Raw genomic sequence first — 57,671 nt, forward strand, 5'->3', positions numbered from 1 at the left:
TTAATAGATATTGCGGGACAATCCCGCCATCGAAGATCATCGTGAACAACAGCAGCATGATCAGCAGCCGCTTCATGGGCAGATCGGGACGGGAGAGCGGATAAGCGGCGCAGATGGTAACCAGAAGTGTTAAGGCCGTCCCTACGACCATTCGAAACAGCGTATTCGCATATCCTGACCAGATTAGCGGATAGTCCAGAAGCCCGCGGTATGCTTCCCACTCGAAATCCCGAGGATAAAAATGAAATCCGCTTCGAAGAGCTTCTCCCCTACCGCTGAAGGAGACGGACAGGACATGAATGAACGGGTACACAACGATGAGTGCCAGGATGGACAATATAAGGTAGATCATGGCTGGTGCAATGAGCTCTTGCCATCTTTTTATTTTCATGACTGTCTTCCTCCTGCCTTTACCATAGACCGCTCTCGCCGCGGCTCAATTTTCGCACGGTCAGATTAGCCCCCAGAATCAACAGGAGCCCCACCAGCGATTTAAACAAACCTATGGCCGCGGTGTAACTGTACTGAAACTGCTGCAGACCTACCCGGTAGACATAAGTATCGATGACGTCACCTGTTTCGTAATTGACCGGATTTAACAGATTGATGATTTGTTCAAAATTTGCGCTCAGGAAACCACCAAGACTCAGAATAAACATAATAGCGACCGTGGGCATAATGGACGGGATATTAATTCGAATGATTCGCTGCCAACGATTGGCTCCGTCAATGACGGCCGATTCATGCAGCTCCGGGTTGATCGCCGCCAAAGCAGCAAAGTAGATGATCGAGCCCCAGCCGATATCCTTAAGGATTGAAGAAATGACCACAATCGGACGGAAATATTCCTTCTTTCCCATATAAAAGACAGGTTCCCCTCCAAACCACTTCACAATTTCCCCTACAACGCCGGACGTTGGAGAGAGAAAATAAATAATCAGGCCGGACATGACGACCCACGATACGAAATGAGGCAAGTACATGGTCGTTTGGATGAACCGCTGGAAATACCTTGACCTCACCTCGTTAAGCAAAATCGCCAGTACGATTGGTGCGGGAAAAGCAAAGATCATCTGATACAAATTCAGGAGCAGGGTATTTTTAAGTAATCGATAAAAATCCCCATTCTGAAACAATTCTTGGAAATGGCGGAATCCCACCCACGGACTTCCCCATATCCCGTCGACGACCCGGAAATCCTTGAAGGCAATGACGACTCCATATAAAGGGCCGTATTTAAATACGACGAAGAATGCGAAGGCGAATAGAAATAGTAAAAGCAGCTCTCCGTGTTTTTTTATCGTTTTCATGGCGCACTTCCTTGTTAAACCGAACCTGGAAGACCTCCCGCAAGGGATCATTAATCCCTCACGGGTGTCCAGACCAAGTCCGGGTTATTTTTTGAATTGTGCTTGGTACATTTCATTGGCTTCCTTCGTTAATTCATCGCCGCCTTTTGCCTTCCATTCCGTTACGAATGTATCAAAATCAGTCAGAGGAATTTCGCCGCTGATGATTTGTGCGAAATATTTTTGCATGAGTGACGTCAATTCCTGTTTGTATTTTCCGTCCGAAGGCAGTACAGAGAATAGCAGCGCATCAGTCCATCTTGGAGCAGATGAATACGTTTTGACCGCCTCATTCAGCTTCGGATCGGAATATTTGTCCCGATAAGCCTGGGTGGTAATGTTACCAAAAGAGAACAGACGGATTCCCAGTTGATCACGCTGCTCCTGCTTATCGAATCCAGGCAAAAATGTAGTCGCCCCCGAGGTAGCACCACTCTCAGCAAAATCCCATTGCTCCCCCTTTACACCAAGGCTGGTCATATTGATGGTCTCTTCATCATTGCTCTGTGCCTGTAAAATTTCGAACAGCTTCTCAAGCTTCTCAGGCTGATCCTTGACTTTGCTGCCGATAACCAGGAAATTGCTCTTGATTCCCCAATCCCATGAGCCGTCACCGCCAGGGCCCTTCGGATTTTTGGAGAATGCCATCTTGGCATCCGGATTCAATGCCAGCATTTCCTTGACTGTGGCAGATTCCGGCAGGGCGCCTTTGCTGATCTGCTCTTCAATGACACCGATCCGATTGTTATACAGTTTCTTACGATAGGAATCCTGTGTATCTGTAATAAATTCAGGATCGATGACCCCATCCGCATACCATTTGCGCAGCTTCGCCAAGGCTTCCTTGGTCTCAGGCATGATCGATCCATTTACAATCTGACCATCCCTCTCCATCCACATGGTCGGCTCGACACCGAATGCACCGAAGATGGAATAGAACCCGGATGACCACGTGGACGTAGCTGTTCCTGTCAACCCGTACGTATCCTTCACCCCGTTACCGTCCGGATCCTTTTGTGCAAAGGCATAAACGGCTTCCTCGAATTCATCCAACGTCTCCGGGACTTTCTGAATGCCGACCTGATCCAGCCAGTCTTTACGCCACAACATCCCCAGATCGTAAGGCTTCAAATCGATAAACATCGGGATAGCCCACAGCTCGTTATTAACGGTAACGGTCTGGAAAAGCTCTTTCTTTTTCTCTATATCCGCGTAATACTCAGGCATTTTCTCCTTCAACATGTTCTGATCAATGCTCATTAACACGCCCTGATTTTGGTAAGCGATTACATTAGAAGGATCACCGAGCATGAATATGTCTGGTATATCCCCGGAAGCGATACTGGCGTCCGTTACCTTCACGGGTTTGATCTTTACATTAAACTTTTGCTCCAGCCACTTCTGGACCTCCGAGTCATTGACAACTCCATCCGCGGCAAAATGAATGCCCCAGGAAATTTCGATCGGATCGGAGTTTGCTCCCGGCGTTTCTCCTGCATTTGAACTCGGGCTTGAGGTATTCGTCTCGGAAGTGCATCCGGTAAGCAAGCTTGCCGTTAAACTTACAGCCAGTAAGATAACGCTTACAAATTTGATTCTTTTACTCAAAAGAACCTACCCCCTGTTGTTGGATTGGTTTTGGATTCGAGAATCCCGCATCCTGCATCACGACCCGGCCGGGTATTGGAAACGGTTTTTACATACTTAAAATTTAAGCTTTATACCTTCCGGCGCACAATCCTCTCATTCCATTTTTTTTATGTTTTTGGCTTCAGAAGCCGCGTAGAGCCACTGACGTTATTCCGTTTTTTGTATGTTTTTCAATTTCGATCTGTTCTAAGTCCGCTGGTGTGATATATAATGGACTGCACAACTGTTGAGATCATCAAATTTTATTGTAAGCGCTACCACAGCTAAGATGAGGAGGGGATTGCCATGAGGGGACTTTTTGCCATGAAAAATAACTCCATGTTCGTGAAACTGCTCCTATCGATGACTGCCATAGCTTTGATCACTGTTATTCTCATTTCTTCGGTCACTTACATGATTTCGGCTGATAACAGTGTCCGTAACGCCATCGGTTATAATGAATCTGTCTTGACTCAGCAGAAGGAGCTGATTCATAAGGAGCTGACCACCATCGGAAATGCGGCCAATAGTCTGCTGATGGCTCAATCCTATGTGTACCATACCATCGGAGGCAAGCTCTCTGTAAGTTCATTAATTGATCTATCCACTCTTGTAGAAGAGCAAAAAAAGCTCAGTCCCTACATCGATTCCATTTATCTGTACTATGCCCCGCTCGAACTTGTCCTGACATCACGTCCGGAGGTAAAGACATCTCCTATAGCCGACTTTGCTGACCAATCCTGGATGGATACCTTAAATCAAGACTCAGCATCTCGTACCGTCTGGTTAACGGGAAGAACGAATGGATTTTCTCCGGATCGTTCTGCGACCTCCCTCATTCAGAAGATGCCACTGATTGGCCAAGTGGAGGGCGCGATCGTCATTAATTTGAATCTGGATCGACTCTTCGCTGACTACTTAAGTCATTACAATAGCAAGAAAGGCACCATCATGGTCATTGGCCCACAGGGTGAACTTCTCTATTCCGATGCTCATGACAGAGAAGCACTCCTTCAGGAATGGGATGCCGAACAGATCACATCAGACAGCGGCTACTATATTGGCGATTCTGATCAGATCGTATCCTACACTTCATCAAATATGACAGGCTGGCGATTCGTCGATATCACCGAACGATCCGTCCTTCTGCAAGGCATGAACCGAATTAAAGTCCTCATTTGGACAGTCGCCATCCTATATATAACGGCTGCTGTTGCTATTTCCTATTTTTTATCGAGAAGACTATATCGCCCGCTGCAAAGTGTGATTTCCTATATTGTGAGCTCTGAAGGATCCGAACGGCGCGACAGATCCAGCGCCCCCAGCAGCACGGATGAAGCAGGCTTTATCCGTCATTCATTTGAGCAGATGACACGTAACCGCGATATGTTAATCAAAGAAAAGCTAAAAGTGGATGAACTCCTCACCGGAAATCGCACGGCTATTAAGGAAAAGTATTTGAACGATTTAATCCAGGGAAACGTACAGGAGGAAGCACCAAACAGACCGGACCATGCGGCAGAGCTGCTTAGATTACAGGTTAATTTCAATCGTTTCGCCGTCCTGACCCTTGAACTCGAGGAGCATCAGCCGATGAGCGGATCGGAGGATATATTCCATTCCCATCTGCTCCAATACGGTCTGATGGAAGAGGTGGGAAAGGATATCGACGGAGAAATTTTTGTCAAAGACAGCAGGCACACGGTCATCCTTCTCTCCTTACATCCGGATGCCGATGATACCTTTCCTGTGGAACAAGCCAGAAGCCTCAAATCATATTTTCTCAGTCGTTATGGTATCTCTGTGACCATCGCTGTCAGCCGTATTCACTCCGGCGAACAAGCCGTGCGTGCAGCTTACAACGAGACTCAAGAGGCACTAAATATGAAAATCTACATTGGGAAGGGCGAAATTCTGCCCTATTCGATCCTTGATGAATGGAAATCGGAAGAAGATACCTACTATTATCCGTATGAACTCGAAACGAAGCTGCAGCAATCCCTGCTGAAGACGGATAAAGAGGAATGTACTGCCGTGATCCGGGCCATCACCCGGGAGGTGCTAAAGCAAAGGCTAGGTAAAGCCAATATTCATCAGCTATATGTTCAGTTAAGCGGGGAGCTGGTTAAAACACTCGTTCAGACTGGCGGCGAGGTGACCGCTGTTATCGGTGAAGGATCGTCCTATACCGATGCTCTGGCACGCGCCGAAACTATTCAAGATATGGAGGAATGTGTCTTAACGATATGCAATAAGATTATCGACTACCACCGGGTAAAGCGCTCCAAAATGACGGATGTAACTCTTCAGCTGGCAACGGAATTCATGGACAACCATTACAATAAGAATATATCTGTGGATAACGTGGCGGAACATGTAAAACGCAGCTCGTCCTACTTGGGGCGCATCTTCAAGGAGTCTACAGGCATGACGGTTAATGACTATCTCATCCAGCTGCGCATCAAGCGCGCCATGGAGCTGTTGAAGCAGACAGATGCTTCCGTTGAGGAGGTTTGCCGGGAGATTGGGTATGCAAACGTCAGCTATTTCAACAAAATATTCAAAGCCAGAACAGGACTTACCCCGGGACAATTTCGGCACCAACACGCGGCAGACCAACGGTTAACTCAGGGAAAGGGGCCGAAGACATCCTAAATAGGCCAATTTCCGAAAGAAGAGTCGACCAGGCCCGACCAGACATTCCGTTGTTCTTGGCATTCCGTAAAGAGCGATATATCACTAAGATGACTCGCCTAGGTATGTTAAATGTAAAAAGAAACCGTCCCTTTGGTATGTGATTGCGCACACTTCCATTTTACAAGGAACGGTTTCTTTGGGTTTATCATTTTCAGGATGGGGCGCTCAAGCCAACAAAGCCTGAGCAATCTGATCGATCATGCCATTGATGCCAGTTGGTCCATAACAGCCGATCCATGTCGCGGCATCAACCGAGTATATATGTTGTTGCTCATTTGTATCCAGCATGCCCCAGACACTCTGCTCTGTAGCAGACATTCCCTCCTGCATGATCTCGCTGCTAAGCAAAAAGTAGTGGCTGGCATGTACGGCCGGCAGTCTGTCAACCGAAATATGATAAGCCGTGTCGGAGGGATCGGCTACAAATAACGGGGCAGGCATACCCAGGTCTCGATAGAGCACAGCGCCTGTACGATGTGAGGCTGTATGCACCCGGACCATAGACTCGAACGGGCGAATTAGTGCCACGCTCTTACCTGCCAGTACAGGAGCAAGTTCTTCTGACAGCAATGCAGTTCGTCGATGATAATCTGCAACGATCCGCTTGGCCTCTGCTCGCTTGCCTGTCAGCTCACCGAACAGACTGAGAATGGTCTGCCAGCTCTCATTGCGTTTAAACATGAGAACCGGAGCGATCCTGCTTAACCGTTCATAGTGCGGTTCATGCACCTCGGTACATATAATCAGATCCGGATACAGTCGTTCCACCGCTGGCAGATCGGGAAACTCATACGTCCCGAGTAATTCGGTACCCTGAAGCCTTGCCCTGATATATTGAGGGAAATGGAACGCCGCACTTCCCGATCCTACACTACCTGCCGGGGACAACCCAAGTGCAAGCAGATGATCCGCATATTGTACATCGAGTACAGCAATACGCTGTGGAGATATGGTGACATCATATTGACCTCGCAGATGGCAAATCACGGTGCCTTTTGACGACTCATACCAAGAAGCCATGCGGTTCTGCGGCAAGGGATACATAGAGAGAGCACTTGCTCTCGAAGCAGCAGTTTGCCTATAGAACTGAGGAGGAACTCCATGGTATTTCTTAAACGCCCTGCTGAAATAATACATATCGCGATAGCCCATTCTCTCTGCAATTTCCCCAATAGGAGCATCCGTATGACGGAGCATCCGCGATGCACTCTCCATCCGCAGCTGGATGACGTACTCCATCGGTCCAATTTGCTTCTCCTGTTTGAACCGTCGCTGCAGCTGTCTTACGCTGCATCCCGCAATTGCCGCCAGCTCTTTCAGCTCCAGATTCTGGCGATAATGCCCCGCTATATACGCAGCGACAACATCCACCATGTCTGATGCAGTCCCGCCCTGACCACGTTCATACTCCATAATAAGTTCGTAGAGCATCCCCTGCAGCAGTGCATTGGCGTGAAAACGTTCCAGCCCTTCGCCCCTATTCCATTTCGCTGCAATTTTTTCCGCCATCTCAACCCATTCCGCCTGAGTTCCCGGGTGCTCAACAAACGAAGTACGCAGCGGGTGATTGCGGTGCGAGGGCAAAACAAGGGAGACTCCTTCCATGGAGACTGCCTTATACATGATCAAGATATAATCCATGTTGTCTGAGGTGGCAGTCAGTGTAAAGGAGGATCCCTCTATCACATGAGCAGCAAAAGAAGCTCCAATGTGGCAAACCTCACCATTCATTGCAAGCTCCCCTTCTCCGCCGCTAGCCAGCAGCAACAGATTTGATGTTAATTCGGCTTCGCTAAGACTACTGCCTGGCTGCAACGTACCGCTATGTACGTCAACCATCTTGATCGTCGTATCACTCCATAGACTTGTCTGTTCTTGAAGCGGCATTTCTCTCATCTCCTGACAATAGCAAAGGTAAGGTTGTTGCTGCTGTCATTTTAATTGAGATTCATTCTCATTGTCAATTTTCGGACATTTGTTGCAATACTCCTCTGACATCTGATAGTAAAAGCAGCAGGTAATGCGCTTGCTCTTCGCAACAGGAACGTTGTTTTGGATTTCTGTATATCGGGTAAACGGATTACGCTTTACACCGAACACCTGCCCTGGCGCGCCTTGTGTCAGGTAAGTAAAATCATTCTGAACGTGCTGGCTTTCCAGCCCATCATCTGCATCAGTTGTATACAACCGGCCAATACGTACCATGATATTCTCCCAGAGAATACTCATGGATAGAGATGCAATTGCAGCAAGCGTCTTTAACAGTGGTGTAAGCTGTACTGCAAACATCTCTTCTACCACCTTTTCCCGCCACACTTCCCTGTCTCCTGTCACTGCATCTGCCTGAAGCCGATTCACCGCCAGATAAGGAAAACGTGTCCCCCCCTCATGAGCGGAGAGCTTCGGATGATAGAGGAAACTGTTCTCCAGCTCAAAGGAAACATGCTGATGATGAAAAGTCATCGCCGTCACCAGCGGAGCGGTCCACAAATAGCCAATTCGCTTGGCTAGCATCGAAGCGGCAACCTTCATGTCAGGCGCAGCAATATACTCCTGAAACCAGCTTATATACTCTCGGCATGCAGCTTCTTCATGCAGCTCGCTCAAAGCAATGATACGGACATTAGGTTCAGGCGGCATACCAAGCCATATCGAATGATCCTCCACCGTTTGTTGCCATAAGTCTGTCGAGAGATATTGGTTCATGTTAATTCGATCCCAGCAGGGCTTCCGAAGCCTGATCTACAATCAGATTAATGGCAAGCGGTCCGTAGTATGCGATCCAAAGTGTTGAATTCACATCATACGCACGGTTATTTTTCACGGCATCAAGAGACTTCCATACTGGATTGTTAATCATAGCCTCTGCTTCTGCGGCAAACAGCTCATCCGACAGTACGAAATAACGATCCGCGCCAATCTCCGGAACCTTCTCCATTGAGATTTCAACAGAGGTATCATCCTTGATTCCCTCAACGAGTGCAGGCATCTTCAAGCCCAGATCCTGATACAGAATACCGCCTGTACGATGCTCAATACCATGGACACGAATACCTTCTTTTCTCGGACGGATCAGGGCTACCGTTTCATCTCCCATTTTCTCTGACAGCTTCGCCTTCAGTCCAGCGACTTTGTCCTCATACGCCTGACGCACCTTCTCTGCCTCGTCCTGCTTGTCTGTAATCTTAGCGACCGTGGCTAACGTATCGCGCCAATCTTCGTAGAAGTCGAGTACGAGGGTCGGTGCAATTTTGCTTACATTCTCATACTGTTTCTCCTGGAAGTCGGTCATGATAATCAAATCGGGGTCCAAGGCTACAATTGCTTCCAGATTGGGCTCGTCCCGTGTACCCAGAACCTGTACGTCACTTGGCTGATCACCTAGGTATTCTGGAAAATCGGTGTTACCTCCAGCGATAACACTGCCTGCGGGCTTCTCGCCAACGGCTAACATTTGATCCAGAAACTTAACATCAAGTACAGCAATTTTATTTGGTTTTTCGTTGAGTGTCAGCTCACCCTTCATGTGTGTGATCGTTACAGGGAAAGCTCCTGCAGTCTGAACTTCTTCAGTGGCAGGTGTCTCCGCTGGTGTTGCCGCAGATTGCTTACCGCTATCTGTACCTGTTCCGGCACCGCAAGCCGTCAGGACAAGAATCAGGGCCAGCATCAGGCCCATTAACAATCGTGATTGGCGGGCAGTGTAGGTATTGCTTCCAGCCGCTTGCCCCTTCGTTCCTTGTTTCATGATGAATCCCCCTTTTGTATAATACTGATAATGATTTTCATTATCGAAACATAAGGAGAGTATAAACGATCTACACATCGCGTTACCATGTACTTTTGCGACATTTCAGCCGGACTAATGCGACATCAACGAGCCCTTACCCGCCTTTTAATGTTTCAGCAAACTACGCTTGCAGTTGGTAAATGTCTGAAAAAGCTCTTCCTCCTCCGGCGTATTTCCATATTCACCTTGCCGACAATAATAAAAACAAAAAAGGAAGGCCCTTCTCTATTCCATAGAGACTGAGACGACCTTCCAATCTTCTTTTCGAAACTGCATTAACACGTTTGATATAGAACTCACCATTTCCAAGCTACTCTGGATACTCCCTTGAGGCCTCGATCAATTCATCTTCTTCATCAAAAACGTTCAGAACTCTCTCAATATCACTCACTTCATAGCTTCTAACAACAATAAGCTGTTGCATATGAAGACCTGGTGGGTCTATGTCCGGTCGTGACAAGTTATTTAGTAAACGTTCTGGTGTATATAAGATGCTCCACCTTCTGGAGCCGTCCGTGAAATACATTGTGATCTCTATCCAATTCCATTCTTCTGGATGATCCGATCTCACTTCATCATCAAAATGCCACTTGATCAACCTTGGTCTTGAATTCCGTTCTTTTACGATAGTATAACCTCTCTTCTACTCAACTTCTTAAACGCCGAGAATTCCTGCTTGGAATTGATATAATCTAATATCTTTGCCGCACTGTCAGCTGATCTGAGTTCTTCCGTATTCACTTCAAGATCATATTCATCATAGGCATATATGTAGTCAAACTGGGAATGGGCAAGTCCAATTGCGCGATCTCCCCTGCTTTGCTCTCTTCTGGTGAGTTCTTCCTTGGAGCAGTGCACGCCCACAAACAATATCGGATAGTCTGAAAGCAAATCATAAAAACCGTTAAACCACTTGTCATTGGTAATGACCGTATCCACAATGACATTCAAACCCATCTCCGAAAACAGTTTAATGGTTGAATAGAACAATGAGACAATCGGGTCAAAAAGGATATCTGTCATCACATGAGGTTCCAATTCTCTTGTAGGTTGCATATCTGGGTATGTATTGTCGATAAACTGGTCATAATTCTGGAAAAATTGATCTACAGACAAATGATGTAACGGAATGTTTCCCTGCTTTTTCAATTCCATCGCGATACTTGTCTTTCCCGAACTTGACGTTCCGTTCAAAAAGATAATCAGTCCTCGTTCCACATGAATCACCCTCACGTATAAGATTGGCGTATCTTTCAGAAACATGTTCCCGTATCCTTGTGCTGGGTAGCCAGCACCTGTCAAATCAAGGCCCTATGCCTGCAGCTTGAATATGATGTTATGTGTAGTCATCTGCTCTTATGAAGCAGATTTACATATTCTTGCTCAATGATAAGAATGCAGCGACATTAAGCTCCACTTTCTTTATCGAGGCTTACATTAAACGAAGCTGGTATAGGTTTTTGTCCAGAATCATTGGGTATCACAATAATTTCAACCGTTAGATTTAGAGAATCAGGCAGTTCGTTTTCATTTATATTCTCAATACCAACCAAGTAATAATGCTTTTCGTCCAGCTCTATCAGACCTCCACCTGTCGAGCCAGAAGTTGAAATTAAATTCCCGTCATTATAAAGCTTACAAGAAATATTATTCTCCTTCAAACTGAACCCTTTTACTTCATATCCAACCTTGATTTCATTTTCGGTGTAATAAGCATTTCTTAAATTAATCGTACCACCATCAACCATTTGGGTCTGAATCTCAATATTTGCGTTGGGCATCTCTGGTTTTCTTAATAAATACCCCACTCTAAAATACCATATCGTCACCAATACAATTACAAGAAGAACAGTAATAGCGATAATATACTTCTTTTCTTTTATATACATCTTAATTACTCCTTACATCTTCAGTCTCCTTCAAGTTCTTTTCCAAACCTGTGCTTCAAATAATATATTATTCCTGCGCGATCAACATCTGAGAATTGTCTTGGATCATTGACCATACGCTCATAGACCTCATCAATCGTTCTCCATCCGATATTTGTCGTTTCGTCACCCTCTTGTAAGAGTTCCCCCTCCACCTGACATATAAAATACATGCCGATAGAATCCACAGGCCCTTTCATGGTTTGATATACACAATACGGCTCCAAACATTCAACTTCAAAATTCGGATTGATCCCACATGTATCTATTCGCTTGTGACTATCTTCTACGGCCACAACGGTCAAACCTGTCTCTTCATATACTTCTCTTCTCAATGCATCTATGATGGATTCGTAAAGTTCCAATCTGCCGCCCGGTAATTCCAGTGACTCCTCATTCTTTTTATTTCGAGTCTGAATTATGATTTCTGTTCTATCCCTATCATGGCGTTCTATAAAAGCTCTAGCATTAACATAGAACATGAATGATTCTCCTTTAGTTAATGTCTTCATATCAAAGGGTTCATGAACATCTAAGTGTGTAAAACATAATGTGTAATTTTATTTTCCCCACCCACCCTTTAACTTCTCAGCAATGTATAACTGCAATCTGTGGATGTCTGAACAAACCTCTTCTTCCTCAGGTGTATTTCCATATTCCCCTAGCCAACGGGGTGTGTTGATATGCCACTCTTTTGACCTATATTGTTTACGATTCCGATACTCTATCATATGGTTCAAGAGATACTCCAGAGAGCCGAAGGATTGCTTACTTCTATCGTTAACTATGATTTGTATTTTTTCAATGATCGCCTGTAGCATGTGTTGGATATATTCTTCTGTACTCATGAGCGTCTACCGATAAATAGCTTACTCTGAGTCCAATGAAGATTATAGCCATAGCGATATAGCTCAAAGTATGGATACAGGCAGTTTTCTGCCTCCTGCAAACCTTGATAGCGGGGCCACTGCAAGTAATAGGCTACCCAATAATCGCAAGCAATGGAATAGTATGCTTCACTTAATAGCTCGATATTTTCGTTGTAATCGCTACGTGAGCGAAGAAGGTCTCCAAGCGCTTCGTAAACGACCTCGCTATCCTCTTCATCCGTACCTTGAAGCAACCTTTGCTCTAACCTGCCAATTTCGCCTGGCTGTAATACAACAACTTCCTTTACACATGATAAAGCTCTAAATGCTTCCTTAGCTGCATCCGCCGCTTCGTCATCCTCCGGTACCTTGGAGAACAGGAGCTTCAATCTTTGGATTAACTCCTCCCCCAGACTACGCAATGTGTCCTCGGAAGCATCCTCATTCCCGCCATTGAAATAACCTGGCACATATTCGCCGGCGAAATCCTCTGGATTCAACATCTCATAGATCGGACGAATCCTATCCAGGAAACGCTGGCCTTCTGGAATCGGCTCAAACACCCGTTCAACGCCTGCTCCCGTTGGCATAAACCACTGAAATAATCCATAGAAATGGTCTGCTTCAACCTCTTCATCATCTTCTGGCTCACATTCGTCTCCGCCCATCGCTAGTAAATAGCGGCCGTATTCCTGTTGTTCCATCCATACCATCCCTCTCTCAGTTCAACCCAATTACTACTCTCTCTATCAATTACTTTTACCCTATGCTTCCCATAACCTTGTCACTTGCTCTAATTCCATCCCTTCAAATTGAAGCTTATAGATATCGGGTTTGCTGGTTTGATTAGAAAAATCAAAGCCGTAGCTTGCATCAAAGTAATTCATCATCAACGTCATGACATGTCCGTGCGTGCCAATAGCTACCTTTTTCCCCTGGTATTCTTCTAGAATTTGCTTGAACACATTTACAGCTCTATTCTGGCAAACCGTATTAGACTCTCCTCCTGGTAAAGCATAATCAAGGTCTTCAAACATTCGCTTCGAAGCAGGCATAAATTCTTCATTCCTAATATTATCATCTGAAAAATGCCTTTCCCGCAGGTCCTCCATAATATGAATGTCTATTCCCAATGCTGTTGCCAGCCCCTCCAAGGTTAAGACAGCCCGGGCATACGGACTTGAAAAGATGGTATGTATTCCTTCGTCCTTTAATATTTCTGTTATTTGGGCTGCATTCCCTTGGCCCTTCAAGGTAAGTCCTCTCGTTCTTTCCGTTCCTTCCGTATACGGTGATTCCGCATGCCTAACCATATAAATGATAGTCTTCATATGCCCTCCTTGAAAGTTAGTGACGTAGAACTCTACGTAACTTCACATGATTGATCTCTTGTAATATTCACGAATTTTTTCAGGGTAACCTTGAATATCCAACCCAAAAGTGGACATTACGGCGTAGACCCAGCGATCGATACCAAATGCTACACAACCAGAATGCAGATATTTTTTATCCATTGCGGATGTGATATCAAACTCCCTGCATAGTGTATCTTTGACATTATTAAATGAGGCAATGGAAAAGGAAATATCTGAATTGGGGATCTCCACAACTAATTCATACTTCATATCTGCAAGCATTTGATGTTGGGCTCGTGAGGAATCCTGAGGAAAATAAAACGGGTCGTGTGCAGTTTCTATTCTACCGCAAAAACCTAATTCATTGAAAAGATCCCAGATCTCCTCTAAAATATCATTTCGTATTTGAGTAACAAATTCAGGTTGTCCGAAATATATGATCTCTCTCATTGAAAATTCATTCATTCGATGTTGCCCAATTCTCCATGCTGCTTCGTGTCTAAAGCAGCTTCCTTCAGCCGTGAAAACAATTGGATCCTTGATTTCTTGATTTTTCAGCTCTTGGTAACAATGAAAACATACAGCAGGCGAAAGCATAAATTCATTTATCCTAACGAGATTTTCAATATCTTGTTCATTTTGAACTTGTTTGAGTGCGTAATAGTCATGAGGCAGTTCAGCTACAAAGTATGCATTTTGAGGAAAGTAATTTACATATTTACAAATATCCATTACTTCACGCGGTATAAGAGAGGAATACTTTCTGTTTTTTGCATTGTACTTCTGGCTGATGCTATGAAAAAGCAAATCAAATATGGAATACAGTTCTGCTGCAAGTTCTTTTTTCATTGTTCCATTCAAAACGAAGTCATTTGCCATTTCCATTTGATCTATTTTAGGATAGGTTTGCTTTGGTTGATCTTGCGTTCTAATCAAACGAGATCCCATTGCTCTTATTTCTTTTTCTTCAAGGATCATTTTGTGGACAATATCAAGCAAATATTCCGTATTCGCTTCGTTTTCACTTTCAATCAAGATCTCTCTGTTGATTTCGTCGTATGTACATCCGAATATTCCCTCCATACTATAAGCCAATTTTAAAGTGAGTGCATGTGCTTGTTTATCATTCAGTACCCCTGTAACAGGAACCCGGATAGACATGATGGATGACCTCCTTTGAATTGAAACGAGATTAGACTCGGAAAAGCGGAACATAACTATTCAAATTAAAATCAAGCAGGACTTTCGATATGCTCTAGGAAAGTCCTGCTGCTGATCTGATTAGTGGCTATATTCATTGTTTTGTTTGCGACGCTCATAAATGGCCGGCATAATCATGTATAACAATAGGATCGCTATCAAGCCAGATAAACCAACAAAAACGGTAATACCTATGGGCGACAAAACATGTGCGAGGTAAACCCCTATTGCACCAATCAAACTAGCACCCTTGGTCGCAATTTTGTTCAGTGCCATATAAGAACCCCGCAAATTTTCAGGTGCAAGATCTCCTAAAAGAGATTCGTAAATGGGCACAAAAAGCACTTCGCCTAAAACCGCTATGACCATGATCCCGAATAAGATCCACACTTGATTACTGTATGATAAAATCACATAGCCCAAAATATACATGGAAAATCCTATGAACATGGTTCTTTTTTCGGGCCACTTTTTAATGAACTGCGTGAAAATAATTGAAAGAGCAATGACAAGAATCGTATTCTCTGTTCTCAAATAACCGTAAACCTGTATTCCATCTAACGTCCAATTCCACAGGTCAACATTGTGGATATTATTTTCTAAGCGGATCGCTATAAAATTGGCCAAGTGGCTTTCAATCGAAAATAATAACATACTCGACAGGATGAAAAGGATAAACAGAGAATCTTTCATTACGGTTCTGTAATTGAGAAATAGATCCTTAAATACATTTCTCTTTTTGTTTTGTTCCTCTTGAGGCATGTTGGTTTCTACAATAAATTTGTACGTAATGATGAACGAGCATATGGAGGATAAAAGCAGCAACATGAATAAAATGAATAAGTGGTTGTTGAACAGTAACGCTCCAAGCGTTCCCCCCAAGGCTATAGACAGGTTAGTAGCCCAATATAATATACTGTACATTAATTTCCTCTGAGATGAATTCGTTACATCAAGAAGCATTGCTTCGGAGGCGGGACCGTATAAACCGGAACATATACTATTCATCACAAAAAAGACTATGGTTATATAAGGAAAAGTGCTGCCGGGTAAGTTCGATACCAGCAGCATCAGATAGGTAATTACGCGTAAACCCTCTGATAAAATCATCAATTTTTTGCGCCCTATTCGATCCGAAAAATATCCTCCCAACATGCCTGCAGCAATATTACACAAAATCGCTATGGAAAGAATGATGCTTGTTGCACTAATTCCGATATATCTGGCGAAATAGATAGACATAAACGGAAAAATCATGTTGGAGGTGAGGGTACTAAAAAAAATAATGATAACTCTCAGCCTTACATTTCGATGCAATTGAAAAAAATCACTCATACGTATATCCTATGCTTACTGGTTCAGAGTGGTATTCCCACACTGTATTTTCCTGAAACCACAAATATAATGTATGCAGTCGGCTTTCTATCTCTGTCTGACTATCTCCATAGATCAATAATGAAGCAATAGCGTCTACACTTGATTCGGCACCGTTAAATGATTTTCCGATGTTTTCTTCTTTTATGGTGCATTTCAGAACCCATTCAAAGGGCAGATTAGAATTAACCGATAACAGCTTCCCCTTTTGAGGAGGTACTAGCATCCAACCCGTCAGTTTATTTGAAGTCGGAGTTATGTTTATGGTTTGACCGCATTGGGCTCGTATAGATTCTTGTAATATATCAATTCCTGTTGCAAACTTTACACCATCATTAATTTCCCCTCCACCTACACGACAGGCGATTTCACATAATAGGATTTGATCATTAGTCGTATGAAAAAACTCTGCATGAAATGCAATAGGATGGTCGGGTACAGGAAGAGCATTTAACACGGTTAGCAGTGTTTGCTGAAGTCTTTCATACAGCAAGTCTTCTGTATCTAACATTACAGAGCCTAAATAGTTATTTTCCTGAAAAGCCAGGCATCCATTGATATAACGGGACGGGCTGTATAATAACATGTTGTTTTTCTCGTATAATCCATCGATATGATACATATCTCCATCAACGAAACATTCAGCCTCCAGATTCTTATCGAGACCGTTAGCTAAAAGAAGCTCAAAATCCGTTTCATCACGAACGATTTGTACACCTACAGAAGCGGCGCTATCTACCGGCTTGACCACGATAGGAAGACCGTGCTTGCTCTTGAATTCCAGCAAATCAAATACATGATTTATTCTTACGAACGCAGGTACGTTAGCTACTTCGGAAACCTTCTCTTTCATAACCACTTTATCCCTGAAAGCAAGTGCACTTTCCGCAGTTTGCCCTTTAATATTCAGATATTCTCTAAGCTGTCCAGCTTTCAATAAATCAAATTCGTGAGCAGCAATGATCCAATCAATTTTCTTAGCTTGATGGAGCTCCACAATAGCAGAATAAACTCTTTCGTCAGTATCCATATTTTCATATCCAATTTTCTCATCAAAGAAATCACCAAAATGCTCGATATGTTTATGCTTCGAAAAGATGATGAATTCACTGTCAATACCACTGAGCCATTCTTCGTAATTGACTGTATTCGGAGAAAACCTATTTAATATAACCGTTCGCACAAGCTCCACTCCATTTCCATAATAAGTGCAGTCAGATATTAGTTTTCTTCATATCCAAATGTTTTGGATAAATAATAGAATTGGCTGTTCACCAGGATATAAAAAGAGAACAAGTAGACACCTTGCTTTAACTCCGGACTCGGCTTTAACTTGATAAAAACGGATGAACGTTCACCTGGTTGAATTTCCAGCTTGACTTGATGAAACTCCACGTCAATAAGTTCACTATCAATGCTAATTCCGGCAATGTTTATTTGGAGAGGCTCATTTTGCTGATTGTTTATTTCATACAATTTTGCGTCCAAACCTTCGTTTCCAAAACGGAGATATGGATTCCCTGTAATCGACAATGCAGTCTCAGGAAAATCAGAAATGCATCCACAATGAAAACATTTATAACTTATGCGTTTCACTGACTTTCCTGGTCCTGTCAGAATCGAAGACTCGAATCTAGCACTTGAATAACCACAATCATAACAAGTAGAAGTAAAGGCAAGTTCAGTAATGTGCGTACGCTTTTCACTTATCTTTTCAAAAAATATATCTCTCTTGCTGTTCGTATAGGAAACCATCTGAGTGAAAATTTCCTGATTCAAATTCAAATATTTCTGTTCCAACTTGCGAAGTGTACTTTCCAGCTTGCTCCTCGATTGGAAGCAGTAACGATATCTACGATATAAATTAGGGATGGACTTCCAGTAGTTATAGACATCCTCTATTTTCCCTTTTAATTGGCTGCCAATAGAAACACATTCTCTGAAAAAGTCCAAGCTATCTTGATAAACATCAACACGCTTCATGGCTTCTTCTACATGATTTCTTGCGGTTAGAACCACATGCATCTCATCATGTTCAAACGGTTCGTTGGAGAACAGCATTAATTTCACGCTGCAAGGATCACTTTTAATAAAGCCGACGTATATTTTCTTCTGATTAATGGATATTTGTTTATGATCGGAGTCCAAAAAGGATATTTTCGCGATATCCAACTCCTGCAAACTCGACTCTTCCACCTGAATTTCGACCTCAGCATAAGTTTCATCAGCTAGATCTGACAGGATGGCTGTGACCTCTGAAACATCATTCATGGACACACGAGTCTTCTTTACGTTAAGCCCCCCATACTTTAAACCCGGATCACCAATTTGTGAGAAATAGTTGTTTTCAATACCGCTATACCTAAGAAATTCATTGATATACTGTGTTTTGATCCCTTCGGAATATCCATATTTCGATAAGTTATGAGCCAGAATATTCTCAGTAATATCACCAATTTTAATACTCGGTGTTGTTATGATACTCAATGCATGCCCTTCAATAAGGTTCCTAAGTATTGTATGACGGTATGGAATAAAGCTTTGAGCTCCATCACCAAGGTTACACCCATTCAAAAACAGGAATTTCGCATACAGATCGTTGATGGAAAGCCTTTTACGGTTCTCAATGCAGCATTGGTCTGTGTGTGTCAGACAACGTGGCGAAAATTGGTTACATTCTCCCGTTGTGTTGTCTTTATCGGTCTCATCTGCCTGCACACTACAAAACAAATAATCATTCATGACGATTGCACATTCCCGGCAATGTGACATATAGCTAAACTCAAGCAGCCTGCTTTGTTGGAAAATTAGGTCTGATGTGCTTTCCAGGGAACAATAATCTCGAGGTAAATAATGAGTTACCATCTGACCTGCGATGCCTTGTCTGGCTTCATCCTCTCGGAGTTTAATCCGATTGGCCAGTACAGAATTCAACCGAAGGCTGCTATTCAGCTTATCCTCGAGTACGATACGCTTCAACAAATACAAACGTAAAGTCGTGTAATCGGTAAATGGTAGAAATCCCATGGGCTTTGCAAAATGTGCCAGCTTGAGGTTAATTTCGCCATCCAGGCATGAATACGGCATAATAAAAAACCAAGAGTCATAGTCGTCTCTGACACTTAGCCCTTTATTTTGGATAAACTCATCCAGGCTATTCAGCCTTACCACAATCTTTCTAAAATAAATCGCATATAGTAACGCAAAAAGGGATTCTTCCAACCCCCACGTTGAACTCTCCACCCACAGACAAGCTTCGCGGCAGGCGGAGGACATCGCTGCATTATGCTGTGCAATCAATTCTTCAATGGAGTCTGTACAATGGAACTCAGAAGCATATTGGGTATTCAGCAATAGATGTGTACCATTTTCCTTTTCCAGAAAAGCAAAAATGCTTTGTTGGTGCTCTTCAAAAACAGGCACAATCCTCTTACCTGAACCAACGGCTTCCATCTGATCTTTAACAAAAAAGCGCAGCTGATCTTTCGATCGTAATGAATGAAGTGTGACCGAATGATTATCCATGTTGAATGACTTCTCCATGTTGAATCACTTCTCCATTGTCCCATTTCATTGACGTTTGAAACCAATCCACTGCCGCTAGTAATCGTTCCTCGATATCCTGTTCACTACTAGCCATCAATACGAAGGAAGCCAGACAATCATTACAATTACGGCCATAGTTAAAGTGTTGGTCAGCGGAAGCAAGAAGCTCAAAATCGATTATCTCATCCGGGTACTCCGTTTCCGGTGGCCCCAAAAATGTGCCTTTTCCTGGATGAACCAGCACATTGCCACTGATCGTCCGCGGCTCTCTCTCAATAGATTCCCAGGATATCGGGATACCACACTGCATTTGGACCCATGTTTTCATTAAATCAATGTTAAAGGCCGTTTTTAATGTTATACCAATCTTGGAACCACCCACACGACTGGCAATTTCACACAATATTAGCTCATCTTCCTCTGTGTGAAATATCTCCGCGTGGAAAGCCATAACCTCCGGGCAGGGTAAATGGGATAAAATCTGGTTTACCATCTCATTTAACCGCGTTACCAGCGGATTATCAGCTTCCAGAATGTAACTTCCAGATGGTTTAGCATCCATGTAAGCCAGACAAGAATTAATGTAGACAGAAGGCCAGCAAAATAAAAGTTCACCCTTCTTGGCAAGACCATCAATATGATAAATTCGTCCCGATACAAACTCCTCCGCGATCCACTCTCCCTTGAAGCCTTCTTCCAACCTGTTCGCCAGTTCTGATTCCGAATGGATGACCGCTACTTCTTTGGAACCTGTCCCGTCTATTTTCTTCACTACAATGGGATAGGAATGAGACTCAACAAACTTTAATAAGTCCAAACTTGAAGTTACCTTGCAGTAAGGCGACAGTTTTATGTCTGTATGTTTCAGTTTATCTTTCATCATCACTTTATTGCGGAATGCTAGAGCACTCTCCATCGTTTGGCCTGGAATACCCAAATAGTCACGTAATTCCGCTGCCCGAATCAGATCAGATTCAGAAATAGCAATGATGGCCGTAAACTGATATGTTTTATGTAGAGCAATGGCTCTTTTCTCTACATTACCATTGACCGAGAATTGATCGAACCATTCCATGTGTTCATAGTGATTTACAACGTGATTATAGCTTGACTGATATTCGGAGGAAGACAGCATCACTAATTTTTGTTTTGTTGAGTTTAACCAGCTTTCATAGGGTGTAATGGTATGATTTCTTCGATTAATGATTAAAATAGCCACAATGGAATACTCCTCTCTATACTTTCGCAGGGGACAACTCATAGAAGGTTATGGTATCTGCATCACTACAATAGATCGCCCATTTAGAAGGTGTGCTCTTTATATCTCCAACATTAATCAGGTATTTTTCATACTGATCCAAAGGGATGGATCTCCCCAACTGAATCGGAATTTCATTGTAAAGCATCTCACCATCCACCTGATGCACACCGAATAATCTTTGATCATGGTTGTGCCCATAAAAAAAAAGCCGATACGTTAACATTTTATTTTCAATTAACGGATGAAACACATCAGGACCGCTCTCTACCCATGGCAGCTGATGACCATGGATAAAGAGCAGATTACCTTGGGCAATTTCCCTCGGATAATCTAGAAATATAGCGATATTTTCGGGTATTTGTGTTGAAGGCATCAGCTTCTTCAGCTTTTCTTCCTGATTACCGATAACGCCTTGAAACGTACGAAGTGTATCGATAAATGAATGTGTTGAATTCATAACATAGTCGGGTAATTGTTCCGGCTCCACTGCACTTTCATCCGCTGAAGATACGCTTTTTTTCTCCACTTCAAAAACATCACCCATACATATGATTTCTGCTTCAGCATGATCTTTACGTACTTGGGTTACCACTTGTTCCGCTTGAGCAAACCGACTATGAATATCGCCAATCAAAGCAATCTTCATTTCGCACTAATGTCCTGTTTTACGTTGGAAAAATGCTGTTGAATGTACTCCAGAATATGCTGGTTATCTTCTAAGCGGCCTGCTAGAATATGATCTCCGTCATGCAGAGCCGGAACAAAAGGCACACCCGTAAGCTCAATCAGTTCTTTCCTTTCAGATCTTTCCTTCGTAACATTGATATTGATATAAGAAACACCCAAGTCGGTTAATAGCTCCCGCACAGGTTTACAATAGGGACATCTTTCTCTTTGGTATAACTTAAACATAGACTGATTCCTCCGCTAATGAATGTTGAATGGCTTGCAGACTGCTTCCTCGTTCAAAGGTATGGCCCATTTCGCTTAAACTCATTTCAATAGCACCGAAAATGCCCATGATATCGATTACATCGACAGCACCCACATGACCAATGCGAATACCGGTATCTTTTATTTCACCTTGTCCGCCTGTTACGGTAAGCCCAAATTGGTTATTGAGGATTTGAAGTAACTTTTTTGCGGATACAGCACCAGGTGCCTTGGCAACGGTAACCGTATTACTTCTTACTTTTGGATCCTGAACGAACAATTCAAACCCCAACGCTTCAAGTGCAGCTCCTGTTGCCTTAGCAATTCCTTGATGTCTACGTACACAAGCATCGTAGCCTTCTTCATTCAACAATTGTAAAGATACCTGCAGAGCTTGAATCAGAGATACACCAGGGCTGGAAGGAGCCATAGGGTAGAATTTACGATAACGTTCAAAAGAAAAATAATAACTGCGTGTCTTCACCAGGCCAATAACATTCCATGCTTTAGCCGACACACTAACAAACGCGAGACCAGGAGGCATCATGAATCCTTTATGTGATGCAGCAAGTACGATATCCAGACCCCACTCGTCCATCTCTAAGGCATGAGATAACAAACCGCTGATCGCATCCACAATAACGATCTGTTCCTTATCCTTGAAAAACTGTCCAATACTTTGGATATCGTTCTTAACGCCTGTAGAAGTCTCGCTATAGACGACTAAGATGGCCTTGGCATCCTGGTGCAGTTCGTACGTTTCCTGGATGGATTCCATGGAAGCTGATGTTCCCCAGGGAGAGCGGATCTCAACTACCTCGACACCCTGTATGCGGCAAATATCTACAAATCGCTCACCGAAATACCCATTTGACACTACAATTGCCTTGTCACCGATATTCAAGCTATTTGAAATGGCTGCTTCCATAGCTCCGGTTCCTGATGAGAGTAAAATGTAAACATCGTTTTGTGTGCGAAACCATTTGGGGAGCTCCTGATTAATTTCCTCAATCAATGTCTGCATTTGTGGTGAGCGGTGATGAATGACTTCCTTTGCACCAGCCATTAAAATTTCATTGGGAACCTGCGTTGGTCCCGGAGTTGCCATACGAAGTTTCATAGTCATCTTTTCCTCTCTATAGATCAATAAAAAGGGTGCGAGTTGCTTCCTGCAAATCAAAATCAAATAAGACTACTCGATGGGTGGAGGACATTGCCAATTTATAATTGCTGACAGGAAGCGAAAGACTTGTTCCTAGAATGGAACTCTTGATGTGAGAACTCCCATTCATATCACCAGTCGTTCGAAAATGTTGATATTCAACCTTTTTTTCATGAGGGGCGATTTCGTTTAATATCTGCAACAGATCTTGAACCGCCCCTGGCTCATAACGCATGACGGTCAAACCGATCGTACTTCCCACTGCACAAACATGTGCGATCCCACTACCTCTTTCCATTTCTCCAAGGCAGCCTTCAATCTGTTCTGTAATATCATAGGCATGATCAAAGCCTTTTGAAGCCAATTTTATTTCTTTTAACATGGCGCACTCCCACATTCGAAAATTTAGCTAACTAATGATTTCTTTTCAGCCACCATGTTGACAATGGAACCAATGGATAAAAAGTTATCGAGAACTAGATCCTTGTCTTCAAACATAATGCTGAAATCATCCTCCAATTTAACGATAATGGCTACGGATGCAAAGGAATCAATCGGCAAAATTTCTTGCTCTGCAGGTGTTTTTTCGAGCTTTGTAATGGTCATGACGATTTCGGTTACTTTTTGCTTCAACTCGTTATGCATCATTCCACCTACCTTCATGTCATTTTTTCTTTGAATTGTTCCAGTCTTGAGGTTCCTTCTATTTCATCCTCATTAGAAAGGGAGAAGAAGCGCTCAACAAATGATTTCTTCCATTTCACGGCGCTGCCATAATCCAGCTCTCCGTACTTTTCCAGGAATGTTTCATCTCTAATATTTAGAATGGGTTGGAGTACATCTGAATAATGTTCATCATACAAATAGTCCAAATAGTAGAACGAGTAGAATAACGCTTCGGTTGCCAGCAATTCATTAGCTCGTTTCGCGAGTAAATCCCAATCCAATTGACCTCTTTCCAACAAGTTCAGCGTACATTCGCGCAAATCACAAAACTTAATCAAATTCAAATCGGCATGCAGTAATACCCATTGAACGTTGGTTGCCTCTTTATATAAGTGGATCGCAATATGAATCAAAAAATCCATTTCTTCAAGTAAAAAAACAGGGGTATCTTCCAAATTCGTTTTTACTGCATTTTCTAGTAATGCTTTTGAGGCTTGATAATTTTTCTTCAGATCAACATCGTAGGAAAAATCGATATCGATATGCCTTAGGAACGGGTCATCAGAGAGTTTTACATGTGGATAAATGTTCCCGATATGCATTTTCCATAGCATTTCCTCTTGCCTCGATACCTGGTTGATCGTCTTGCTTGACCAATCGTAGTCACCAATCACATACCCAAGCGATTTAAGTACCTGAGAGACCTTGTTCCGATCCGACAAATCAATCAAGAAGTCCAAATCATTACAAATTCGAAGCCCCATATCTTTGTAGACATTTGGAAGAAGTACAAAGCCTTTGAGAGGGATGGCTTTGATCGATTCTTGGTCAAATGCCCGTAAGACCTGCAGCCCTTCCGCAAACATCAGTTCATTACGATGTTTGTTGCTAAGATAATAGGAATTGAACAATCGCTTATACATGTTTTTGATTTTCCCTGTTTGATCTAGTCGAAGTAAGTGACCTCCGATGAGCTGGAGCACCTTATGACGATTTGCCAACGAAACCAACTTATCGATATCGAATCCGTTATCTATAATTTCTTTGGCTTCTTCTTCGTTCTCTACGGTCATCTCAATACGTGAGCAGAGTAATAAGAGCCTTTCATGATCATGAAGCTGTAATTTTTCGTTCATTTTATCCTCCTGAATGAAGTGATAATGATATACTCTCATGTTCCGGCAGCACCCCTGATCCGATGATTCGGAGCGCTTGTACTTGCTCTAACATTTCTGTAATTTTTTTAACAGAGAGTTGAAGCTTTTCATGATTGACTTTTATATAATGATTCCAGGAAATGTCGCTGTTCTCTGGTATCGTTTCAATATTTTCTCCTATTCTCTCTTGATGATTGGATAACGGTTCGATGAAGCAATCCGGAGAAGATGAAACGGTTGGATAAAAAATAAAGGCCACCGGGCACTGTAATCCTGGCTCAGATGATGGCATTAGTTCCCTGAATAATTGAGGATCAACGGCTACCTTATGTTTAGGTGACCAAATATCCTTAATTTCTTCGGCGTTAATGTTCATGTTTACCTTATTGATCACTTCAGGGTATTTGGTTAGTGTTCCTATGCCGATATGAGGGTAATCCGGCCAACCACTGGCCATCAGAACACCATTTTTTTCAAATAAAAACGTTTTGTCTCCACTCATGATTTGATAGCCGAACCGGTGTACTAATTCCATGATCGTCGTTGTTTTTCCCGAGCCTTTTGGACCTGTAATCAAATAGGCCGAGCCATTACGGAAAGCACAAGAAGCATGCAGAATCACGGTTCCTTCATTTTCTTCATTCTTAATTACAACATCTCTAATCAGCTCTATTAAAATTAAATTAAATGCTTCAGAGGTGACGTCTTCACTTGTAACATCAATGAATTTAGCAGAAGCATCAAAAGTTAAGAGCGTATTGGTGTGCTTGCAGAATAATTGTTCCTTTTCTCCAACGTGTTGACGGACAGCTGGTATCGTAAAAAATGGAGAAGCACTTTTACGAATATAGAGAGGTTCCCAATCATGATGTCCAGCATAATTCGCAAGATCTGCTTGTCCCTTCTGTATACGAATGGTCGCGATACACGAAGAAGTATCACCCTCTGGTTCACGGATGACAAAATGTGTGCTGAAGAAGTCAATCACCCGGTCTATATGAACTCCATCTTCAACCAACATAACCATATTTGTGTTCAGAAAATGAAGTGTAATCGTTCTGATGTCAGACACCTCTATTCGTTTAGAATTACTTCGTAATATGATTGTGATCCCTATAGGCTCTTCGCATCCCGGCTAACGATTTCTTAATAGGATGCGCATCCTCCCACTCAATTAAGGAGGTAATGAGTTCCTGGGTTACAGGGTGAAGACTTTCTCTATAAGCTTTATCCTTCATCCATGGACGTGATGTATATCCGCCCTTCGCTTCATCCTTGGCTTGCAAGCTAAAATGGACCGTTCGTCTTTCACTACCTGCCTCTGCAGACCCACGGTGAAGTATTAAAGCATTAAACAATACAAGATCACCAGGTTCGCAATACAGTGTGACTTCATTAGGGAGTGGAGACGATTCCCTGTCTAAAATTGCTTGCAGTTCTTGTTCATTCAATGCCCTGATATGCGTACCAGGAACCGCTTTAAAAGCTTCATCTTCATATAAGGAAAGATTGGCTAGCAAAAACGTCGTTTGCCCCGGTTGATCAAAATCATAGGGATCCTGCTGATCACGGTGCCAAACCAGATTGTAATCCACTCTTTGAGGAGCCCAGAAGGAGTGCATTGTCCAAAATCGAAGTTGATTACCGATGATTTGGGATATAGGAGACATGATCTTTGGATTAGCTAACAACTCGTCAAAAGAAGGATGACGGAGTTCCGGAGATAAGATGTCCGCCACACCCCATGTATCGTAGCCCTCATCCTTTTGGGTATAACGGGTCTTGAACTGTAAAGGATCACTGTTAACTTTTTGATAGACCAATTCTATAGCCGATCTTAACCTTTCCAACTCCTCGGCTGATATTACATTCTTCAATAAAATGAATCCATCCGTATGATAGGATTGCAGCTGATCGATGGTTAACAAGGCAAACAGCTCCTTTATCGTTATTTACTTATAGCTGGCACTTCCACTTTTTTATATCGTTGCTCTGTATAGTAGTTTTCGGCATCAAGCATTTCTTGAAGCCCCTGCAGTTTAAAAACATCTTGAACCGATGCGATTTTATCTTCAATCTGTAAGGTATTCCCTGCTAATTTGATTTGCTGAAATGTCTGTCTGATAGCGTGGATTGAAGTTCTTAGTCCATGATTTGCATAAATCACCATTTTCACTCCATAGTCTTGCAATTCTGAGGCACTAATCTGAGGATAGGTTGTGGGTACCAGGATGATGGGTAATCGATTGGAATAGAGACTTAAAAAATGTATAATTTCGGACGGATCATTTTTCTTGGAATGAATTAATATAGCGTCTGCTCCTGACTCTTCATAAGCTTCTGCTCTTGCTACAGCCTCATCCATTCCAGCACCCGCAATGAGCGCTTCAATTCGGGCAATAACCATAAAATCCGGGTTACGCTGTGTATCCTTAGCAGCTCTGATTTTTCCGGAGAACTCTTCAATAGTAGCGAGCTTTTGTTCTCCGCCAGCAAAACTATTTAACTTAGGAAACAGTTTATCTTCCATGCAGATAGCAGCTATACCATTTCGTTCATATTCACGTACCAAATGCATCACATTATTCACATTTCCATACCCCGAATCACAATCGGCGATCACCGGAATGTTGGTTACAGCATCCATTGAAGCAGCCGCTTGCAAATATTGTGTCATGGTGAGAATATTCGCATCCGGCACAGCATTTACTGCCGAGATTTCCAGACCACTTGCCCATATGCCGTCAAAGCCCGCTTCTTCTACCAGCTTTGCACTTAATCCGTCATGTGCCCCTACGATTTGGATAATTCTATCATCAGCAAACAAACTTCTGAGTTTTTGTGCTTTCACATTAAATCTCCTCACTTTTTGGGAATGGGACTTCCTTGTTCGGTCTGAATGATGTCACCTATCTTTTCCACGAAATCCGCGTCGACTTCAAGCGGCATCAGCTGACCAATTCGGTAGCCAAGGTACATGGGGTCAAGGCCCTTCGTTTTACTGACCCGTTCAATGTGCTGATAATAATAATAATGCAGGTTATTGAGTCCACAGATTATTTCCGGCTGGGCAATGGTCATTGGCACCGTTAGTACCTTTTCAAGGAAATACGCTGAAAGCTGTAATATGGGCGCTAATTCATATTCCCCTTCATACCGCTTCCACTTATTCATAACCGCTGCGAATTGTTCCGTCGCCAAATTACCTGCTCCTCTAGCCATCCCACATATGGATGTGTCAATGTAAGATACGCCCAAGTCCAAAGCTCTCAGCGCATTAGCAAATGACAGCCCAAGATTGTTATGTCCATGAAACCCAAGGGGGAGTTCGGTCTTATTCTTCAATGCATTGACAATGGCTGTAATATCGTCAGGATGAAAAGCACCATAAGAATCTGCAAAATAAAAGACGTCAGCACCTGCATGTTCAGCCTCTTGGGCAATCATGGCTAATTTACCGGCTTCAATGTAACTCGCTGACATCAAATTAAAACAAACCTTGAAACCCCAGTCTTTCAGAACAGAGACATAAGTTAATGCTTTTTGCACATGTTGGGGGTATGCGGCAACACGAATCCAAGCCACACATGAGTCTCGCAAGTCTTCAAGCTGACGAAGGGTACAAACTTCAGGAATTACCATGACAGCGTATTGTGAATACCTGAGTTCTTGCGGAAGGGAAAGAATAAATTCAGCATCACATTTAGCAACGCTTCCAACCTGAGTGGAACGATTGCTGCCCGAACCTCCGCGATATCCAATCTCAATAATCTCAACGCCCGCATGATCCAATTGATGGATCAGCAGATTAATCTCTTCAGATGTAAACATCCATTGGTTCAGATTTCCGCCATCTCTCAATGTACAATCCAACAAAGATATTGGGCTAATGGTTCAAACCTCCGTTTCACAGCTGCAAATCAAGAGACACTTACAGCCAAAGTAGACATAAAGCGTTGTACAATTTCTTGTGGTGTCCACTCTACACGTTTTCCAATTTTCCCTGCATTAGCTTCTACCTTGCAATGGAACATTACAGGACCTTCTTCCACTTTTTCCGGGAATTGATCCAGTGATTCAATAACATGCACCTTGTTATACCCTATATTCTCCAGGGTTTCTTTTGAATTTGAGAAGGGAACGGTGTGTTGTCCCCCTGTGCTCTCATGCATTTCGTTATCCAGAACGACATGGATGAGATTGGAGGGTTGGTGCTGGGCAATCATAAGCGTAAACCCAAAATTCATTGCGAACGACCCATCCCCATCCAGAACGATAAACGTGTTATGAGGATTCGTTATGGCCAATCCTAAGGCAATAGGTGCAGCCATCCCCATGGAACCTACCATATAAAAATGTTCCGGCCTATCACTGGCATTATACAAATCTCGCGTGATGTATCCGCAAGTTGATATAATATGGGCATCTGGATAAACTGTAAGCAATTTTTCAATGACTGCTATTTTCCTCATATTGCCTCCTTAAATCGCCTCTTTGATCAGCAAAGCTACCGGCATGCTGTTCTTTTCAATAAGCTCCGTGCATGCTTTAACAGAAGCTGCACCATGTTCTTTGTCAAATTCCACATAAGGTATTTTGATAGCATCCAGTATATGAAGAAGCCTCTCGCCAATCAGATCATGTTCGACTGCATCATTCTCATAAGCCCCTCTCCAGCTGATGATTAACAAAGCCGGAAGTTGATAGATTGAATATAAGGATGTCAGGACATTCATGGAATAGCCGAGACCTGAATTTTGCATCAGAATTGCACACTTTCTGCCACCTAGATGCATACCTACTGCAACCCCTAATGCGGAATCTTCCCGAATTGCGGGCATATAGATAATCTCTTTCTTTTCAACATACTCCCTATCTTCCAGAATTCTGAATAATCCCTTTAATAAGGAGCATGGCACTCCCGTATATGCATTGTAGCCTTGTTCAAATAATTCATTTGTAATGCTTAGTGCTTCGTTACTCATTCACAATATCTCCATCTCTACGTTAGTTTGTCTAAACCGTTATCTCACTTTCTCCATAATGCTATCCAAAGAAAGTGAAGAAGAAATGATCTTATTGGAATAGGGGTGCTCCTTCTCAATGTGATACATACGAAGGGCATCGGTATCCTTCAAGATATGACCTGTCAAGATGCATGCCACCGTTTCGTCCCTATCGATTACCTTTTCTTGTATTAACTTTTTGACACCGGCTACCGTTGCAGCGGATGCAGGTTCACAACCGATTCCGGAAGCATCTACCACAGCCTTAGCATTTAAAATTTCCTCATCTGTCACAAACATGGCTACACCGTTGGTCTCCTCGAGCGTACGCTTCGCTTTGCGCCAACTTGGTGGATCACCAATATTCAGGGCTGAAGCCAGGGTGTATGGATTTGGCTCAGGTTCTAGCACTTGTTTTTGTTCAGCAATCATCCTATAGAATGGGCTGGCTCCTTCTGCCTGAATAACAGCCACTTTAGGCAATTTATCAATAAAACCCAATGCGAACAGGTCGGAAAGGCCTTTTCCTAAAGCTGATACATTACTCAGCGCCCCACCAGGTACCACAATCCAATCTGGCAGTTCCCACTTCAAGTCTTGCGCAAGTTCATACACAATGCTTTTCTGACCTTCAATCCGAAAGGGGTTAATCGAGTTGCAAATATAGAGGCCCAGTGATTCACTATTTTCCTCTAGAAATTTAATGCCATTATCGTATGTACCTTCGAAGGAGAAAATATTCGCACCATACGCCAAGGTCTGAAGTACCTTGTTTAAAGAAATATTCTTGTTAGGCACAAAAACATAGGAATTGGTTTGTGCGATTGCGGCATACATAGCGAGTGAAGAGGATGTATTTCCTGTGGAGGTGCATGTGAATCTGCTGTATCCCATGGATTTCCCATGTGTGACCGCAACGGTCATTCCATTATCTTTGAAGGAACCGCTTGGGTTTTCACTTTGCGCCTTCAACCACACTGATCTTGCCCCCACATATCTCTCCACGACTGCCGAATTATACAGCCCTGTATTCCCTTCATACTTTGAAATCACCAACTCTTCTTCCACGTCCGGAAAAATAAGTTCTTTGTATCTCCAAACGCCACTGGCATAGATGGACCGGCGGTCAGACAAACGTTGATGAAAAAGATGCTTGAGTTCGTCCGAATCGACCTTACTAAAGTCTTGTTGAATATCGAGCATTCCATTGCATGTACATGTATAACGGAATTCGCTATACTCGGTCTCACAGTTTATACAGATATATTTCATGTTTAATTGATAGACTTATTGGGTCTATCCTATCCCCCTCTTATTCTGACTTTAGATCATCCTGTCACGGTATTTAAAGATGATTCCACAAAAAAATGATATTTTTTGTTTAATTCCATAATCTCCGTCTTTTAGACTCAATTCTAGTCGAATATCCAAAATAAGGTTTTATTTTCCACTATGTTACACTAAGACGTTACTCTTGAAAAGCGCTTTTTGCATAATTTTAAATTTAAATCAAAAAGTCAATTTTTTACCACAAAATCCTCTAAACCATGACAAATTTCGAGCATGAAACAGAGGAGAAAACAGACTGCTTCGGAGTATCGCTATAAGTTAAATGGAATTCACAAGTTACTTCGTACTAGGAGGAAAGCGAGCTATAAACAGACCAACAGATATAAGGAAGACGAGGTTACACGAACTAAGGAGCGAGGTACGTATGATCCAGATCAGAACCTGTTAGATGAGGAAGTGGAATTGTTACTGAGGCATTGCCAAAACAAAGGAAGAAGGCCTTCTTCGTCCCCGATGGGATGTAGATGACCTTCTGATAATAGTGAACGATATGGATATAGATGTTGTGAAAAGGAAAGCATCACGCGGCTTATGCAATGGCGAGCCGCGTAAGGATGAGGTGCTGCGCTTATTCAAGCAGCACCTCATGGAGAAGCGCCACGACCGCAAAGCCGTGGCGCCTGCCTGCTGCATGCCGCCAATCGGCTCATGCAGCTGTATTCTTGCCGCTGCAGTTACATGGCAGCGGCTTCTTCTCCCAGCGGCAGCGTGTAATACTGCGCCTGCTGGTCTTCATGCTGCTGGTATACAACGACCAGCAGCGTCCGGCCTTTCGCGGCAAGCGGGCTGGCGCCAGCTAGCACACGCTCAAGCCGGAACGGAAGCACGTCCAGGACGGCGTGCTTCTGCAATTCCTTTTCGCCGAGACGAAGGTCGGCGAAAGCTCGGGCACCCATGACCGTCTGTGCGGTCATGGCCGAGGTCATCGGCAGCGCACGCGAAGCGCTGCCGTCCCCACCGTCCGCCGCTCCATCCGCGGCGGACTGAGCGGCTTCGCTGCCGATCACACCCGCCGCATCTGCGGCAGAGTCTTCCCCGGCAGCAGCCGAACTTCCCGCAGCGACACCTGCACCTGTGCCGCTGCTTTCCAGCCATGCCGTGCCAGCGGCACCGGCAACGCGCGGCAGGCGAACGTCTTCGGGACGTTCAGCCAGCGTTTTCATATACATCGCCCACTGATCCTTCTCCAGCGCATCGTCCCACCAGATTTTGCGTGGTTTGTACTTGTGGCCGAGGAAATAATCCAGCTTCATCAGGCCGAGCACGATATCCATGTGCGGTGTGTTCCGCGACTCCAGGAAGCTGTGCAGACGGGTGAACAGATCTTCGAGCTGGTGACCTATCTTCTGCCAGCCCTGACCCTCCCAGTAATCCCCGAACGCCTGGAAGAAATCAAATGGCGAGTCAAATTCCTGCTCCATCAGATACTTCAGCGTATGGTCCATCCGGTGTGCGTTCCAGTATTTCTCCAGTACATCCTCGAGCCGCTTCAAACGCACGATGTCGCTGAATGGCAGCACGTCACTGCCCAAAATCTCATACGGCGCATGATCCATATACGTGTAATTGTACTTTTCCGCATCCAAACGCAGACCCGTACCACGAAGCATTTTAAGGAACCCAAGCTGAAGCTCTTCCGGCCCCAGTGCAAATACATCGTTAAACGTCTTACGGAACGTATTGTAATCTTCCTCCGGCAGTCCTGCGATGAGATCCAAGTGCTGGTCGATTTTCCCGCTGGCTTTTACCTTGTTCACCGTACGGCTCAGCTTGGCAAAGTTCTGGCGGCGTTTCACCAGTTCATTCGTCGGATCATTCGTGGACTGCACTCCAATTTCGAACCGGAACGTGCCCGGTGGCGCATTCTCTGCCAGATAATCAAGTACCTCAGGACGCATGATATCAGCTGTAATTTCAAACTGGAACACCGTCCCCTGATGATTCTCGATCAGGAATTTGAACATCTCCATCGCATAATCCCGCTTAATGTTGAATGTTCGGTCCACGAACTTGATCAGCTTCGCACCCTTCTCAATCAGATACAGAATGTCCGACTTCGTCCGCTCAATATCGTAATACCGCACGCCGACCTCAATACTCGACAGACAGAACTGACAGCTGAACGGACAGCCCCGGCTGGTCTCAAAATAAACAACCCGTTTCCCGAGATCCGGGATATCCTCTTCAAAACGGTGCGGTGACGGCAGATCGTTCAGATCCGCCTTCGGCCGTCCTGGCATGAGAATGACCTCTTCCCCTTTGCGATACGCGAGTCCATACACAAAGTGGAACTTCTTGCTTCCCTCCAGCTCCGTCAGGAGCTGATGCAGCGTCTCTTCCCCTTCACCCATGACGATGAAATCAACATTGGGAATCCGGTTCATCCAATATTCCGTGTCGTAGGACACTTCCGGACCGCCCAGCAAAATTTTCACGTCAGGCATAACCTTTTTCAGGTTATCAATGACCTTGATTGTCTCTTCAATGTTCCAGATGTAACACGAGAATCCAATCACGTCCGCGCCGCGCTGGTACAGGTCAGACACAATATTCATGACTGGATCCTTGATCGTATACTCCGCCAGCTCAATATCAAAATCCTTCTCACTGTACGCCTTCAGACACCGCAAAGCCAGCGAGGTATGGATGTACTTTGCATTTAATGTAGAGAGAATAACCTTCATGGTTCACAACCTTTGCCTGGACACCCAGACCATATTTTTTTGGTAAAAGTAAAACGCCACAGCCATCCAGCCCCGGATGCTGTTCATGTAAACCTATATCGACACCCAGAATTGGATGCTGTTCGTGTTAAATCTCTATAAATAGCCATTCTACGTATCATGGACATATTCCAATTTTGTCTTTCAAAGGGTGGACACCCTTTTCAAAAAGATGTCTACTCCCCGGGTCCCTCCAATCTACTACATATAGACCCATAGACACTCATCGAAACCATATCCTGTGTAAGCCAACCATCGCTTTCTTCAAAAGCAATGTCCACCTTATGAAAGACAATCTATCTCATTTCGTCCACCATATAGAGACACTCGAAAAACTTCAACCCCATATAGCCTCGCCAATAACTGGATTCAAGTTCTGTTCACGATCCACAATCCATGATTCGCAATCAAAAATCAACATCCATCATTTCATAAGCACCGTTCTGGAATTGAAACCTTGCCCTTTTACTTACTCATACTCGTAAAAAGCATCATCATCCGTATCCAGTTCTTCGCCCGTTTGCTTCTGGAAGAACTCGAGGAATGGCAGACCGTACTTGCGGTACTTGACCTCACCGACCCCTTTAATCATCAGCATGTCACGTTCCGTCTGCGGACATACCACACTCATCTCGCGAAGCGTTGCATCATTGAAAATAATATACGATGGCACATGCTCTTTCGCTGCCAGATCGCGCCGGATCAGGCGCAGCTGCTCGAATACCGTCTCGTTGACCGCCGATGGCATCGCATCGCGTCCGCGACGTCCGCCATAATTCGTACCCGAAGCCGTAGCCGCTGTCTTGCGCACCACACGCTGCATCACTTCACGCTGACCTTTCAGCACTTCCACGGCCAGTGGCTGTAAACGCACGACCGGATACTGTCCCTCGGACAGCATCAGATATCCTTCCGATACCATGACGTTGATAATTTCGGCAATTTCACGTTCCGTGCGGTTACCCATCACGCCATAGGTCGGCAAGGAATCGAAGCCGTACTCCAGTACTTTCTTGGCACGCGAGCCTTTGAGCACCGACGCCACCAGAGATACACCGTATCGTTCGCGCATGCGGTGAATACAGCTGAAGATTTTCTGTGCATCAATTGTCATATCCACCAGCTCGCGGTCGTCCGTACAGGAACTGCAGATGCCGCACGGCTTGTCCTCATGGATCTCACCGAAATAATCCAGCTGCGCACTGCGCAAACAACGTGTCGTGTAACAATAGTCCACCATCTGCTGCAGCTTCCGGTAATCGTTCTGTTTGCGGTCGCCCTCCATCGGGTTCTGCTCGATCAGAAACTTCTGGGTAATAATGTCCTGCGCTCCGAACAGCAGAATACATTGACTCGGCTCTCCGTCCCGTCCCGCACGTCCGGCTTCCTGTACATATGCCTCCATGTTCTTCGGCATGCTGTAATGCAGCACGTAACGCACGTTGGACTTATCAATTCCCATCCCGAATGCATTTGTCGCGACCATTACCCGGATATCATCGTACAAAAACTGCTCCTGGCTCTGGGCCCGTTCATCGTCCGTCATCCCTGCATGGTAGCGCCCTGCCGGCAAGCCTGCCTGGAGCAAACGCTGATGCAGATCGTCCACGTCCTTACGGGTCGCGGCGTAAACAATCCCCGGCTCGCTGGCATGCTCGCGCGCGTAGTTCAACACAAAATCCTTCTTGCTCTCGCCGCGCAGTACGCTAAACGCCAGATTATCCCGCCCAAGTCCGGTCACATATGTCTGCGGGTCCTGCAAACACAGCAGCCGCAGAATATCGCCCATGACCTCGGGCGTTGCCGTCGCCGTGAAAGCCGCAACCACCGGCCGCTCCGGCAAACTGTCCACAAACGGCGCTACCGCCAGGTAGCTTGTCCGAAAATCATGGCCCCACTGTGATACACAGTGGGCCTCATCCACAGCCACGCAGGAGATGGGCAGCTGCCCCATCTCGTCGCGGAACCAGTCCAGCTCCAGTCGCTCCGGCGCGACATAGAGCAGCTTGAGCTCACCACGCTGCGCCGCGCGGATGCGATCATTCACTTCTTTGCCGCTTAACGTACTATTAATATAAGCGGCAGCAATACCGGCGGTCGTCAGCGCATCGACCTGGTCCTTCATCAATGAAATGAGCGGGGAAACGACCAGCGTCAGCCCAGGGTATAACAGAGCGGGAATCTGATAACAGATCGACTTCCCTCCCCCGGTAGGCATTATGCCCAGCGTATCTTCGTATTCAAGCAGGCTGGAAACGATCTTTTTTTGACCCTCGCGAAAGTCGGGATAGCCATAATATTTTTGCAGGAGACCCTGCGCTTCTTCTAAAGTTGGTGCTTGCACACTCATGTAAAGACTCCTTACTTGTCACTGGTGTTCATCCACCAGCTTGGTCCCATCCGATTCTGACATCCGAACACGGCACCATTGCCGCATCCTTGACAACAAAATGGCGTTCTCATGACTTGTCCGTCAAGCAAAACGCCGCTCTCTTTAGTTTAACGGGCCAGCCCCGAATGAGCAACCGCGTTTTACTGTAAAACGTTTGAAGTTGCATCGCCAAAATAAAAACAACCGTTTATCCTGTTTGGACAAACGATTGCTTTTTCGTTATGAACGAACCACACTCATATAAAGGAGGTATAATCAATCGTACCGATCAGCTCGTGTGCTCATTGTAATCCAATGCTAATCTTTCAGCGACTCAATTTCAGACTCCGACAGGCCACTGGCTTTCGCGATAACAGAAACTTCAATTCCTAACGAGAGCATATTTTTTGCAATCTCAATCGCCTTTCTTTTTTCACCTTCCACTAGTCCCTTTTCAGTAGCCCACTCAATCATTGAGGCTTCGTCATGCAAATACTTTTGCCGCTCTTCATACAAACGACGCGCCTCTCGATCCTGACTTAAAAACTCCAGCGTATCCATCGCTTTCTTCAGCGTAGGTTCATTCATTTGCAGCACCTCCCAATTGGATTTGTCAGCACCTTTCAGGAACAAGAGCCAGTTGATCAGCCCACCTTCCATCGGGACGGATTGATCGTCCAGTTTGGACAGTTCCATAAAATGCACTTCAAGATCATCACTCAGCTCAAGTCCGGTATGGTCATCTCTAAGGTGAAACACATTATGATAGCGCTCGTTCGCAATAAACGAGTAATTTAGAATATTGATGGTGACGCACTTCTTAAGTTCCTTATAGGTTTGACCCTCCTGCAGCTGGCTTGAGTAACGCTTGCTCCAGTAGTATAGTGTACGCTTTTCAATATCGTATTTATTAAATAACTGCATTTCAATATTAATTAACTTTCCTTCCGCTGTTTTCGCCCAGATATCAAATATAGACTGTTTGTCTAGTGGAGCATCTTTATCGGTATACGGATTGAGAAGTACTATCTCCGTCAGCGGCTGTTCACCCGACTCTGCAAACGTACGGTTCAAGAACACCAGCAGGACATCTTTATTTTCTTCACTGCCAAAAATACGTTTGAAAACAAAATCGTTCCGAGGATCGAGCAAATCAGACATCTGACCATCAACTCCGTTTCTTCCTATTATACCATGCCCTATAAGACTATTTGCAGGATTTGCACAAATACAATATGCACTGCATATTAGGATATTTTTAACTTCATTGTAATCATTAAAACAATCCCTGTGATATCATTTTTTAATGCAGCTTTAACTGATTCATGAATAAAACCACCTACATATCCATTTTCATTTGACTCCAAAGGAGGCAAATGAAAATGGAACGACACCATCAGGCTAATTCGAGTTCATCCACAACCAAGTCCGGCAAGCTCTGGATACGCAGACATCCCATCCTCACGACATTCACCTTATTGGTCTTCACACCCTTATTCATGCTCGTCGCCTATTTCAACCTCCGTCCTTACTTCTCGACATTTGACCGTTCCGAACAGGGAGAACTAAGCTATTCTATACCTTCACGGAATGGAGAATATACGGCTGAGATTTACGGTGTACCTTACGGCGGTGCAGCCGGTGGAGTAACCATCTGGGTGGATGTGAGGAAAACGAATGATTCGGATGACTCCCGTGTGAAAACCATCTATCGTGCCGCGCATCACGGGAATAACCATCTGGAATGGGAGAGTGAAAATACACTTCGGATCGAAAACTGGAGTGAATACTCGGATGAGACCATGACGCTCAACATCGACGACGAAATCTATGATGGCCGAGGCTGGGCCTGCAAAAGCCTGCGCATGAAGGACCAGTATGTTCGGTGTTTATCCCCTGAAAAATAAATCCAACACAAAAGCAGCTCTGCTCGCCAAATTTCTAGGCAAGAGAGCTGCTTATTTCACTTCTATTAACCTATCCTTGCCTTCACGACTGTCTAGCTTCATTATCCATACAGATTTTAACCACAAGACTGTTCATCGTTAAGCGCACAACGCATTGCAACGCTGCCTCTACACTAACTCGTTATACTTCCTACTAAAGAACTCTACTCCAAACTACTGAAATGTCTGTTCCTTCTACTTCCGGGACTGCCCTTCGTCCTGCTCTTCCCGATTACGAATCTCTTTGCGTAAAATGACTTCCAGCTTCTGACGATTATCCAGCAGGCCAGGATCGCTCGGCAGATACTCCCGGGCTTTCGTGTTATGCATAAGTGCCTGCTCCCAATTGCCCAGATGGGCATAACAGAGGGATAAACGTGCATGCGGCAGCCAGGTACGGCAGGCTGCCGGTACCGGGCGCAGACCCGTGTCGCGGCTGCTCACATCTACAGCCTGCATATACCAGTAGATGGCTGAGACCAGCTCCTGCCGTTCATGAAAGCAGGCCGCGATTGCACAGCAGAAATCCGCATGCGGCAGATCGTACTGGAACGACTGCAGCAGTGCACCCAGCTTGCGTCCCGGCTGACCCAGCCGCTCATAGCACTCTGCGAGCCGCGCACAGGCAATGAGCCGATCCTCGCGATAGCCGCTGGGCTGCTCCAGCAGCTTCGCGTACCCCCGAGCCGCCGCCGCATAACGCTGGCGGTCATAACATTCGCCTGCATAGTAGAACAGCAGGCGACCCTGGGCTGCGCCCTCTTCGGCGATCCATTTGCGCAGAATGCGCACGTTACGCGCCGAATGATGGCCCGCTTCGCGGCGGTGTGTGACGGCAATGTCTGCCGTAATGACCCCACTCGCCGGGAAGCTGAGCTGCTCGTGCAGCCGGCCATGCCAGCGGCACCCGGCATCCCGCTTGACCAGGCGAAGCCTGCGGTCCGTCACGAGCGGACTCCCCTCCGGCCCCTCGGCCAGCGTATAGTTCAAGATCACAGCTACCGTCTCCCCCTCGGACGGCAGCTGCTGCTTCAGCTTCTCCAGCTTCGCCCGTTCCGCTGGCAGCAGCACATCATCCGCATCCAGCCACAGGATATATTCCTGCGTGGCCTGGTCGAAGGAGTAGTTTCGCGCCGTGGCAAAATCATCCGCCCACTCATACTTGAAGATCCGGTCGGTATACTGCGCAGCGATATCCATCGTACGGTCGGATGAACCGGTATCCACAATGACGATCTCGTCCGTGATTCCGGCTACCGAATCCAGACAGCGCGCAAGCGTGCGTTCCTCGTTCTTCACAATCATGCACAGACTGATGGTGATCACGTTCCCGTGCCCCTTCCTGTCGTACGCGTATTTCGTTCTAAACGCCATGCTATTTTTCCTTACTCAGTGCATATGACCCTATCTCCACCCGACTCCCTGTACAACCTACGACCTGCAATCTATTACTATCCTTCCTTGCTTGCTTGCCTGCCATGCACATCTTCCTTTACCCGTTACCCTTCCGCATTATCCTGACGACGAAGCCGCTTCACCTGCTCAACCGCTTGATCCAGCGCCTTCTTGCGGAGTTTCATCAGGCGAAGATGGTTCTGCTCCACCTCGGCAAAGTGCACATGATCCAGCTGCATCCACTCCGTTACTTGTTTCAGGGTTGGCGACATATGCAGCTGCGTTTTCCGCCGCTTGCGGGCCACGCAACATAAATATTTATGATGAACCTCCAGTTTCAAGACTTCAAAATACGGCATCAGGCACATCGCCAGGTTACCTGCATAGAACGTCTGCTTGTGGTCATAGAACGGATGATAACCATACGGCACAGTTACAATCAGCGTCCCTTCCTCCTGCAGCAGCCGGTGAACCTGAAGCAACAATGTCTCCGGATGGGCAAAATGCTCCAGCACTTCTCCGAGCAGCACGGTATCGAAGGTGGTCTTTACTTTCCACTGCGTAATGTCCAGCATGCGAAAATCCACATTGTTCCGAACAGGTTTGGACTCTTTGGCGAGCTCTGCCTGCGCATACCGGATACTCTCTTCTTCCAGATCGACCCCTGTTACACGAAACCCCTCACGCGCCAGTAAAATAGAGGTAATCCCCTGACTGCATCCAACGTCCAGAATTCGTTTACCGGTTGCTTCCCGGCACATCCAGTGGATACGGGTCCGGGTAGCTTCATGGGAATCTTCCGAGTTGATCTCGCCATAATATCGTTCACTTACCCGATCATGATTCGCCATGGGTATCCCCCGATTTCTCTTGAAGATGTGCAGGTTCTTCCTTGACTCCACCCTGAACTTCCGCTGTGTTCGGCAGCACATGTTCCTTTTGTTCATCTTCTGTCTCTGGCATTTCATTCATTACCCGGACACTTTGCACCGATGTTTCCTCAGGCCGATGGGGCTGTCCCAGCACCACAATATGGCCTCCACGGCACCCGGCTGTTGCATTCCGAGTATCGAAAATGAGCTTTGCATGATCCGCCATTTCCTGATAATTGAAGCCCGAATGGTCGGTCGTGATGATCACCAGGTCGGCCCAAGCCCACAAGCCCGGCACAGCGGGCTGAGACTGAAGCACGGAGCCATCATCCTTGCGGAAGACCGGCACCATGGGATCTGTGAAAACAACCTCTGCTCCCGCTGCGCTCAGCAGGCGGAAGACGTCCAGCGCCGGCGATTCACGCAAGTCGTCGATATCCTTCTTGTAAGCCATGCCTGCCAGTACAACGCGTGCTCCCTGAACCCGCGTACCCGCCTGTTCCAGCAGTGCTGCTGCACGCTGAACCACACGTTCCGGCATCTGTCGATTGGTCGCGTCTGCGAGTGTGATGAATTGCAGATCTGATCCCTGCCGATTAGCCGCCCAGGACAGATAGATAGGGTCAATGGGGATACAGTGTCCACCGATGCCTGGACCCGGATAGAACGGCATATAGCCAAACGGCTTGGTTGCTGCAGCATTCAGCACTTCCCAGATGTTCACGCCCATTTGTTCACAGGCAGGCGTGAGCTCGTTCACCAGCGCAATATTGACGCTGCGAAATGTATTTTCAAACAGCTTCGCCGTTTCGGCCACAGTCGTTGAACTGACGGGAACAATCTCATTGAGGAATGAGCCATAGAATTCTTTACCATAGGACAGGCACGCAGGTGTCGAACCACCGATAATCTTCGGGGTGTTTTTTACACCATAGTTCACACTGCCTGGGTCCACCCGTTCGGGAGAATAACAGACATACAATTGTTCGCCTGTTCTCCAGCCTGTAGCTGCTTCGAGCGGCTGCTTCACATGCTCCTCCGTTGTACCAGGGTACGTCGTGCTTTCCAATATTACCAGGCTCCCCTCCTTCAAATAAGGAGTCATGCCATCCACCGCTGCAGCAATATATGAAATATCCGGCTGATGATCAGCCGTCAGCGGCGTAGGCACACAGATAACAATGACATCTGCCTGCGTTACTGCGGCATAATCCGTACCGGCTGTAAACAACCCGGCTTGGGTTAGTGATTGTATGATCTCGTCTTCAATTCCAATGACATAGGAATCACCCGCACGAAGTCTTGCCACCTTGAAAGCATCTATATCGATCCCGTGAACGCGATAACCGGCCTGTGCCATCTCCACCGCCATGGGAAGTCCAACATAACCAAGACCAATCACGACGGCTTTCAGGGAGCGGCTGTTTATTCTGTCTTGCATATGATCCACTTCCAAACGCTCCGCCTCCCTTGTTAGTCGATATAGCCACCTGCACGCAAAAATTCGGCAATGGCCTGCCGCTTCATCATGTCACTGTCCGAACGGTACTCGGAAAAGGTCACGTGGGGCAGTGTACGATATGCATCGATCAGGCGCTTGTCCGGTTCCTGCGGCAGGATTACGTAATATTGCTCATCGTATTGATAGGTACGCGGCGCCTCATAAGGCGAAATCAGCACTTCATGCAATTTCTCGCCTGGGCGTATGCCGGTAACCTTGTAGTCGCTCGCCGGACGTCCGGCCTGTTCCAGCATGACTGACGCCAGATCCGTCATCTTACAGGCTTTCATTTTCATCACAAATGTCTCTCCGCCTACCGCAGCCTCAGCCGCCTTGAGCAGCAGATAGATGGCTTCCGTACGAGTCAGGAAAAAGCGGGTCATGCCCTTGTCCGTAATGGTCAGACTTTTGCCCTCATCAATCTGGCGACGGAATAGCGGCACCACACTGCCGCTTGTACCCAGCACATTGCCGCCGCGGATGCAGACAAACCGGGTGTGTTCACTTAGCCAATTGGCGCGGATCATCATTTTTTCGCCAAGAGCCTTCGTCATGCCGTATACGTTAATCGGATCTACCGCTTTGTCGGTTGAGACATCGATGACTTTGGGAATCTGCATATGGATCGCGGCGCGGATAATATTCTGCGTACCGATGACATTCGTTTTAAACGCTTCGTCGGGCTGGTCCTCGCACACCGGAACATGTTTTAATGCAGCCAGATGAAAAAGGACATCCACACCCTTGCACGCATCCTCCACTGCGCGGTAATCCCGGATATCCCCGATGAGGAAACGCAGACGGGCATCATGGCTGAATTCCCGCTGCATGGCAATCTGGGCATATTCGTTACGCGACAGAATGCGAATCTCGGCAGGGTCCTGTTCCAGCAGGACCTCAGTCAGCTTTTGACCCCAGGAGCCTGTTCCTCCAGTGATCAGAATCGTTTGTCCTTTAATCATGGATGAATCCCTCCCTGGTCAGATCATGAATTCACGTAATACCTGAGCCATCTCGTCCCGGCTTAACCGGTCTTTTGGCGGTACCTTTTTAACCGACGTGTTGTTCGAATGAACGATATTGACATAATTGCGCGGAGCGAGCAGCTCGTGCGGCAGATCGATGACATTGCCATGCGTACCTCTGCCCGGGAGCTTCACCCGGTATCCTGCTGCATACTCGGCTGTTTTGTATAAGTAGACATAGAATTGCGGTGAACGGTGAAATGCCGGTGCCATCTCGTTATTCACGCTGTCCCACAGGTAACCGTTCTGATTGATCAGTGCCATCGTCTGCGGCTGTGGCTGCACGTCATAGAGCTGCTGAACGAAAGTTCGGTGATACAGGTCATCTGAATCCAAACGGGCAATATAGATGTGCTCGGCACCTTCTGCAAAGGCCAGAATTGCCCGCACACTCTCGATATTGGTCCCAAAACGAATGTTGCTGGGAAGTGGCTCCTGATGGGCAAGAATCTCCTGCATCAAATCTCCCGACTCCTTGGCTAGCTTCACAACCGTCAGAAAATCCTGATTCGTCTGCGCCTTAAGGGAGTGCAAGGTAAAGGTGCGAAAAATGCTCATTCTCCGCTCCAACCATTCTCTAGTAAGCCGCTGCGGGTCCATCCCGTAGTTATTGAAATTAATCTCAATCACAACTTTCCTGGACATAACATTCCTCCTCCTTCGAATCTGCCAATCTCCTGCGCGGAGATCAGATTCATTTCATAGTTTTTGACAGTCGACTCTATAGCGTATGAAAGGAAGATAGAACCGGTACGGACACTTGCACTAGTTCCTATATAAATAGATTGATATACTCCCCCAAGATTGGCCCTGCGGGTTGAACGTACAAAACGTTAAGGGAGCGCGAACATAGAATAGAGCAGTTCCATTTTCAAAGGAGGCCCGAAAGCTGCTATGAATTCAAAATATCTTGAAATGGATGGTGTGCTGGATCAGCTGGAAGAGGCGATCAGAGAACAGCGTCCATTCTCTCTTGTTCGCGTTGGGGATGGCGAGAATATTGTTATGTCCCAGGAAACGGTATGGACGACGGAACAGGTTCTTCAGGAGCGCTGGGCCATTAAGGCCAATCTGGGGCAAAAAGGGCTTACCCTTCCCAATCTGCAGCTCCGGGATGAAGTGACTGCCTCTCTGCAGCGGGCCGATCTCGTCGGTGTGCTTCCCTACGGAGACAGCTCAATCAAAGCCCCCGATCATCTCAAACGGCCGCTGACCGACATGCTGTTCGCTCATTTCGGCATCTCCCCTGCGCTCACTTGCCATGCCTGCGTGAACAGGGAATTGGCCCAGACGCCACGCTTCTGGGAGATGCTCGCTGGCAAGCGTATTCTGCTGGTTACCCGCGAGCTTGAGGCACTGCATAACATGCTGGAGCGGGAACCCTATCATCTGAATATTGCAGCTGCATTGCCCTTTGATCGTTGGGAACAGATGGGAGAAACACTACAGTGGATTCAAACCAACCCGGATGCATTTGACGTTGCCCTCTTCTGCTGCGGAGTTAATGCGGTCGTCCTTGCCGAACGCACAGCTGCACTAGCGGGTAAAGTGGCAATTGACTTTGGAAAAGCCAATAACATCATTCTCAAAGGCCGTGCCAACTGATCTGCATTTATGGAACCTGACGGAGTAAACCGTCACACGCGCACGCTGTACAGCAAAAAATCCCGGACTCCTGGAGCCGGGATTTTTGCTTCTCTGGTAGATCTTAATCCAAGGATACTGAGCGCGGAACCATGTTACACCAGCATCACTAGTTTGTTCCGGGTGTATGGCAAACTCTGCTGGTCTAGCGAATCAGAATTTTTGATGCTCTACCTTCGGATCAAAGATACATATAGGCTAGGTCGTTGCAGCAATGCCATAGAACATTTCCGGTCCGGTACGCACTGCCGTAGATACCCCGGAAATAAACGAAGTATACACACTCTCGAGAGCAGGTGGTGCTGACAGGTCCTGTGCCGTAAACGAATGGAATTCAGCCCCGCCGTTCTGTCCTATCGTACCTTCAGCCCGATAGATTAAAAAGAACGGATCATACAAGCTGCCGCGGACGATTTCGACAACGAACGTATCTCCAAGCTCTCCGGTTACACCAACCGTGCCATTCAAGGTGATAATGGGATTCTCAACACCAAGGGTCTGAAGGCCAATCGATCCGAACGCTTCCGGGGATGGACCCAGAGATAAACCGGGCTGTCCTACGGTTCCCGAGTTCATCGAAGTTCTCATATCGAGGAACACACCCATGAGTAACACCTCCAATGCTGTGGGATACATTATTCTATGAATCTCGATTCTCGCTCGCTTGGATGGATAACAGATTCGATCCACCTATTTTTATTTGCACCCGGTTAATGGTATATTGAACTGCATAAACGAAATGAACGGATCGTATGCACACAAGCGGTACAGGCTGTTCAGAAGGAGATTAGTATTCATGAATAAACGCAATCGATCAACAGGCCGTCCATCAGCCAAAGGTAAAGGACCGGCGAGTGCCTCGGCAGCACGTTCCCCGAAAGCAAACTCTTCGACTTCGTCTTCTGGGGCTTCCACATCCCGTAATAGCGGAGCATCGAAGAAGCCCTTAATCTCGAAGTCCCCGGCAGCTTCCAAGCCCAAACATTCAGGTGCTCCTAAACGCGCGGGCAATGCCCATTATCGTAAGCAGGAACCACCTCGCCAATATAAAGTAACTGAACCGGATGAGCTGCTGAACTTCCTGCTCCAACATCTAAAATCAGGCCGGAATGCAGTCAAGTCCATCCTGGGACGGGGACAAGTATCCGTAGATCAGACCGTAGTCACCAAGTTTAACTATCCGCTGACGCCTGGACAGATGGTATCCATCAGCAAGGAAGGCGCCGTAGCCGCACCAACCATGTCAGGACTCACGATTTTGCATGAAGACGATGACATTATCGTAATTCGCAAGGATGCCGGACTGTTGTCTATTGCAGCAGATCGGAGCGATGAGATCACCGCGTATCGTCAACTGACTGAGCACGTACGCCGCACCGATTCGCGGAACCGCATATTTGTCGTGCACCGGCTTGATCGGGATACATCAGGTGTCATGATGTTTGCGAAGAGTGAAGAAGTGAAGCAGAATCTGCAGGACAACTGGAAGGACAAGGTGCAGGAACGCGTATACGTGGCGCTTGTCGAAGGTCAGGTAGCCAAACCGGTGGGCACCATCTCCTCGTGGCTGAAGGAGAGCAAAACGCTGAAGATGTACTCCAGTCCTCGTCCCAATGATGGACAGCATGCGGTTACACACTATAAAAGACTGCAATCGAACCGTGAATTCTCCCTGCTCGAAGTTCGGCTGGAGACCGGTCGCAAAAACCAGATCCGCGTGCATATGGAAGATCTCGGCCATCCCATTGCCGGTGACAAGAAATATGGTTCTCGCACCAAAACACTCGGACGTCTTGGACTCCATGCGCGCGTGTTATCCTTCATTCATCCTACGACGGACGAACTCATGACCTTCGAGACGGATATTCCGAAGCAATTCCTCTATCCTTTCCGTACAGATGCGCCAGCTTCGAAGTAATCTTGATGGTTGGGCGTTTAGAGGACAAGTTGTGCTGAGAAGGAGGAAGTTAAGCTGAAAAACCTGTTAATTACCGGATACCGGGCACATGAACTGCAAATTTTCGGACAGAAGCATGAAGGAATTCCCTTCATCAAAAAGGCTATCTCCTCCCGTCTCATGCCACTTGTGGAGGATGGTCTGGAGTGGGTGCTGACGCCTGGACAATATGGTGTGGACCTGTGGGCCTGCGAGGTGGTACTTGAGCTAAAAAAGACCTATCCCCACTTGAAGCTGTCCATCATCACTGCGTTTCAGAACCCGGAGGAACAATGGAAGGAAGACAAGCAGGAATACTACCGCACCATCCTTCAGGGCGTGGATTACTACGGAGCAGTGAGCAAGCAGCCTTACATCGGCCCATGGCAATTCACAGCACGCGATGACTTGCTGCTGCGCAAGAGCGATGGCATCCTGCTGGTTTATGATGAGGATGCCGCAGAGGGCAGCCCCCGTTTTGTAAAGGAAAAAGCCGTGAAGAAGCAGCAGAATGAGGATTACACGATCATCAGTGTCACTTCCGAGGATATTCAGTCCATCGCCGAAGACGAGCGGATGAACAGTGTAAGCGAATATGAGGACTCCTCATTTTAATTCGGCTGGATAAGCCGGAATTCGTACTTATGTTTTTTTTGGCGGAAGGTTGGGTATAAGTAGTATTAAAACTGCGATTACCATGTCGTATGGATAAAGGGGAACTGCAGCCATGACATTAACGCCTGAGCAGCGCATTCAACTGCATGGGTTCAACAACCTGACCAAGTCGCTGAGCTTCAACATGTACGACATCTGCTACACGAAAACCAAAGAAGAACGCGAAGCTTATATTGAATATATCGATGAACAGTACAACGCGGATCGGCTGAGCAAAATTCTGAAAAATGTCGCAGACATCATTGGTGCACATGTACTCAATATCGCGCAGCAGGATTATGTCCCCCAAGGGGCCAGTGTGACGATGCTTGTCTCGGAAGGACCGATCGTGGAGGTTCCGGAGGAATCATTTGAAGAATCCCCAGGTCCGCTCCCGGATAATGTGGTCATGCAGCTCGACAAGAGCCATATCACCGTTCATACGTATCCTGAATTTCACCCGAGTGAAGGAATCAGTACCTTCCGTGCCGACATCGACGTCTCCACCTGTGGGGAAATCTCGCCGCTGAAGGCTCTAAATTATCTGATCCATTCCTTTGACACGGACATCATGATCATGGATTATCGGGTTCGTGGATTCACGCGGGATACGAGCGGCCGCAAGCTGTTTATTGACCACGAGATCGGTTCAATTCAGAACTATATTCCGGACGAGATCAAAAAAGGCTTCGACATGATTGACGTTAACGTGTATCAGGAAAATATTTTCCACACGAAATGCAAGCTGAAGGCGTTTGACCTCGATAACTACCTCTTTGGTTATACCAAGGACAAGCTGAGCCAGGCGGAACAGCATGAAATTACGGAGTGGCTCAAGCTGGAGATGGATGAGATTTATTATGGCAAAAATATAAACCGTCCTTCTGTACAGAATTCCGATTCGTTATAATCCATCATCGGGCTATGCGCCCCACTAACAGGGCTTTGCTGACAACCGGGTCGGCAGAGCCTTTTTGCTGTCTTTCGGTAATTGTCTGGCATCCATAGTATAATAACCATACGAGATATTTTTCAGCTTACACGACCTAAAACCTAAGCAGATTATAAATCAAAAGAGGTGTACGCAGCATGGCTCCACGTAACTTGAATGCTTTTCACGGCTCCAAAGTCCGGCTCGCCGCCCCATGCCCGGAAGATTGCATGCGTCTGGCACGTTACACGGACAATTACGAATATTTGCGCAACCTGGATACAGACATTGCCGTTCCGCTAACCCCGGACGAGACGGGTTCATCTGCTGTTCGAAGAGACAACGGTTTTGAATTTGCCCTGCGAACACTGGAGGACAATCGATTTATCGGATTTACCGCCCTCTACCGAATTGAATGGAACAATCGCTCGGCTCGCCTTGCCATTGGCATTGGTGAGGATAAGGATCGCGGTCAGGGATACGGGAGTGATGCACTAGCCCTGATTATTCGGTATGGATTTCATGAACTGAATCTGAACCGGATTGCGCTGGAAGTGATTGAATACAATGAAGCCGCCAGACGCGCGTACTTAAAAGCCGGATTCCGGGAGGAAGGTCGGCAGCGCTCCGCTGTCTTGCGGGATGGAACCCAGTATGACCTGATCTCCATGAGCATTCTGGCTGAGGAGTGGGCAGCCCGGACTGGACTTCCGCTGTCGTTTCAATCCACATCAACTTCAGCGAAACAGAAATCCGAATACGCAGCATCAACGCTGCCTGCTGCAGCTGCCTCCGACCAACCTCGCATTGGTGTCGGGGCCGTCATCCTGAACGAACGCAATGAAGTGCTTCTGGTGTGGCGCAACCGCCAGCCTGAACAGTACACATGGAGTATTCCCGGGGGCAAAGTCGACCCTTACGAATCACTGGAAACGGCTGTCATTCGGGAGATCAAGGAAGAAGTGGATCTGGATATTACCATCGATCAATTGCTCTGCACCGCTGAGACGATTCGTCCGGAACGAGAAGAACATTGGATATCGGTCCTCTACTCAGCCCGGAAAATCCGCGGCATCGCCCGGAACCTGGAAGAAGGCGGCGCAATTGGCGAGATCGGCTGGTTCCCGCTCCATGACCTGCCTTCCCCACTCGCCTGTTTTGCCGTACCTGCCCTAGAGGCAGCTAAGCGACTTTATATGGATTAGAATGGAGATCTCATCTTATGCCTGAGATCTCTGAAGCCCAGTCTGCTCTCCCTCCATTTATTTTGTATGAATCCAGGCCCCAATTCGACTGGAAAGGCAGTGGATCTCTGTCGCTAAAAACGTTCCGTTACGGAAAAACACTCTATGAAGCAGGGCACGGGCACTTCTCGGTCGACGACGAACGTTACTTGCTTCTTAACGAGGGACAGGAATACAGTCTGCATATTGATTCGCCTGTACCCGTCGAATCATTCTGTGTCTTTTTTCCTCCTGGCTTTATGGAAGAGATCTGCCGTAACGCTCTAAGCACTGACCAGCAGCTGCTGAACGAACCCCATGCCGCTTCTTATTCTGGCTCAATTGAATGGATAGAGCGTACATATCCTATGGCTAATAGGCTTGGTACAGCCCTGAACCAATTCAGATCATCATACATTATGGGTACGTTTAATGGCTGGGGACTTGAAGAACAATTTCATCAGCTTGCCATTCATATGCTGGATTCACATCGTGAAGTCCGGTTTGAGATTGAAGGACTTGATATGGCCAAGCCTTCTACGCGAGAAGAATTATATCGCAGAATATATATTGGTCATGAATACATATGCGCCTACTACAATCGGCCCATAACGTTGACGGAGACGGCATCCATTGCGCATTTATCTGTTAATCATTTTCTCCGAAATTACAAGAAGCTGTTCGGCATCACGCCTCATCAGTATCTGACTGAGCTCAGACTTCAGGCAGCCAAGCGGCTTCTGCTGGATACAGATAAACCAGTCACCGATGTGTGTTATGAAGTTGGATTTGAGAGCCTTGGCTCGTTCAGTACTCTATTTTCCAAAAGATTTCACACATCTCCTTCCCAGCTTCGGGCAAAAAGGTGATTATCAAGAAGAACCTCTAGGGAGTGTTCCCTATAATTGAACTATCTCACGAATAGCCAATTGAAGTGAGTGATCCAAAAGAAGGAGGTCATTCAATTGAATCAATCCGAAGCAATTCACGCTTTATTTCAGGCAGCACAGCACGGTGATGTGGCGAACCTGCAATCGGTTCTTGCTGCCTTCCCTGAGCTGGCAAACATCGAGAATGAGGATGGGCTTACCCCACTGGGATATGCCTCGCATTATGGACAAGCAAAGGCAGTTCGTACTCTCCTGGATCATGGAGCAGATGTAAATGCCATTTCTCATTCCAGGATCTCATTCATTCCTTCCAATACGGCACTGCATGCAGCGCTTGCAGGAGAGCGTTCTTCAGAGGTCATCCGTTTGTTGCTGGAACATGGAGCATCTTGCAGCATCCTTGACAGTGATGGACAGAATGCTCTTCATTCTGCAGCATTCCATACGAATCAGGCTGAACTGATTCAACTGCTGCTTCAGCATGGTGCGGACCCGAATGCTCTGAATGCAGCGGGTCAAATTGCATTAGACATTGCGCTCGAGCGTGGCAACACTTCTACCGCTTCCTATCTGCGAGAAGCAGCTGCAACCAAATAGTAATCAACCGCATGCAAAGTGAAACACAACATGAATAACCGTCAGGACTCTTGTTGCACTACAAAGAGACGGCCTGGCGGTTGTTTGCTGTCTGCTTCAATGTAATGAACGAGAATTTGAGCAATGATCTACATATTTTTCTAAAAGCAAGAACCGATTGGCCCTTCACACGGTCTAATACGAAACAAAGCCATGAAAGGAGGCGCCATGTGACCCTTACAGAGCTTACCGTTGCCGCACAAAAAGGGGATGCTGAGGCTTTTGCAGCCTTGATGGCAATACATCAGAGTCGCCTGTATCGGATCGCTTATGCTTACCTGCACAACGAGGGTGATGCCCTGGAAGCGATACAGGAGTCTACATACCGAGCATACCGCAAACTAAAAAAACTAAAAGAGCCTTCATACTTCGGCACCTGGCTCATTCGTATCCTGCTCAATTACTGTGCAGACGAGCGCAAACGGAAGAACCGTTACAGCCCCGTCACGGAGATGCACGAACCGAGCAGCTGGGATCGGCCCGAAGACCCGGATCTCGCCGCAGCAGTATCTGCTTTGGACCCGGATTGCAAGCAGATTATTATCCTGAGTTATTTCGAAGGATTCTCCCTGACCGAAACCGCAGAGATCCTCGACATTCCGGTTGGTACGGTCAAATCCCGACTTCACCGGACACTTGGACAGCTTCGTGCTCAGCTAGAAATGAAAGGAGACGCATAATTATGACCGATGAACAGAAGCAGTTTGAAGATTTGGAACAACGTCTGCATGGACGTAAAACGGAATACGATACGATCGCCGTCCCGGATGCTGCGGTGCAGCAGTCCGTACAGACCGGAATACGTCAGGCTGCACGCAGGCGCAAATCGCGGGTACGCTGGTACATGAGCTCGATTTCGGCAGCGGCCATCATCCTGCTGTTTACCGGATGCATCCGAGTCTCCCCCGCCTTTGCCTCCTTCGTGGAGCAATGGCCTGGCATGGAAGGCATCGTCAGCATGATTCGCCAGGACAAAGGCCTGCAGATGGCGATTGATCAATCTCTGCTGCAGAAGGTTGGTATCACCGACGAGCATGACGGCGCTTCCGTGACCATTGACGGGATTATTACCGACGAGTCACGCATGGTTATTTTTTATACGATGAAAGGCATGAAAGATCCGGAGAAGGGTGAGTATGATATCGACTTGCTTGATGGGAATGGTGACAATCTTCCTGTCGCTTTTGGCTATTCTTCACCCAAACCCACTTCAGACGAAAATGTGTACGAGAATATGATTGATGTTGTCTTTACCGACGAGGCCACCCCTCCCGACGAGCTGAGTGTGGTGTTCAAAACCAGAGGTAAAGCGAATCCTGGAGAATGGAAGGTCACCTTACCTGTAGACAAAAATTTAACCAAAGGCATGAAGAGAGTTCTGCCGGTGAATCAAACATTAACGGTAGATGGGCAGCGTATTGATGTTAAACAAGCTACCCTGTATCCGACTCGTCTCGTGCTTGATGTGACATTCGATCCGAAAAATACGAAGAAGGTGTTCGGGCTCAGCGATCTTCAACTGGTTGATGAGCAAGGGCGTGCATGGAGAACGGACACAACAATGGGTGGCGATGACGAACGTTCCATTTACTTTGAGAGCATGTATTTCTCCATTCCAAAAAAGCTGACTTTACAAGGGGCTGGCTTAGCAGCTCTTGATAAAGAAGAACTTGAAATAAGCGTTGATCTGACTACAAACAAAATAGAAGGAGGACCAAATAACTTAAAACTCCTTGGTCATAACAAGGTGAAAGAAAAAGATGTAGTGATGCATTTTTCTATTATGAACTCTAAGGAATCGTCTTATGGACTCTCATTTACTAATATTGAGGATAGTACAGGGAAAACTTTTGATATTAAAGAAGCAGGCTGGAGCCCTTCAGGTGAGCATGGAGACGGCGAAGCATGGATTACCGTCGAGAACGGTAACTCTGCCAAAGGTAAATTAACTATGGAGATATACTCTTACCCTGTGCAAATTCGCTCACCGTTCTCTCTCGAAATTCCCTTGGATAACTAATTTTAAAATAACGGCTGGAATTAATAGGGATATTCTATATAATGGAAATCATCTATCAAAAAACAATGATGAACAGAAACGGAGGCTTACACTATGAATCCCCCTTTTTCCATCCGTTACCCCCAGCCGCTTGCTACAGGAGACACCATTGGTGTGGCCGCACCTTCCAGTGGTGTGGATGAATCCCTGCATCATTATCTGAATGAGAGCAAACACAATATGGAGCGACTTGGTTTTCACGTTCAGGAGAGTCTCTGGCTGCGGCAAAATATCAAATGTGTAAGCTCATCCAAAGAGAACCGTGCAGAAGAGATAAACACCTTTTTCCATGATCCAGCTATCAAGGCCATCATTCCACCGTGGGGCGGAGAGTTTCTGATGGATATCCTGCCATTGCTGGATTGGGAAGCTCTGCGGTCACTACCGCCGAAATGGGTTCTGGGCTACTCGGATATCAGCACCTTTTTATTCGCCTATACCCTGCTCACGGGAACGGCTACAGCACATGGTACCAACTATGTGGACCTCAGATCGAACAAACTTGATCCGGTGACTGCCCGCTGGATTGATGTATTACAGACGGGTCAGGGAGGACAGATTACGCAATCTTCCTCCACTCATTATCAATCAGTCTGGATACGGGAGTCACCCGGTTTCAATCTGGACACCCCTTCTCGCTGGAAACTTCTCGGTCAACCTGATGACGCGAACGCCGCTGTTACGTTCTCGGGACGACTCCTGGGCGGCTGTATGGATACCATCACCTGCCTAATCGGCACTCCTTACGCGCCGGTTGCATCGTATCTGGACCAGTATTGCGCAGATGAAGGCACCATCTGGTATTTGGAGAGCTGCGAGATGAACGCAGGGGATATTTATCGCCATCTGTGGCAGATGAGACAGGCCGGCTGGTTTGCTGGCGTAAAGGGCTTTTTGTTCGGCAGACCAGCGGGATATTCGGATACCGGAGATTTCAATTTTACCGATGCCTTGTCCTCTGCACTCGGGGATCTGAATGTGCCTGTACTTTACGATGTGGACCTCGGTCACATTCCTCCGCAGATTACTTTTGTGAACGGAGCACTGGGCACCGTCGATTATCGGGCTGGACGCGGAGCACTTCAGATGTCATTTGTGTGATCACCTTTTGTAGGCGGATGCATACCTTGAAGTGAGAACTTATTTCGAGGAAGGGTTGTGCACCATGTCTGAATCCACATCCACGCCATCCGCACGCGTCGTCTACCAGGCTAAACAACCGATGCTCCAATCCGTGCAAAGTGTGCGGAATATGCTTCATCATACAGCCCGGCAGTATGTGGGCCAGAAAGTACAGGTCCAAAATATCGATGGTCAGGTATGGGAAGGCGTCATCATCAGTGCTGATCGGGGAATTCTGTATCTCCAGGTTACACCAATGCATGGATACCCGGAGCCGCGCGCACTGTTTGGACCAACCATCCTGCCACTCGTGCTGTATGAGCTGCTGGTTATCACCCTGTTAATGTAGTCCCAACAATGTGCAATAACGCAATATTCAAAAGGCTTCGCTCCTGTAACCTCCGGGGATCAGGGACGCAGCCTTTTTGGTGCTGCTGCAGACTATTGAGCGGATATATTAAAAATGTGTGTATGACTTTATCGCTCGTGCGGTATGTTTCCGTGTTAACGTGTGAAATATGATACAATGGTGTCGGCCCCAGGCCTTATCTCATAAGAAACGGAGCATGATCCCGCTTGGAATACAACTCTCTTGATCCCCTTCCCACGGTCCAGACCGAGAAGGAGATTCCGGAAAAGAATACGACTGAACAGTCCCGCGTGATTGCCATCTGCTTGTTGGCAGGCAAAATCATGCTGCAAAGCGGGGGCGAAACCTACCGTGTGGAAGATACGATGAAACGGATGGCTGCCGCCCTGGGACTCCCTCATTCACATAGCTATGTTGTACCGACAGGTATCTTTTTCTCGGTGGATGCTACCGAACCAGCCAAGCTGATTCGGATCTCCGAGCGAACCACAGATCTGGATAAGGTGTCCGAAGTGAACGCCGTCTCCCGCCGCATAGGCCAAGGGGAACTCTCCGTTCAGGAAGCCCATGATCTGCTGCTGCAGATTGAAGGTAAACCATCTTCCTATTCTGCACGGGTCAAACTGCTTGCCGCGGCACTATCGAGCGGTTGTTTTACCATCATGTTCGGCGGAGGCTGGGATGACTTCCTGCCTGCCGTGATCTGCGGAGGAATCGGTTATGCCGCAGTTATTGTTTTTCACCGGCTGGTGCTGGTCAAGTTTTTCGCAGAGCTCAGCGCTTCTTTTGTTATCGGCTTGCTCGCCTTCTTACTTGTTGCTATCGGAACTGGACATGAACGCGACAAAATCATTATTGGATCGGTCATGCCGCTCGTACCCGGACTCCTGATTACCAATGCGGTGCGTGATTTGATGGCTGGACATCTGGTGTCCGGGTTATCCAAGGGAGCTGAGGCGTTCCTGACGGCGTTTGCCATTGGTACAGGCATTGCGGTTGTATTTTCACTTTTTACGTAAGACGGAGGTATGCAGGTTATGCTTCATTTTATAGAACAAGCCCTGACCAGCTTTGTCGCTTCGGCTGCGTTTGGCATCATATTCAATGCTCCACGCCGCATGCTGCTTCATGGCGGCTTCGTCGGCATGATCGGCTGGATTATCTATGTCGTGCTGGAATATGCAGCAGATGCCGTTCCTGCCACACTTGCAGCAACCATCGCAGTTGGTGTGATCAGCCAAATGTTCTCCCGTCTGTTCCGGGCGCCGGTCATTATCTTCAGCGTCGCGGGTATCATTCCACTCGTCCCTGGTGGTCTCGCGTATAACGCCATGCGCAGTTTTGTACAGAATGACTACAGTGCGGCCATCGAGATGGCTGCCAAAGCACTAATGTTATCCGGAGCCATCGCTGTAGGACTTGTCCTCTCTGAAGTTCTCAACCAGATGATACGCCGGCTGCCTGGCGTTCTAAGGGCCAAGTCCTAATCGGTTCTGGAATAACATATCGACTTATACATCTAATGGTCATAGAAAAGGCCCGCTGCATCAGGATTCAACCTGATTGTAACGGGCCTTTTTTAACATGTAATTTTTTTTTGGGGGGATCGCTTGGTAAGAATAGATTACTTTACGAATGTGTTTTTCACCCGGACCGACTTCAGAAAATATGGAATGAAGATACAGCATGTCAGTATCGATCTGATGGTTAAATTCCGTGCGGGAGTTGTATCGAACGCGTTCAGCGCTCCTGGAATCTCAGTCTGACCAATCATGATCCATGTCCCAATGGCAGCTAGCACGTTAGCCAAGTACAGCATGATCATCATGCGTGGAAACTGCCTTTTTTTCATATACAACAGAACCAAATTCACAATAACGATAATCAGAAGAATGACGTTACTTATCGCTCCGTACCATAATAACGGGTTCATGACACGATAGTACAGGTCCAGATCCGCTTCACTGAACATTCCCCGACTGGCTGGATTCATGATAACAGAAACCTGGGACAGATCCACAACCAGTAACAGCAGCGAAGCAATTAAACTAATTTGGATTAGAATAAGCCAGCCACCCAATCCGGATATTCCAGGCAGCTCCACCCTTGTCCCGGGTTCAGAAAATAACGATCTTGTGTCAACCTCGGTGATACGTTCTTGATCTCCCATCTCATCCTCCCTCCAAACTGTTAAAACGTACATTATACCTCATGATCCATATTTTGTGTTGTAAATCAGGAAATAAAATCCAACAGGTTGGATCCATTCAGCTCTACCGTCCTGCACGGTTCATTACTGATGCAAACAAATCTGCCGCTGCACCACTTCCCGAACGCATGTAATGTTTTGCATCGGTGTGGTCAAATCCCATCCAGACAGCTGCAGTCCACTTGCTCGTGTAACCGACGAACCACAGATCCCGATTACCCTCCCTGCCGATTCCAGGAACTGCTGCCTGTGTCGTTCCCGTCTTCCCCGCCACCTTATACCGGCTCAGCTGGGCCCGGCTGCCGGTTCCCTGGCTAACCACATTTTGCAGCATCATGGTCATTGTATTAGCCGTAGTGGACGTGATCACCTGCTTGTTCTCGGGTCGATACGCGTAAATGATTCGTCCATTCGTGTCCCTAATCTCTCGAATTAGATGTGCTGTATTGAATCTGCCATCATTCGCAAACACGGAATAGGCCTGGGCCATTTTCAGCGGCGATACTCCTTTATGTACACCTCCCAGCGCAATGGAGAGGTTCAAATCTTCCTGATCCAGTTCAATCCCCAGTCGGCTTGCAAACTCATGTGCCTGCTTCAGCCCCGTCTGATTCAGAAGCCATACCGCTGGTGCATTAATGGATTTCTGGAGTGCAAATGACATCGTGACAGAACCTCTATACTGTCCTCCCAGATTGCTTGGCCGATAACTGCCATACGATGTGTGTTTGTCAGGCAGCATGCTCTCCGGCTTAAAATGACCCGATTCCAGAGCTGGACCGTACGCAATAATCGGCTTAAATGCCGAACCAGGCTGCCTTGCGTCGGTGATTGCCCGGTTCATGCCACCTGTCACCGGATTTCGTCCACCCATCATCGCTTTCACTTCACC

Annotated in this window: 56 protein-coding genes and 1 pseudogene (2 of these 57 only partly in view); 16 read left to right on the top strand and 41 right to left on the bottom strand. The window is 46.3% G+C overall.

Annotation, left to right across the window (positions count from 1 at the left end; translation table 11 throughout):
* The 3 genes from PIL01S_RS23140 to PIL01S_RS23150 form a co-directional block, all read right to left on the bottom strand.
* On the bottom strand, window positions 1-391 hold the start of the coding sequence (locus tag PIL01S_RS23140; RefSeq protein ID WP_095289326.1) for a carbohydrate ABC transporter permease. 479 nt of this gene lie to the left of the window's left edge; 391 of the gene's 870 nt are visible here — the first part of the coding sequence; its start codon is at window positions 389-391; its stop codon lies off the left edge, out of view.
* Window positions 392-410: 19 nt separating this feature from the next.
* The gene (locus tag PIL01S_RS23145; RefSeq protein WP_127539580.1) at window positions 411-1,310 is read right to left on the bottom strand and encodes an ABC transporter permease; all 900 of its coding nucleotides are present in this window, start codon (window positions 1,308-1,310) and stop codon (window positions 411-413) included.
* Window positions 1,311-1,394: 84 nt separating this feature from the next.
* Window positions 1,395-2,957 carry an extracellular solute-binding protein gene (locus tag PIL01S_RS23150; protein WP_127539581.1) on the bottom strand — a complete coding sequence of 521 codons (1,563 nt, stop codon included), beginning with the start codon at window positions 2,955-2,957 and terminating at the stop codon, window positions 1,395-1,397.
* A 327-nt stretch (window positions 2,958-3,284) separates the two neighbouring features.
* On the opposite strand from PIL01S_RS23150, the gene PIL01S_RS23155 reads away from it, so the two are divergent.
* Entirely contained in the window at window positions 3,285-5,633 is a 2,349-nt protein-coding gene (locus tag PIL01S_RS23155; protein ID WP_127539582.1) for a helix-turn-helix domain-containing protein, read from the top strand.
* Window positions 5,634-5,840: 207 nt separating this feature from the next.
* On the opposite strand, the gene PIL01S_RS23160 is transcribed toward PIL01S_RS23155, so the two are convergent.
* The 30 genes from PIL01S_RS23160 to PIL01S_RS23305 form a co-directional block, all read right to left on the bottom strand.
* Complete coding sequence (locus PIL01S_RS23160; RefSeq protein WP_127539583.1) at window positions 5,841-7,562, bottom strand: helix-turn-helix domain-containing protein; 1,722 nt, start codon at window positions 7,560-7,562, stop codon at window positions 5,841-5,843.
* Window positions 7,563-7,607: 45 nt separating this feature from the next.
* Window positions 7,608-8,381 (bottom strand): (2Fe-2S)-binding protein, encoded by a 774-nt coding sequence (locus PIL01S_RS23165; protein ID WP_127539584.1) that lies wholly within the window; start codon window positions 8,379-8,381, stop codon window positions 7,608-7,610.
* 1 nt (window position 8,382) lies between these two features.
* Entirely contained in the window at window positions 8,383-9,423 is a 1,041-nt protein-coding gene (locus tag PIL01S_RS23170; RefSeq protein ID WP_127539585.1) for an ABC transporter substrate-binding protein, read from the bottom strand.
* A 663-nt stretch (window positions 9,424-10,086) separates the two neighbouring features.
* The gene (locus tag PIL01S_RS23175; RefSeq protein ID WP_127539691.1) at window positions 10,087-10,683 is read right to left on the bottom strand and encodes a chloramphenicol phosphotransferase CPT family protein; all 597 of its coding nucleotides are present in this window, start codon (window positions 10,681-10,683) and stop codon (window positions 10,087-10,089) included.
* A 188-nt stretch (window positions 10,684-10,871) separates the two neighbouring features.
* Window positions 10,872-11,354: a hypothetical protein gene (locus PIL01S_RS23180; protein WP_127539586.1), complete on the bottom strand. Its 483-nt coding sequence runs from the start codon at window positions 11,352-11,354 to the stop codon at window positions 10,872-10,874.
* 20 nt (window positions 11,355-11,374) lie between these two features.
* Complete coding sequence (locus PIL01S_RS23185; RefSeq protein WP_127539587.1) at window positions 11,375-11,875, bottom strand: NUDIX hydrolase; 501 nt, start codon at window positions 11,873-11,875, stop codon at window positions 11,375-11,377.
* A gap of 78 nt (window positions 11,876-11,953) precedes the next feature.
* A complete protein-coding gene (locus tag PIL01S_RS23190) occupies window positions 11,954-12,241 on the bottom strand; it encodes a hypothetical protein (protein WP_127539588.1) in 288 nt (95 codons plus the stop codon).
* On the bottom strand, window positions 12,238-12,966 hold the full coding sequence (locus PIL01S_RS23195; RefSeq protein ID WP_127539589.1) for a hypothetical protein: 729 nt from the start codon (window positions 12,964-12,966) through the stop codon (window positions 12,238-12,240). Before PIL01S_RS23195 ends, PIL01S_RS23190 begins: the two co-directional genes overlap by 4 nt.
* A 60-nt stretch (window positions 12,967-13,026) precedes the next feature.
* Window positions 13,027-13,593: a histidine phosphatase family protein gene (locus PIL01S_RS23200; protein ID WP_127539590.1), complete on the bottom strand. Its 567-nt coding sequence runs from the start codon at window positions 13,591-13,593 to the stop codon at window positions 13,027-13,029.
* 42 nt (window positions 13,594-13,635) lie between these two features.
* Window positions 13,636-14,778 (bottom strand): aminoacyl--tRNA ligase-related protein, encoded by a 1,143-nt coding sequence (locus PIL01S_RS23205; RefSeq protein WP_164764318.1) that lies wholly within the window; start codon window positions 14,776-14,778, stop codon window positions 13,636-13,638.
* 120 nt (window positions 14,779-14,898) lie between these two features.
* Complete coding sequence (locus tag PIL01S_RS23210) at window positions 14,899-16,152, bottom strand: MDR family MFS transporter (protein WP_127539592.1); 1,254 nt, start codon at window positions 16,150-16,152, stop codon at window positions 14,899-14,901.
* The gene (locus PIL01S_RS23215; protein ID WP_127539593.1) at window positions 16,145-17,374 is read right to left on the bottom strand and encodes an ATP-grasp domain-containing protein; all 1,230 of its coding nucleotides are present in this window, start codon (window positions 17,372-17,374) and stop codon (window positions 16,145-16,147) included. The genes PIL01S_RS23210 and PIL01S_RS23215 overlap by 8 nt, the downstream gene beginning before the upstream one ends.
* 38 nt (window positions 17,375-17,412) lie before the next feature.
* The gene (locus tag PIL01S_RS23220) at window positions 17,413-19,716 is read right to left on the bottom strand and encodes a hypothetical protein (protein ID WP_127539594.1); all 2,304 of its coding nucleotides are present in this window, start codon (window positions 19,714-19,716) and stop codon (window positions 17,413-17,415) included.
* A complete protein-coding gene (locus PIL01S_RS23225; RefSeq protein ID WP_164764319.1) occupies window positions 19,709-20,956 on the bottom strand; it encodes an ATP-grasp domain-containing protein in 1,248 nt (415 codons plus the stop codon). The genes PIL01S_RS23220 and PIL01S_RS23225 overlap by 8 nt, the downstream gene beginning before the upstream one ends.
* A gap of 16 nt (window positions 20,957-20,972) precedes the next feature.
* The gene (locus PIL01S_RS23230) at window positions 20,973-21,644 is read right to left on the bottom strand and encodes a metallophosphoesterase family protein (RefSeq protein WP_127539596.1); all 672 of its coding nucleotides are present in this window, start codon (window positions 21,642-21,644) and stop codon (window positions 20,973-20,975) included.
* Entirely contained in the window at window positions 21,641-21,910 is a 270-nt protein-coding gene (locus PIL01S_RS23235) for a glutaredoxin family protein (RefSeq protein WP_127539597.1), read from the bottom strand. The genes PIL01S_RS23230 and PIL01S_RS23235 overlap by 4 nt, the downstream gene beginning before the upstream one ends.
* Entirely contained in the window at window positions 21,903-23,051 is a 1,149-nt protein-coding gene (locus tag PIL01S_RS23240; protein ID WP_246058528.1) for a pyridoxal-phosphate-dependent aminotransferase family protein, read from the bottom strand. The genes PIL01S_RS23235 and PIL01S_RS23240 overlap by 8 nt, the downstream gene beginning before the upstream one ends.
* A 16-nt stretch (window positions 23,052-23,067) precedes the next feature.
* The gene (locus PIL01S_RS23245; RefSeq protein ID WP_127539598.1) at window positions 23,068-23,475 is read right to left on the bottom strand and encodes a YjbQ family protein; all 408 of its coding nucleotides are present in this window, start codon (window positions 23,473-23,475) and stop codon (window positions 23,068-23,070) included.
* A 23-nt stretch (window positions 23,476-23,498) separates the two neighbouring features.
* On the bottom strand, window positions 23,499-23,741 hold the full coding sequence (locus PIL01S_RS23250) for an acyl carrier protein (RefSeq protein ID WP_127539599.1): 243 nt from the start codon (window positions 23,739-23,741) through the stop codon (window positions 23,499-23,501).
* Between the two features lie 11 nt (window positions 23,742-23,752).
* Entirely contained in the window at window positions 23,753-24,895 is a 1,143-nt protein-coding gene (locus PIL01S_RS23255) for a nucleotidyltransferase domain-containing protein (protein WP_164764320.1), read from the bottom strand.
* A 1-nt stretch (window position 24,896) separates the two neighbouring features.
* Complete coding sequence (locus PIL01S_RS23260; protein WP_127539601.1) at window positions 24,897-25,937, bottom strand: phosphoenolpyruvate carboxykinase (ATP); 1,041 nt, start codon at window positions 25,935-25,937, stop codon at window positions 24,897-24,899.
* Between the two features lie 67 nt (window positions 25,938-26,004).
* A complete protein-coding gene (locus PIL01S_RS23265; protein ID WP_164764321.1) occupies window positions 26,005-26,844 on the bottom strand; it encodes a phytanoyl-CoA dioxygenase family protein in 840 nt (279 codons plus the stop codon).
* Window positions 26,845-26,864: 20 nt separating this feature from the next.
* Entirely contained in the window at window positions 26,865-27,767 is a 903-nt protein-coding gene (gene aepX / locus PIL01S_RS23270) for a phosphoenolpyruvate mutase (protein ID WP_127539603.1), read from the bottom strand.
* Window positions 27,768-27,778: 11 nt separating this feature from the next.
* Window positions 27,779-28,792, bottom strand: a complete 1,014-nt coding sequence (locus PIL01S_RS23275; protein ID WP_307721002.1) for a beta/alpha barrel domain-containing protein — start codon at window positions 28,790-28,792, stop codon at window positions 27,779-27,781.
* A gap of 44 nt (window positions 28,793-28,836) precedes the next feature.
* Window positions 28,837-29,388, bottom strand: coding sequence for a thiamine pyrophosphate-dependent enzyme (locus tag PIL01S_RS23280; protein ID WP_127539605.1), 552 nt, complete (start codon window positions 29,386-29,388; stop codon window positions 28,837-28,839).
* A 9-nt stretch (window positions 29,389-29,397) separates the two neighbouring features.
* Complete coding sequence (locus PIL01S_RS23285) at window positions 29,398-29,901, bottom strand: hypothetical protein (protein WP_127539606.1); 504 nt, start codon at window positions 29,899-29,901, stop codon at window positions 29,398-29,400.
* Between the two features lie 39 nt (window positions 29,902-29,940).
* Entirely contained in the window at window positions 29,941-31,194 is a 1,254-nt protein-coding gene (gene thrC / locus PIL01S_RS23290) for a threonine synthase (protein ID WP_127539607.1), read from the bottom strand.
* Window positions 31,195-31,946: 752 nt separating this feature from the next.
* Complete coding sequence (locus tag PIL01S_RS23295) at window positions 31,947-33,956, bottom strand: B12-binding domain-containing radical SAM protein (protein WP_127539608.1); 2,010 nt, start codon at window positions 33,954-33,956, stop codon at window positions 31,947-31,949.
* 508 nt (window positions 33,957-34,464) lie between these two features.
* A complete protein-coding gene (gene recQ, locus PIL01S_RS23300) occupies window positions 34,465-36,345 on the bottom strand; it encodes a DNA helicase RecQ (protein ID WP_127539609.1) in 1,881 nt (626 codons plus the stop codon).
* 339 nt (window positions 36,346-36,684) lie between these two features.
* Window positions 36,685-37,527: an Rpn family recombination-promoting nuclease/putative transposase gene (locus PIL01S_RS23305; protein WP_127539610.1), complete on the bottom strand. Its 843-nt coding sequence runs from the start codon at window positions 37,525-37,527 to the stop codon at window positions 36,685-36,687.
* 221 nt (window positions 37,528-37,748) lie between these two features.
* Between PIL01S_RS23305 and PIL01S_RS23310 the strand changes: the two genes are divergently transcribed.
* Window positions 37,749-38,273 (top strand): DUF5412 family protein, encoded by a 525-nt coding sequence (locus PIL01S_RS23310; RefSeq protein ID WP_127539611.1) that lies wholly within the window; start codon window positions 37,749-37,751, stop codon window positions 38,271-38,273.
* Between the two features lie 234 nt (window positions 38,274-38,507).
* Here the strand turns inward: PIL01S_RS23310 and PIL01S_RS23315 are convergent, their stop codons facing one another.
* The 5 genes from PIL01S_RS23315 to PIL01S_RS23335 form a co-directional block, all read right to left on the bottom strand.
* Window positions 38,508-39,686, bottom strand: coding sequence for a glycosyltransferase family 2 protein (locus tag PIL01S_RS23315; protein ID WP_127539612.1), 1,179 nt, complete (start codon window positions 39,684-39,686; stop codon window positions 38,508-38,510).
* 125 nt (window positions 39,687-39,811) lie between these two features.
* A complete protein-coding gene (locus PIL01S_RS23320; RefSeq protein ID WP_127539613.1) occupies window positions 39,812-40,558 on the bottom strand; it encodes a class I SAM-dependent methyltransferase in 747 nt (248 codons plus the stop codon).
* Window positions 40,545-42,029: a nucleotide sugar dehydrogenase gene (locus PIL01S_RS23325; RefSeq protein WP_246058533.1), complete on the bottom strand. Its 1,485-nt coding sequence runs from the start codon at window positions 42,027-42,029 to the stop codon at window positions 40,545-40,547. Before PIL01S_RS23325 ends, PIL01S_RS23320 begins: the two co-directional genes overlap by 14 nt.
* A gap of 23 nt (window positions 42,030-42,052) precedes the next feature.
* Window positions 42,053-43,042 (bottom strand): polysaccharide biosynthesis protein, encoded by a 990-nt coding sequence (locus PIL01S_RS23330; protein WP_127539614.1) that lies wholly within the window; start codon window positions 43,040-43,042, stop codon window positions 42,053-42,055.
* A gap of 18 nt (window positions 43,043-43,060) precedes the next feature.
* Window positions 43,061-43,750 (bottom strand): glycosyltransferase, encoded by a 690-nt coding sequence (locus PIL01S_RS23335; protein WP_127539615.1) that lies wholly within the window; start codon window positions 43,748-43,750, stop codon window positions 43,061-43,063.
* A gap of 249 nt (window positions 43,751-43,999) precedes the next feature.
* On the opposite strand from PIL01S_RS23335, the gene PIL01S_RS23340 reads away from it, so the two are divergent.
* Window positions 44,000-44,710, top strand: coding sequence for a GT-D fold domain-containing glycosyltransferase (locus PIL01S_RS23340; RefSeq protein WP_127539616.1), 711 nt, complete (start codon window positions 44,000-44,002; stop codon window positions 44,708-44,710).
* Window positions 44,711-44,947: 237 nt separating this feature from the next.
* On the opposite strand, the gene PIL01S_RS23345 is transcribed toward PIL01S_RS23340, so the two are convergent.
* Window positions 44,948-45,355: a hypothetical protein gene (locus PIL01S_RS23345; RefSeq protein WP_127539617.1), complete on the bottom strand. Its 408-nt coding sequence runs from the start codon at window positions 45,353-45,355 to the stop codon at window positions 44,948-44,950.
* Window positions 45,356-45,545: 190 nt separating this feature from the next.
* Between PIL01S_RS23345 and PIL01S_RS23350 the strand changes: the two genes are divergently transcribed.
* The 13 genes and pseudogenes from PIL01S_RS23350 to PIL01S_RS23405 all read left to right on the top strand — a co-directional run bounded on the left by PIL01S_RS23350 (window position 45,546) and on the right by PIL01S_RS23405 (window position 56,057).
* Complete coding sequence (locus PIL01S_RS23350) at window positions 45,546-46,667, top strand: RluA family pseudouridine synthase (protein ID WP_127539618.1); 1,122 nt, start codon at window positions 45,546-45,548, stop codon at window positions 46,665-46,667.
* A gap of 54 nt (window positions 46,668-46,721) precedes the next feature.
* Entirely contained in the window at window positions 46,722-47,300 is a 579-nt protein-coding gene (locus PIL01S_RS23355) for an SLOG family protein (RefSeq protein WP_127539619.1), read from the top strand.
* Between the two features lie 112 nt (window positions 47,301-47,412).
* Complete coding sequence (gene speD / locus PIL01S_RS23360; RefSeq protein WP_095289300.1) at window positions 47,413-48,249, top strand: adenosylmethionine decarboxylase; 837 nt, start codon at window positions 47,413-47,415, stop codon at window positions 48,247-48,249.
* A 179-nt stretch (window positions 48,250-48,428) separates the two neighbouring features.
* Window positions 48,429-48,917 (top strand): annotated as a pseudogene (locus PIL01S_RS23365) (GNAT family N-acetyltransferase); the annotation flags it as partial.
* Window positions 48,918-49,043: 126 nt separating this feature from the next.
* Window positions 49,044-49,475, top strand: coding sequence for an NUDIX domain-containing protein (locus PIL01S_RS29930; protein ID WP_246058534.1), 432 nt, complete (start codon window positions 49,044-49,046; stop codon window positions 49,473-49,475).
* A 17-nt stretch (window positions 49,476-49,492) separates the two neighbouring features.
* Window positions 49,493-50,362 carry a helix-turn-helix transcriptional regulator gene (locus PIL01S_RS23370; protein WP_127539620.1) on the top strand — a complete coding sequence of 290 codons (870 nt, stop codon included), beginning with the start codon at window positions 49,493-49,495 and terminating at the stop codon, window positions 50,360-50,362.
* Between the two features lie 96 nt (window positions 50,363-50,458).
* A complete protein-coding gene (locus PIL01S_RS23375; RefSeq protein ID WP_127539621.1) occupies window positions 50,459-50,980 on the top strand; it encodes an ankyrin repeat domain-containing protein in 522 nt (173 codons plus the stop codon).
* Window positions 50,981-51,189: 209 nt separating this feature from the next.
* On the top strand, window positions 51,190-51,699 hold the full coding sequence (locus PIL01S_RS23380; RefSeq protein WP_246058530.1) for a sigma-70 family RNA polymerase sigma factor: 510 nt from the start codon (window positions 51,190-51,192) through the stop codon (window positions 51,697-51,699).
* A 2-nt stretch (window positions 51,700-51,701) separates the two neighbouring features.
* A complete protein-coding gene (locus tag PIL01S_RS23385; protein ID WP_127539622.1) occupies window positions 51,702-53,039 on the top strand; it encodes a DUF4179 domain-containing protein in 1,338 nt (445 codons plus the stop codon).
* A 93-nt stretch (window positions 53,040-53,132) separates the two neighbouring features.
* Window positions 53,133-54,179 (top strand): S66 family peptidase, encoded by a 1,047-nt coding sequence (locus tag PIL01S_RS23390; RefSeq protein ID WP_127539623.1) that lies wholly within the window; start codon window positions 53,133-53,135, stop codon window positions 54,177-54,179.
* Between the two features lie 64 nt (window positions 54,180-54,243).
* Window positions 54,244-54,549: a hypothetical protein gene (locus tag PIL01S_RS23395; RefSeq protein WP_127539624.1), complete on the top strand. Its 306-nt coding sequence runs from the start codon at window positions 54,244-54,246 to the stop codon at window positions 54,547-54,549.
* A gap of 278 nt (window positions 54,550-54,827) precedes the next feature.
* A complete protein-coding gene (locus tag PIL01S_RS23400; protein ID WP_127539695.1) occupies window positions 54,828-55,589 on the top strand; it encodes a threonine/serine exporter family protein in 762 nt (253 codons plus the stop codon).
* A gap of 18 nt (window positions 55,590-55,607) precedes the next feature.
* The gene (locus PIL01S_RS23405; protein WP_127539625.1) at window positions 55,608-56,057 is read left to right on the top strand and encodes a threonine/serine exporter family protein; all 450 of its coding nucleotides are present in this window, start codon (window positions 55,608-55,610) and stop codon (window positions 56,055-56,057) included.
* 137 nt (window positions 56,058-56,194) lie between these two features.
* Here PIL01S_RS23405 and PIL01S_RS23410 read toward each other — a convergent pair whose 3' ends face one another.
* A complete protein-coding gene (locus PIL01S_RS23410; protein ID WP_164764323.1) occupies window positions 56,195-56,740 on the bottom strand; it encodes a DUF2569 domain-containing protein in 546 nt (181 codons plus the stop codon).
* Window positions 56,741-56,843: 103 nt separating this feature from the next.
* On the bottom strand, window positions 56,844-57,671 hold the final stretch of the coding sequence (locus tag PIL01S_RS23415) for a transglycosylase domain-containing protein (RefSeq protein WP_246058531.1). The gene runs 1,035 nt beyond the window's last position; only the last 828 of its 1,863 coding nucleotides appear in the window; its start codon lies off the right edge, out of view; its stop codon occupies window positions 56,844-56,846.

This window comes from Paenibacillus illinoisensis NBRC 15959, from assembly GCF_004000925.1.
Classification (GTDB): domain Bacteria; phylum Bacillota; class Bacilli; order Paenibacillales; family Paenibacillaceae; genus Paenibacillus; species Paenibacillus illinoisensis.

What these genes read in the sequence shown, in the direction of transcription:
- PIL01S_RS23145 (WP_127539580.1), bottom strand. Translation starts at nt 1,310, where the DNA reads ATGAAAACGATAAAAAAACACGGAGAGCTGCTTTTACTATTTCTATTC.
- PIL01S_RS23155 (WP_127539582.1), top strand. Translation starts at nt 3,285, where the DNA reads ATGAGGGGACTTTTTGCCATGAAAAATAACTCCATGTTCGTGAAACTG.
- PIL01S_RS23160 (WP_127539583.1), bottom strand. Translation starts at nt 7,562, where the DNA reads ATGCCGCTTCAAGAACAGACAAGTCTATGGAGTGATACGACGATCAAG.
- PIL01S_RS23165 (WP_127539584.1), bottom strand. Translation starts at nt 8,381, where the DNA reads ATGAACCAATATCTCTCGACAGACTTATGGCAACAAACGGTGGAGGAT.
- PIL01S_RS23170 (WP_127539585.1), bottom strand. Translation starts at nt 9,423, where the DNA reads ATGAAACAAGGAACGAAGGGGCAAGCGGCTGGAAGCAATACCTACACT.
- PIL01S_RS23180 (WP_127539586.1), bottom strand. Translation starts at nt 11,354, where the DNA reads ATGTATATAAAAGAAAAGAAGTATATTATCGCTATTACTGTTCTTCTT.
- PIL01S_RS23185 (WP_127539587.1), bottom strand. Translation starts at nt 11,875, where the DNA reads ATGTTCTATGTTAATGCTAGAGCTTTTATAGAACGCCATGATAGGGAT.
- PIL01S_RS23190 (WP_127539588.1), bottom strand. Translation starts at nt 12,241, where the DNA reads ATGAGTACAGAAGAATATATCCAACACATGCTACAGGCGATCATTGAA.
- PIL01S_RS23195 (WP_127539589.1), bottom strand. Translation starts at nt 12,966, where the DNA reads ATGGAACAACAGGAATACGGCCGCTATTTACTAGCGATGGGCGGAGAC.
- PIL01S_RS23200 (WP_127539590.1), bottom strand. Translation starts at nt 13,593, where the DNA reads ATGAAGACTATCATTTATATGGTTAGGCATGCGGAATCACCGTATACG.
- PIL01S_RS23205 (WP_164764318.1), bottom strand. Translation starts at nt 14,778, where the DNA reads ATGTCTATCCGGGTTCCTGTTACAGGGGTACTGAATGATAAACAAGCA.
- PIL01S_RS23210 (WP_127539592.1), bottom strand. Translation starts at nt 16,152, where the DNA reads ATGAGTGATTTTTTTCAATTGCATCGAAATGTAAGGCTGAGAGTTATC.
- PIL01S_RS23220 (WP_127539594.1), bottom strand. Translation starts at nt 19,716, where the DNA reads ATGGATAATCATTCGGTCACACTTCATTCATTACGATCGAAAGATCAG.
- PIL01S_RS23230 (WP_127539596.1), bottom strand. Translation starts at nt 21,644, where the DNA reads ATGAAGATTGCTTTGATTGGCGATATTCATAGTCGGTTTGCTCAAGCG.
- PIL01S_RS23235 (WP_127539597.1), bottom strand. Translation starts at nt 21,910, where the DNA reads ATGTTTAAGTTATACCAAAGAGAAAGATGTCCCTATTGTAAACCTGTG.
- PIL01S_RS23240 (WP_246058528.1), bottom strand. Translation starts at nt 23,051, where the DNA reads ATGAAACTTCGTATGGCAACTCCGGGACCAACGCAGGTTCCCAATGAA.
- PIL01S_RS23245 (WP_127539598.1), bottom strand. Translation starts at nt 23,475, where the DNA reads ATGTTAAAAGAAATAAAATTGGCTTCAAAAGGCTTTGATCATGCCTAT.
- PIL01S_RS23250 (WP_127539599.1), bottom strand. Translation starts at nt 23,741, where the DNA reads ATGATGCATAACGAGTTGAAGCAAAAAGTAACCGAAATCGTCATGACC.
- PIL01S_RS23255 (WP_164764320.1), bottom strand. Translation starts at nt 24,895, where the DNA reads ATGAACGAAAAATTACAGCTTCATGATCATGAAAGGCTCTTATTACTC.
- PIL01S_RS23260 (WP_127539601.1), bottom strand. Translation starts at nt 25,937, where the DNA reads ATGTTGGTTGAAGATGGAGTTCATATAGACCGGGTGATTGACTTCTTC.
- PIL01S_RS23280 (WP_127539605.1), bottom strand. Translation starts at nt 29,388, where the DNA reads ATGAGGAAAATAGCAGTCATTGAAAAATTGCTTACAGTTTATCCAGAT.
- PIL01S_RS23285 (WP_127539606.1), bottom strand. Translation starts at nt 29,901, where the DNA reads ATGAGTAACGAAGCACTAAGCATTACAAATGAATTATTTGAACAAGGC.
- thrC (WP_127539607.1), bottom strand. Translation starts at nt 31,194, where the DNA reads ATGAAATATATCTGTATAAACTGTGAGACCGAGTATAGCGAATTCCGT.
- PIL01S_RS23295 (WP_127539608.1), bottom strand. Translation starts at nt 33,956, where the DNA reads ATGAAGGTTATTCTCTCTACATTAAATGCAAAGTACATCCATACCTCG.
- recQ (WP_127539609.1), bottom strand. Translation starts at nt 36,345, where the DNA reads ATGAGTGTGCAAGCACCAACTTTAGAAGAAGCGCAGGGTCTCCTGCAA.
- PIL01S_RS23305 (WP_127539610.1), bottom strand. Translation starts at nt 37,527, where the DNA reads ATGTCTGATTTGCTCGATCCTCGGAACGATTTTGTTTTCAAACGTATT.
- PIL01S_RS23310 (WP_127539611.1), top strand. Translation starts at nt 37,749, where the DNA reads ATGGAACGACACCATCAGGCTAATTCGAGTTCATCCACAACCAAGTCC.
- PIL01S_RS23315 (WP_127539612.1), bottom strand. Translation starts at nt 39,686, where the DNA reads ATGGCGTTTAGAACGAAATACGCGTACGACAGGAAGGGGCACGGGAAC.
- PIL01S_RS23320 (WP_127539613.1), bottom strand. Translation starts at nt 40,558, where the DNA reads ATGGCGAATCATGATCGGGTAAGTGAACGATATTATGGCGAGATCAAC.
- PIL01S_RS23330 (WP_127539614.1), bottom strand. Translation starts at nt 43,042, where the DNA reads ATGATTAAAGGACAAACGATTCTGATCACTGGAGGAACAGGCTCCTGG.
- PIL01S_RS23335 (WP_127539615.1), bottom strand. Translation starts at nt 43,750, where the DNA reads ATGTCCAGGAAAGTTGTGATTGAGATTAATTTCAATAACTACGGGATG.
- PIL01S_RS23340 (WP_127539616.1), top strand. Translation starts at nt 44,000, where the DNA reads ATGAATTCAAAATATCTTGAAATGGATGGTGTGCTGGATCAGCTGGAA.
- PIL01S_RS23345 (WP_127539617.1), bottom strand. Translation starts at nt 45,355, where the DNA reads ATGGGTGTGTTCCTCGATATGAGAACTTCGATGAACTCGGGAACCGTA.
- PIL01S_RS23350 (WP_127539618.1), top strand. Translation starts at nt 45,546, where the DNA reads ATGAATAAACGCAATCGATCAACAGGCCGTCCATCAGCCAAAGGTAAA.
- speD (WP_095289300.1), top strand. Translation starts at nt 47,413, where the DNA reads ATGACATTAACGCCTGAGCAGCGCATTCAACTGCATGGGTTCAACAAC.
- PIL01S_RS23370 (WP_127539620.1), top strand. Translation starts at nt 49,493, where the DNA reads ATGCCTGAGATCTCTGAAGCCCAGTCTGCTCTCCCTCCATTTATTTTG.
- PIL01S_RS23385 (WP_127539622.1), top strand. Translation starts at nt 51,702, where the DNA reads ATGACCGATGAACAGAAGCAGTTTGAAGATTTGGAACAACGTCTGCAT.
- PIL01S_RS23390 (WP_127539623.1), top strand. Translation starts at nt 53,133, where the DNA reads ATGAATCCCCCTTTTTCCATCCGTTACCCCCAGCCGCTTGCTACAGGA.
- PIL01S_RS23395 (WP_127539624.1), top strand. Translation starts at nt 54,244, where the DNA reads ATGTCTGAATCCACATCCACGCCATCCGCACGCGTCGTCTACCAGGCT.
- PIL01S_RS23405 (WP_127539625.1), top strand. Translation starts at nt 55,608, where the DNA reads ATGCTTCATTTTATAGAACAAGCCCTGACCAGCTTTGTCGCTTCGGCT.
- PIL01S_RS23410 (WP_164764323.1), bottom strand. Translation starts at nt 56,740, where the DNA reads ATGGGAGATCAAGAACGTATCACCGAGGTTGACACAAGATCGTTATTT.